Below are 57671 nucleotides of genomic sequence, written 5' to 3' on the forward strand. Positions count from 1 at the left end.
GAACGCGGTGATGCCGAAGACGAACGACAAGGCAATCATCAGACCGCCCGCCACCACCATCGGCAGCATGAACGACACGCCGGTCAGCAGGTGTTTGTAGATGCCGGTCTTCTCTTGCTTGGCCGGGCCTTTGGCGCCGGTCGCGGCACTTTCCTGTTTGCCTTCGGCCAGCGCTTTATTCAGCGTCGCTTCGGCTTGCTTCAAGGCGATGCCCGTGCCGCAACGGTAGATTTTCTTGCCGGCAAAACGCTCGGTCGCGACTTCGATATCACAGGCCAGCAGCACCACGTCCGCGTCGGCAATCGCGGCGGCGCTCAACGGATTGCGCGCACCGACCGAGCCCTGGGTTTCGATTTGCAGGTCATAGCCCAATCGCTTGGCCGCCTGCTGCAAGGCTTCAGCGGCCATGAAAGTATGAGCAACGCCGGTCGGGCACGCGGTGATCGCGACCAGGCGCGGGGCGCTTTTGGTAACGGCTGCAGGTTCGACGGTGACTTCGGCTGCGGCGTAAACCTGCGCTTCTTCGGCACCGCGTCGCAGCACCGCTTCGACATCTTGCAGGGCGTGGGCCGGGGTGCTTTGGAACACACGCTTGCCGACGAATCGCGACATATCCACTGGTGCGCTGGTGACCAGCAACACCCACTCGGCAGCCTCGATCGTGGCCGCCGACAACTGGCGTTCCGGGTGCGCCACATCCACCACTTCGACACTGGTGCTCCAGCCCTGACGCTGCGCCGCGGCATCGAGCAAACGGGCGCACAGCACGCTGGTGACCATGCCGTTGGGGCAAGCCGTAACGATGGCTAACTTCATGACAAACCCTCTTATTGTTCTGTCAGGGGGCGCACGCGCACACCCTGTTCGAGCCGCGCCAACTGCGCCGCATCGCCGATACCGAAACCGATCTGCGTGACCGCCATCGCCGCAATCGCCGTGGCGGTGCGCAGGGTCTGTTCCGGCGTATCGGGCTTAAGCAAACCGTGAAGCACGCCGGCCAGCAACGAATCCCCTGCGCCTACCGTGCTGGCGACGCTGACCTTGGGCGGCGTGGCGTGCAGCGCCGAACCGACACTGAACCAGTTCACACCGTCGGCACCGTGGGAAATCACCACGTGCTCGATGCCTTGGGCATGCAAACGGCTCGCGGCTTCGGCTTGAGCCGCAACCGAAACAACCTCGCAGCCGAGCACTTCGGCCAGCTCTTCGGTGTTCGGTTTGATCAGCCACGGACCGGCCTTGAGCGCCGCTTGCAATGCTTCGCCACTGGTATCGAGCGCGACGTTCAAGCCGAGGTTTTTCAAGCGCTGTACCAACGCCTGCAACCATTCAGGACTGACGCCTTGCGGCAGGCTGCCGGCCACGACAACCGCGTCATGCCCCGGGGCAATCTGATCCAGTCGATCAAGCAACGCCTGCTGCGCCGCTTCACTGACCTTGGGTCCGGGACCGTTGATGTCGGTGATGCGCCCGTCGCTTTCCGCCAGTTTGAGGTTGCTGCGGGTCTCACCGGGAACGCGGATAAACGCGTCGACAAAACCGCGTTTGGCGAACAGGGTTTCGAACGCCTGAAGGTTGTCCTCGCCGAGAAAGCCGCTGACGGTGAGCGAATGCCCGAGGTCTGCCAGCACCTGCGCCACGTTCACGCCTTTACCGGCGGCGTGGGTGTGCATCTCGTCGCTGCGATTGACCTGGCCGGGCTCAAGGCGCGGCAACTGCACCGTCAGGTCCAGCGCCGGGTTGAGTGTCAGGGTCAGGATCTTGGCCATTACAGGGCCTCCACTAATGCGCGCACTTCATTGGCGCTGCCCACGGCCAGCGCCTGTCGGGCAAGGGTTTGAGTCTGGGTCAGGCTGAGTTCGCGGATGCGCGCCTTGACCTCGGCAATGCTGCGGCCCGACACGCTCAACTCGTCTACACCGAGGCCGACCAGCACCGGCACCGCCAGCGGATCGGCCGCCAGTTCGCCGCACACACCAACCCATTTGCCATGGGCATGGGCCGCGCGCACGGTGATGTCGATCAGTTGCAGCACCGCCGGGTGCAAGCCGTCAGCCTGGGCCGACAAGGTCGGATGACCGCGGTCGATGGCCAGGGTGTATTGGGTGAGATCGTTGGTGCCGACGCTGAAGAAATCGACCTCTTTGGCCAAAACCGGCGCCAGCAGTGCGGCCGATGGCACTTCGATCATGATCCCCAGTTGCAGGTCCGCCACGGGGATTTCCAGGCGCAAGCGCTCGGTCATGTCCCGCGCCTGACGCCACTCGTCAACGCTGCCGACCATCGGGAACATGATGCGTAGCGGGCGGTTGTCAGCGGCCCGCAGCAAGGCGCGCAATTGCGCTTCCATGATGTGCGGACGCTGCAAGGTCAGGCGAATGCCGCGCACGCCGAGGAACGGGTTTTCTTCTTTCGCAATCGGCCAATACGGCAGCGGCTTGTCGCCGCCAACGTCGAGGGTGCGCACCACCAGTGGCCGACCGGCGAGGCCATCGAGCACACGACGGTATTCGACTTCCTGAGTCGCTTCGTCCGGCGCCTGCGAGTGGGCCATGAAAATCAGTTCGGTGCGCAGCAGGCCAATGCCTTCGGCACCCTGCTCCACGGCGCTGGTGACGCCCGCGCTTTCGCCGATGTTGGCGAACACTTCGACCGCATGGCCGTCGGTGGTCAGCGCCGGTTGATGACGTTGTTCGGCCGCGGCTTTCAAGCGTTGCTCGCGGGTGTCACGCTCTTCGGTGGCGCGCTGCAAGGTCGCCGCATCGGCGTCCACGTGCAGGCGACCGCGCTGGCCATCGAGCAGCAACGGTGTGCCCGGCGCCAGCAGCAACACCGCGGCACCTGCGCCGACCAATGCCGGAATGCCCAGCGCACGGGCGACGATGGCACTGTGCGCGGTGGCGCCACCACGGGCGGTGAGAATGCCGGCGACTCGGGTCGGATCGAGACGTGCCACGTCGGAAGGACCGACTTCGTCCATCACCAGAATGTACGGTTGATCGGGTTCGCTCGGGGTTTCGACGCCGCTCAGTTGCGCCAGCACGCGACGGCCGATATCGCGCAAGTCCGCCGCACGCTCGGCAAGCAATGCATCCTGCAGCGATTCCTGTTGTTTCGCCGCCGCTTCGATCACCGCCATCCACGCCGCTTCGGCGCTTTCGCCCTGCTTGAGGCGCGTCTCGACTTCATCGGTCAGTTCCGGGTCGTCGAGCATTTCCTGATGGGTGATGAAGATTTCGCGAATGGCTTTGGCCTTGCTGCGTTCGATCAAGCCTTCGATGTCGTGACGCACGTGCGCCAGCGCTTGTTTAAGACGCTCGCGCTCAATGACGGCGGACTCGCCGCGCAGCGGGTATTCGATGGTTTGCAGCACTTGGATATGCGCCGGACCGATGGCGATGCCCGGTGCGGCGGGGATAGCCTGAACCAGGCTGCCGGACGCAGGGGCGAGCAGCACTTCGGCCACCTCGGTGATCACTTCGCGCTGCGGGCTCACGGCAGGCAAAGGCTCGACTTCTTCACCCAGCCCCTCTTCGATTGCCGCCAACAACGCCGGCAAGGCATCGGCGGCGATGCTCGGCTCGGCGATAAATTCCAGCACCTGACCGCGGCGGGCGCCGAGGCTGAGCAGTTTGCTCAAGCTTTTCACCGACACCGCGCTGTCTTGGCCATCGACGATGCGCACACGAATTTCGCCTTCAAAACTCTTCGCCAGTTGCGCGAGGATCTTCGCCGGGCGCGCATGCAAACCGTGGGCATTGGCCAGCGCAATGCGTGCGCTCGGCCAGTCCGCCGGCAGTTCACCGCCGAGCACTTCGAGGACTTTTCGGCTGCTGGTGGCGCGTCCCAGTTCATGGCCACGGCCTTCGATCAGCAACGCACAAAGGCGTTCGAGCAACGCCTGGTGCGCCTCGCCCAAGCTGGCCAGACAGAACAGACCGCTGAGCGGCTGGCCGAGGTAGCGCATCGGTTTGTCCGGCGTGACAAACGCCAGGCCCGGACGCTTCACCGTTTGCTCGCTGTGCAACCACCACAAACCGTCGCCCAGCGGCAACGCGTCGACTTGCTGCAAAACCGCAGAAAAACCATTGCTCACACAATCCGCCTGACGCAACAAACGGGCACCGCGCCAGACCAGTTCTTCGAAGTCATCGGCCGACACGCCGAGGCCGATCATCTGCGCATCCAGCGCCAGTTCCTGCGGCGCGCCTTGCAGCAGTTTCAACAAGGCTTCGGCAGAACTGGCGCGACGCAGGGCCTGGCCCAGATCGGTTTCGCCGAGGGCGCGGGTCAGCAATTGCAACAGGCGCAAATGTTCATCGGATTTGGCCGCAATGCCGATCGCCAGGTAGACGATCTGACCATCGCCCCAATCCACGCCTTCGGGAAACTGCATCAGCCGCACGCCAGTGGAAAACACCTGATCGCGGGTTTGCGGCGTACCGTGGGGGATGGCAATACCTTGACCGAGAAAGGTCGAGCCCTGGGCTTCGCGCGCCTGCAAACCGGCGAGATAACCTTCGGCGACCAGGCCGTCGTTGACCAGATGCTGCGCCAACAAATGCAGTGCTGCGGACTTGTCCACGGCCGACTGGCCCATGGAAATCTGCTCTAGAGTGAGCTCGAGCATGCTTTCTCCTTTTTGGCACCTTGAGGTGCCAGGTATTGTTTTGAATGAGTCAGCTTAGGCGCTTAATCATCACTTTTGGCGGTTTCGCGGCAGAACCGGCCAAATGCACCTGATGCGTAGAAAATACGCTTGCTGAAACGTTTAATCTAGAATGATTGGCACGTTACTCGATAATGTCCCATCCTTGAAGTCCAACTTGTCGGATATGTTGCGACAATAGTCCCCTGCCTGAATCGGGTAGGATTGGCGAAAGTATCGGCCGAAAAACAAGGAAATCCCGAGTTGAAACTCAGTGATATCGCCCAACTGGCCGGTGTGTCCGTGACCACCGCCAGTTATGTCATCAACGGCAAGGCGGAACAGCAACGCATCAGCAGTGCCACCGTCGAGCGCGTGCGCGCGGTTGTTGAAGAACATGGCTTCACGCCCAATCCGCAAGCGGCCGGGCTGCGCAGTCGGCACACCCGCACGCTGGGTTTCATTCTGCCGGACCTGGAAAACCCCAGTTACGCACGTATCGCCAAGCTGCTGGAGCAAGGTGCCCGGGCCCGCGGTTATCAGTTGCTGATCGCCAGTTCCGACGATGCGCCGGACAGCGAACGGCAACTGCTGCAACTGTTCCGCGCCCGGCGCTGCGATGCGTTGATCGTCGCCAGTTGCCTGCCGTCCGGCGACGACAGTTACCGCCAGTTGCAAGCCAAAGGCATCCCAATCATCGCCATCGACCGGGTCATGGAGCCCGAGCATTTCTGCTCGGTGATCAGTGATGATCGTGAAGCCAGCCTGCAACTGACGCGCAGCCTGCTCGATCCATTGCCCAAGCAGATCGCCCTGATCGGCGCGCGCCCCGAACTGAGCATCAGTCAGGAACGGGCCGCCGGTTTCAAGGAAGCGCTGGCCGGGTTCAAAGGCGAGATCCTGATCGAACACGGCGAATCGTTCAGCCGTGAGTACGGCAAGCAACTGATGGAAGAAATGCTTCAGCGCCTGGGGCATTTGCCGGACGCGCTGGTGACCACTTCCTACGTGCTGCTCCAGGGTGTGTTCGACGCCTTGCACGACTTCCCGTTGAAAAACCGCCCGCTGCGCCTCGGCACATTCGGCGACACGCAGTTGCTGGACTTTCTGCCGCTGCCGGTCAACGCCATGGCCCAGCAACACCAGTTGATCGCCGACAAAGCGCTGGAGCTGGCCCTCGCTGCCATCGAGCAGTCCGATTACCAGCCCGGTGTGCAAGCCATTGCGCGGACCTTCAAGCAGCGTATTCGCCAGGACTGAACCGTGGAGCTGATCGACAGCCACACTCATCTGGATTTTCCGGACTTCGACGAGGATCGTCAGGCGCTGCTCGCCGAGAGCCGCGCCCTCGGCGTGCGGCGGATGGTGGTGCTGGGGGTTTATCAGGCCAATTGGCAGCGGGTCTGGGATCTGGTGCAAAGCGATCCCGATCTGTACGCGGCGTTCGGTTTGCACCCGGTGTATCTGGACGAGCATCGGCCTGAGGACCTACGCGAACTCGCCGAGTGGCTGACCCGCCTGGCCGGTCACCGACAACTGTGCGCGGTGGGCGAGATTGGCCTGGATTACTTCATCGAAACCCTCGACCGCGAACGCCAGCAGACGTTGTTCGACGCGCAACTGCAACTGGCGGCGGACTTCAATCTGCCGGCTTTGATTCACGTGCGACGCAGCCATGCAGCGGTGATTGCCACGCTCAAGCGCTTCAAGTTGAAACGCGCGGGGATTATTCACGCCTTCGCCGGCAGCAAGGAAGAGGCCCGCGAGTACATCAGGCTCGGCTTCAAACTGGGCCTGGGTGGCGCGGCGACCTGGCCGCAGGCGTTGCGCATGCACCGGGTGCTTGCCGAGTTGCCGTTGGAGTCTGTAGTGCTGGAAACCGACTCACCGGACATGGCCCCCGCCATGTTTCCCGGTCAACGCAACAGCCCGGCGCATTTGCCGGCGATCTGCTCGGCACTGGCTGACATCATGGCGATCAGCCCTGAACGGCTGGCGGCTGTCAGCACGGCGAACGGCTGCGAAGTCTTTGGTTGGTAACGGTCAAAAATGTGGGAGCGGGCTTGCTCGCGAAAGCGGTCTGTCAGTCGACATCTCTATTGACTGACACGACCTCTTCGCGAGCAAGCCCGCTCCCACATTTGTCCGCAGTGTGGCATCAAACCCGGAACGCGCTGATCAACTGCTTGAGCTCCACCACCTGCGCCGACAACGCCCGGCTGGCGTCCTCGGTCTGGTGCGCACCTTCGGCGGTGCGTTCGCCAGCCCGGTTGATCTCGACGATGTTCTGGTCAATGTCGTGGGCCACGGCGGTCTGCTGCTCTACGGCGGCCGCAATCTGCTGGTTCTGATCGACGATCATGCCGACAGCGCCAAGGATGTTTTCCAGCGCCTGCTGGACCTTTTCCGACTGCCCCACCGTGCCGTTGGCCATTTGATGACTGGTGCCCATGGCCTTCACCGCGGCGCCGACACCGCTGTGCAGTTTGGCAATCATCTGTTCGATTTCTTCGGTCGATTGCTGGGTGCGTTTGGCCAGGGTCCGGACCTCGTCCGCCACCACCGCAAAACCACGCCCCTGCTCGCCTGCCCTCGCAGCTTCGATAGCGGCGTTGAGCGCCAGCAGGTTGGTCTGTTCGGCGATGCTTTTGATCACTTCCAGCACGCGGCTGATGGACTGGCTGTCGCTGGCCAGTTGATTGATCACCAGCACCGACTGATCGATCTCGCTGGCCAGCGCAGCGATGCTGCCCTGCTGAGACTCCACCAACCCGCGACCGCTGATGGTTTCGTCATTGACGCTGTGAGCGCTGCTGACCGCCGCGGCGGCGCTGCGGGCCACCTCCAGTGAGGTGGCCGACATTTGGTTCATCGCCGTGGCGACTTGCTCGATCTGCGTGCGTTGCCCCGCAACAGCCTGATTGCTCTGAGCGGACACGTTCTCGACCTGACCGGCCTGGCGCTCGACTTCCCCGACCGTTTGGCCGACACGCTCGATCAAGTCATGGATTTTCTTCACCGTGCCGTTGAACACCTCGCCCAACTCGCCCAGCTCATCACGGCTGTTAGCGTTGAAAGTCACGGTCATGTCGCCGGCCGCGACCTTGTCCATCATCGCGCCAAGGCGCTTGAGGGTGGTGCGGGTCGAGGCGTAGAAGCCGCCGTAGAGGTAAAAAATCAGTACAAACACCACCGACAGCGCCACGGCCTGCAAGACCATGTGCGTGCGGTTCTGGCTCAGTCGTTGTTGCAATTGGGTGTCGAGGAATTTCAGGGTGGCTTCGTTGAGTTGGTAAGTCTGGTCCATCAGGCCGCTGACCTGATCGTAGAAGGCCAGCCACGGCGCATCGAGGGTGTCGGCCATCACCACCTGCTCTTCGAACAGTTCACTGGCTTTTTTCAGCGACGCCTTGCTGCTCTCGGCCTGCGCCGCCAGGGTTTCACGTGCCGCCTTGCTCGACCCCAGCGCATCCTGCAACTTCAGACCGTACTCGGCTTGCAGCTTTTCAATCTGCACCAGCAATTCATCGAAGCGGGTGCTCGAAGACGAATTGAGAAACCCTTGCCCCAGCGAGTAAGAACCCATGGCGCGGCCATCGCCCAACGTCTGGGTGACGGGCGGTGTGACATTGGTGATGAGTTCGGTGAGCTGACGCATGTCGCTCTGATTGTCACGGCTCAAACCCGCCTGGCTGGCGATGATCTGGCTGAAAATCTGTGCATTGCCAAGCAACTTGCCGATCAGCGCACTTTTGCTTTGCAGGGAGTTTTCCGTTTGCTGGGCCTTGAACGCGGTGATCATTTCGTCGCGCTTGCCATCGAAAACGGTGATCAGTTCCGGATCGGTGGTCATCGCAGTCAGCCCTTGCAGGCGGGCCAGAACGTTTTGCTCCAGGGATGTGATCTGGGATTCGAGATTACCGGCCTTGCCGGACTGGCCAAGGATGACGTTGATCTGCACCAGGTTGTTCAGGGTTTCCAGGTCGCGTCGAAGCGACAGGCTGCTGCCCAGCAGGTCGAGGCTCTGCAGTTCCACCCGGGTGCCCTGGAATTCGCGATAGGAATCACGCACCAGATAAAAGTTGGTCACCAGCATGGGCACCAGGAACAGAACGCTGATCAGGCTGAACTTCATGCCGAAGCTCAGGCGATTCATTAGCGCGACGGCGGGATAGAGCAAGCTCTTCACTGGAAGTCTCCCTTGGGTTTCTTATTTTTATTGGCAGGCACAGACAAGCAGCAGATAGCCACTATTGAGTGCTATCTCTATATAGCTTAAATCGACGGGAGGTTTTGTAACTTAAGGTTAACGGCAACCTCGAATCCTGTAGGAGCGAAGCTTGCTCGCGAAAGCGGTGGGTCAGGCGTGTTCAATGTGAATGACACACCGCTTTCGCGAGCAAGCTTCGCTCCTACAGAGAGGATTGTGTTTAGGGGAAGACTGTCCACAGCGCGAAACCGGCGTACCAGAGCACTGCCGCACGCAGCAGCAGCTCCCAAATCCGGTCGAGGCTGTTGATGCCATCGGGCCCGACCACCGGCGCAGGAATTTCACCGGCCACCAGCCCGACCTTCTCGATCAATTGGGCGGAACTGATGTTCCAGTTCAGCAGTTCGCTCAGCATCACCCGACTGACGGCAACAAAGTTGCCGACCAGCGCGAAACTCGCCGCCAGCAGACGCACCGGCACCCAATCGAACGCGTGACGCAGTTGTGCGGCACGCTCGACGACGGCCGGGTTCTGCCCGTGTTCTTCGGCGAGGGCCAGCAGTCGATAGCTCAGCGCCGCCACCGGACCCAGCAGGAAGTACCAGAAAATCACCGCAAAAAAGCTCTGGTACGCCTCCCAGAGCAGATGCCCCTCAACCCGTTCCAGTAGTTGCTCGCCGTTTTCGGCACAAATGTCCAGGTCACGTTTCGCTACATGAGCGGCAGCTTGCAGGTCTTCCCGGCGCCAGGCATCGCGAAACGGTCCGAGATCGGCCAGCAGATCACCGCGCCCCAGGCTATAAATCACCACCAGCAAATGCACCGGCAGCGCCAACAGACCGTAAGCGACCGGCTCCAGTACCACCAGCAACAACCCCAGCAGTGCCACCGGCAGCAGCACCAGAATCAGTAAAATCAACCACGGGCGATTGACCATACGCGGGTTGGCTTCAAGCTTGTGCAACTCGGCCATCCAACCGCCATCACGTTGAACCCGATGGCGCAGGGCCGAGAACTTCTCGATCCAGACCGCCAACAGCAACACCAGAAAACTCATTGTGGTTCCTCTTTAGCCAGGGCCGCGCGATAACGCGCCCAGTCGAACGCAGGCCCGGGATCCGTCTTGCGCCCCGGCGCGATGTCGCTATGCCCACAGATGCGCTGCGCGGTGATGCCCGTAAAAGCGCTTTGCAGTTGCAAGGTCAGGGCCGTCAACGCGTCATATTGAGCATCGGTGAACGGCAGATCATCCGTGCCTTCAAGCTCGATGCCCACGGAAAAATCGTTACAGGTTTCTCGGCCGTCGAAACACGACACACCGGCATGCCAGGCGCGTTCAAGACAAGAGACAAACTGAGTGACGGTGCCGTCACGCTCAATCAGAAAATGCGCAGACACCCGTAGGTCAGCGATCCCTTCAAAGTAGGGATGCTCTGTGACATCCAGCCGGTTCTGGAAAAATTCCTGCACCTTGCCGGTGGCAAACTGCGCCGGCGGCAGACTGATGTTGTGGATCACCAGCAGGGAAATTTCGCCCGTGGGGCGCGCATTGAAGTTGGGTGAAGGGCAAACGTTCACGCCCTGACACCAACCGCTCGCGGGGTCCAACTGCATACAGGTTCCTTCAACGACGACTGTGTTGGTGCCCAGTATGCCGCGATAGACCCTCGGCGCGCGATCACTTGCCGCGATTGAGCCGCCGCAGGTTGCCGACCACCGACTCCAGGGCCCGATCGAACAGCAAGGTGTCGTCGAGGGTGCGCACCGCGCCACGACGGAAATCCAGTGCCAGCCCGGTACGGCTGCGCTCCAGCACTTTCATGCCGGTGCGGTTGACGAAAATGTACTTGCCCGTGGCTTCGATGATCGCGGCGAGCTTGCAGCGCAGGGTGTTTTCCTCATCTTCCTGAAACTCGACCCAGCAGCCCGCGTGCAACTGATCGACTTGAAGCAGGCCCGGATCATCCGCCGGCAAGCGCACCGAGGCCGTTTCGACTGGTCCTTCGTCGGCGGTGAGCAGCACGATTTCTTCGCGCACTTCAACCATCAGCGGCGCATCGGCTGGACGGGTGGCGGCCGGTGCCTGGTCCGCTCGTTCGAACAGTTGAACGTGCAAGCCTTCCAGCTCGCTGAAAAACTCTCCGGTGGCGAACGGATCGAACGCCGAACTGCTCAACCCGTCGCGCAAGGACTTGAGCAACCCCGGCACCAGCGCCAACAGGCGCAGGCTTGCGTCAGCGTCGTCATGGCGCTGCACGCTCCAGATCAATTGCTCCATGGTTTGCACATCCGCATGCCACTCGGCGGACTGATCGCCGTGCTTGAGGCAGGTCAGCAGCAGCACCTGGCTCCAGGCGTCCTGAACAAACGCCACCACCCGTTGCGGCAGCACTTTGCCCAACAACGCCTGATTCAACGCCAGCTCGACACGTTGCCGGGCCAGTTCGGTTTTGGCGCGGCCCTCTTCGGCGTCGCGGGTACGCTGCTCCAACAAATCGCTGCGACGACGCTCGTCGCTGGTAAACGCCAGAAAATCCGCCAGCAATTCGGAGAAGATCGCCGGATCGTCGACAAAGTCGTTCAACAAACGCTGCACCACTTGCTCGATGCGCAGGTACAGGCTGTCGCGCTCGTGGTCATCGCACTCGCCCCAGCCCAGGGCCGCGGCGGCGATTTCGTTGAGCAGACGACGGGCCGGGTGACTGCTGCGGCTGAAGAAACTCTTGTCGATCACCGCCACTTTCAGCATCGGGATCTGCAAGCGCCCGATCAGCGCCTTGAGAGAATCCGGCAGATTGCGGTCATCGAGGATGCATTCGAAGAGCATGGCGATCAGGTTGATCACATCTTCGTCAGCGACGCCGACTACACGCGACTTGCCACTTTTGACGCTGACCCGGGTCAGCAGTTGCTCAAGCTGGTTTCGCAGGTCGAATTCGTCCTGGACCGCCGGAGCCGGCACGTACTGCTGCAAGTGCGAGAGCAGCCGCAGCAGGTCGCGGGTGGATATCGGTTGCGTCTGAGCACTGGTTTCCAGCGTTGGCGCGACACTGCCACGCACATGGAGTAGCAATTCCTGCAATGCCGCGAACACTTCCTGCACGCTGTCATCGATTGGCGTGCTGTCCCAACGGTTGCCAGCCTCGTCGGGCTCGGCACGAACACTGGCCTGCGCACGATCAATGGCACGCCGATTCGGGGCCGGCTTCAGGTCGGGCAATATGCCGGTGGCGATCAATATCTGATTGGCTTCGGTGTAGAGCTGATCGGCATCACTGAGCACATAACGCTCGAAAAGCTTGAGGATGATCAACTTGACCTTGATCTCGACCCCCAGGTTACGCCCGGCCTGCATGAAATACTCACAGAGCATCGCCGGGCCCAGGGGATTGCGCGTAGTCACCAGCTGCTTGCCCAGCAACGTGCTGAGCCGGGCGGTCAATTGATCAAGCGCAAAACCGTCGCGGCTCAGCACTTTATTGACCATGGCCTCCACTGCCACGCGACGTTCCAGCTCATCACCGGCCTGTTGCGCCTGAATATCGAGGGTCAATGCCGGCGGCAAGGTCGTCTGAATACTGCCTGCGAGACCGACAAACGCTTCGAAGAACTGTTCGAGAAACGCCCGCTCGATATTTTTGCGCTTGAGGCGCAAGTCGCGCATGGCTTCAAAAAAGATGTTCTGCTCGACGTCATTGCGGGCCCGGTCAGCCATTTCGAACAGCGTGTCGTCGGCGTTATCGAACAACTCCTGCAGAGCATGCCGGAGCTGTTGAGCGGCCTTGTCGCGAACCTGAAGCAGAATCACAGGCAGGCGGGCGAGCGGCGAGTGACTCGCCTGATCGGTAGTTGCCTTGTGCAAAGGCACTACATTCCCGTCGTTGTGCATCCTGGCCTCCTGAAACGGTGATGCTTCGGTTCGGTTGGAAAGATCGAGTACGCCAGCCTCACAGCTGTGCGCAACAGAAGACAATGCCCGCCCGCTGTCATTCAATAATCGGCGAACCAAAGACACGTCAAAGTCATGACGTCAAATGCAAGGCGCATTATCTTGCAAAAGATGTCCCGTATGCCAGCAGACTCTGTGTTTCTCTTTGAAATAGACGCCCGCAAAGGACCGCTGCCGAACCCCGATGGCTCAAGAGAATCGACCAAATGCAGGTTCCAGAACGACCGGAAGGTCTCGCGCGCCTTGGGTTGCCCCGCGCCATGGCCCTATAATCGAGCCACTTTGTTTGTGGAGTCCGTTATGCCGAATCTACGTCTCGCCGATCTGACCGCCGAAATCGAAGCCAACGTACGCCGTGCGTTGCGCGAAGACATCGGCAGCGGCGACATCACCGCGCAGCTGATCCCGGCCGAACGCCTGGCCAAAGCCACCATCATCACGCGCGACGCCGCGGTCATCGCCGGCACCGCTTGGGTTGACGCGGTTTTCCGGCAACTGGACCCACGAGTTGCCGTGCATTGGCAGGTGGCCGATGGCGAACGGGTGAAGCCCAATCAAGTGCTGTTCCACCTTGAAGGCCCTGCCCGCTCGCTGCTCACAGGCGAGCGCAGTGCGCTGAATTTCCTGCAATTGCTCTCCGGCGTGGCCACTCGTGCGCAATACCTGGCGGATTTCGTCGCCGAGACGCAGGTGAAGCTGCTCGACACCCGCAAAACCCTGCCGGGGCTGCGCCTGGCGCAAAAGTACGCCGTGACCTGCGGCGGCTGCCACAACCACCGCATCGGCCTGTACGACGCCTTCCTGATCAAGGAAAACCACATTGCTGCCAGCGGCGGCATCCCTGAAGCGATCAACGCCGCGCACAAGATCGCCCCGGGCAAACCGGTGGAGATCGAAGTGGAAAGCCTGGCGGAGCTGAAGGAAGCGCTTGCGGCGGGTGCCGACATCATCATGCTCGACGAGTTGAGCCTGGATGACATGCGCGAGGCCGTGCGCCTGAATGGCGGCAAGGCAAAACTGGAAGCCAGCGGCGGCATCAACGAAAGCACGCTGCTGCCGATCGCCGAAACCGGGGTGGATTACATTTCGATTGGTGCGATGACCAAGGACGTGAAGGCTGTCGATCTGTCGATGCGACTCAGCCTCTGAAATTTCCTGAACGACATGAAACTGTAGGTGCCGGCTTGCTGGCGATCCAGGCGACGCGGTTTACCCGTTACGCCGCCTTCGCCAGCAAGCCGGCTCCTACATGGGTCAGACCACCAGATTATTCATCTCGCAGTACTCTTCCCACTCGACGCCCAATACCTCGGCCGCCTCTTTGTGCAGCACCAGTCGCGCCGCTTCAAACTCTTCCGGGCTCGAGGTGTACTTGAGCGTCAGCTCCCACGGCTGCAGGCCCTGGGCTTCTGCTTCATCCTCGAACGCCCATTGAATCTGGTCTTTCTGATCGTCGGCGGGCAAGTCCTTGATCTCTTCCAGCAGTTGGGGCGCGTCCAGCACGTACTTCTTCAGCGCTTCTTCGTGCCTGGCTTCCTGGGTCAATTCTTTAACGGTCATGTCGTTCTCGCTGATCGGGGGAATGGAAGATGGATCTGGATCATCAAGGATCTCTCTGACGCAAAAAACCGTGTGAAGCCCGGTTTGTCTGGCCTTCAGAACCATTCGTGGATCATTTGAAAACTGCAGGGTGATGCTCGTGCAATATCCGAATATAGGACGTTTGGAAGACGATTTATATGGACTTTTACATCAAATCTACAAAAAAAATGCCGAGCGGTTTTTCTGAAAATATTCCCTCGCCACACAGGAACAACCTTCAAAAAGCAAAGTCATAGCGATGTGCCATCTAGGCACTTCACAAGGAACTCAGGTGATGCGCATTTTCAAGAAGCTTCCGTCTACCCTGTTGGCAACAGGCATGGCCGCCCTTTTTCTTGGCAACATGGCAATGGCCAATACGGCCCAAGCCGGTCTGGAGTTCGCCTCAGACAACCCTTCCTCCACCGACAGCTTCCTCGTCTTTCACAGACTGTATGGTAAAGACGTCATGGTCAGGAGCAATCTCAGTGTCGAGGGTGTGGAAACACTGCAACGCACCGCTAAAACCAACACGGATGACATCAAGGAACTCAAGAATCTCCTCGAAGCGCAGGCTCGTCTCATCGAGGAACTCAAGCGCAACAACGGAACAAGCTCAAGTTCGAGTGCCAGTGAGATAACCAACCTCAAACGCACTGCCACCGAACAGGACAAGGACCTGAAAGAACTCACCAAGCAATTGGAGGAGTTCAAACGCAACAGTGGTTCGAGTTCCAGCTCCAGTTCCAGCGAAGTGGCCAACCTCAAGCGCACGCTCACTGAACAGGAAACCGGCCTGAGAAACCTCGCCAAAGCAGTGGACGAACTCAAGCGCAACAGCAGCTCGAACTCCGGTTCAAGCGCCAGTTCCAGCGAAGTGAGCGACCTCAAGCGCACGGTCAGTGAACAGGACAACGGCCTGAAAAACCTTGCTAAAGCAGTGGACGATCTCAAGCGCAGCAGCAGCTCGAATTCCGGCTCAAGCGCCAGTTCCAGCGAAGTGAGCGACCTCAAGCGCACGGTCAGTGAACAGGACAACGGCCTGAAAAAGCTCGCCAGCCAAATGGACGATCTCAAGCGCAGCAGCAGCTCGAACTCCAGTTCAAGCTCCAGCTCCAGCGAAGTGAGCGACCTCAAGCGCACCGTCAGCGCACAGGACAACGACTTGAAAAGGCTCGCCAGTCAGGTGGAAGACTTGAAGCGTAGCGCCGGGTCGAGCTCCAGCGCGAGTTCCAGCGACCTGTCCAGCCTCAAGCGGGACGTCAGCAATCAGGACAGCCAACTGGATCAGCTGAAACGTGCCGTGGATGATCTGAGAAGCAAGGTGAAATAACAGGGGATGGTGCCCGAGACAGGAATCGAACCTGCGACCTTCGCGTTACGAGTGCGCTGCTCTACCGGCTGAGCTACACGGGCGGTGAGCTAAACCTAGCATCGAGATTGGAAGCGGGCAAATCCACAAACCGTTTCCAGTTTTCGCAGACAAAAAAATGCCCCGCAGTTTTCACTGCGGGGCATTTTTTATAACGTTGAAGCGGTCAGGCGTGGGGAGTGATTAAACGCCCGAAGCCTTGGCTGCTGCTACGTCTTTGATGGAGAGCTTGATACGGCCGCGGTTGTCCACGTCCAGTACCAGCACTTCCACTTCCTGGCCTTCTTTCAGGATGTCGGTCACTTTCTCAACGCGAGCATCGCTCAGCATCGAAATGTGAACCAGACCGTCCTTGCCCGGCAGGATGTTGACGAATGCGCCGAAGTCGACGATGCGCTCAACTTTACCGACGTAGATCTTGCCGATTTCAGCTTCTGCGGTGATGCCCAGAACGCGCTGACGTGCTGCTTCAGCCGCTTCCTTGGTTTCGCCGAAGATCTTGATCGAGCCGTCGTCTTCGATATCGATCGAAGCTTTGGTCTCTTCACAGATCGCACGAATGGTCGCGCCGCCTTTACCGATGACATCACGGATTTTGTCGGTGTCGATTTTCATCGCGATCATGGTCGGAGCGTTTTCCGACAGCTCGGTACGCGACTGGCCAATGATCTGGTTCATCTGACCGAGGATGTTCAGGCGCGCTTCCAGGGCTTGGCCCAGAGCGATCTCCATGATTTCTTCGGTGATGCCTTTGATCTTGATGTCCATCTGCAGCGCGGTAACACCTTTGGCGGTACCAGCTACTTTGAAGTCCATGTCGCCGAGGTGGTCTTCGTCACCCAGGATGTCGGTCAGGACAGCGAATTTCTCGCCTTCTTTAACCAGACCCATCGCGATACCGGCAACCGGTGCCTTCATCGGAACGCCAGCGTCCATCAGGGCCAGGGAAGCGCCGCAGACCGAAGCCATGGAGCTCGAACCGTTGGATTCGGTGATTTCCGATACAACACGGATGGTGTACGGGAACACGTCGGCAGCAGGCAGCATGGCCTGAACCGAACGACGGGCCAGACGGCCGTGACCGATTTCGCGACGACCAGCGCCACCCATGCGACCACACTCACCTACCGAGAACGGAGGGAAGTTGTAGTGCAGCATGAACGGGTCTTTTTTCTCGCCTTCCAGGGTGTCCAGCAGTTGTGCGTCACGGGCGGTGCCCAGTGTTGCAACGACCAGAGCCTGGGTTTCGCCACGGGTGAACAGAGCCGAACCGTGGGTCTTTGGCAGAACACCGACTTCGATGTTCAAAGGACGTACGGTCTTGGTGTCGCGGCCGTCGATACGTGGCTTGCCGTTTACGATGTTTTCGCGAACGGTGCGGTATTCGATTTCGCCGAAAGCAGCTTTGACTTCGCTGGAAGAAGGCTGGCCTTCTTCACCGGACAGCTTGGCAACAACCTGATCCTTCAGCTCACCCAGGCGAGCGTAACGGTCGGCCTTGATGGTGATGGTGTAAGCCTGGGAGATCGCGTCGCCGAACTCGGCACGGATAGCGCCCAGCAGAGCAGTGGCTTCTGGCTGTGGAGCCCAGGTCCAGGTCGGCTTGGCAGCTTCGGCGGCCAGTTCCTTGACGGCGTTGATCACCACCTGGAACTCGTCGTGAGCAAACAGTACCGCGCCCAGCATCTGGTCTTCGGTCAGCTCTTTGGCTTCCGATTCAACCATCAGAACGGCTTCCGAAGTACCGGCAACGACCATGTCCAGGCTCGATGCTTTCAGTTGTTCGTAAGTCGGGTTCAGCAGGTAGCCGGTGCTTTCGTGGAACGCAACGCGGGCAGCGCCGATCGGGCCATCGAAAGGAATGCCGGAGATGGCCAGCGCAGCCGAGGTACCGATCATCGCAGCGATGTCCGGATCGGTCTTTTTGCTGGTGGAAACGACGGTGCAGACTACCTGCACTTCGTTCATGAAGCCTTCCGGGAACAGCGGACGGATCGGACGGTCGATCAGTCGGGAAGTCAGGGTTTCTTTCTCGGAAGGACGGCCTTCGCGCTTGAAGAAACCGCCAGGGATCTTACCGGCAGCGTAAGTCTTTTCCTGGTAGTGAACGGACAGAGGGAAGAAGCCCTTGCCTGGATCGGCTTGCTTGGCACCGACTACGGTCACCAATACGCTGACGTCGTCGTCAACGGTGACCAATACTGCGCCGGAGGCCTGACGGGCGATACGGCCAGTCTCGAGGGTAACGGTCGACTGACCGAACTGGAATTTTTTGATTACCGGGTTCACGGTGTCCTACCTTCTTTTGTGGCTCTTGGGGAACTTGTCTTCTTGCGAAATTCTTGGGCAATGTCGGGAATCGGCCCAACGCCTGTCCAGGGTAAAACGGTGTATCCAGATAAAACTTGAGGCTGGGAGCCTGCCATGCACCAGCGGGAAACCCACTGATGCACGGCAGACAACCAACCTCTAGCGCAATCGCTTATTAGCGACGCAGACCCAGGCGACCGATCAGAGTCTGATAACGACCCAGATCCTTGCCTTTCAGGTAGTCCAGCAGCTTACGACGCTGGTTTACCATGCGGATCAGACCACGACGGGAGTGGTGATCTTTACCGTTGGCCTTGAAGTGACCTTGCAGCTTGTTGATGTTGTGGGTCAGCAGTGCAACTTGCACTTCTGGCGAACCAGTGTCACCAACAGCTTGCTGGTAGTCAGCTACGATTTGAGCTTTTTCTTGAACGTCGAGAGCCATGAGGCAATCCTTTTATCAGGAAACTGTTTCAAAAAAACAGTTTCAACAGGCCAGGGACAAATCCCTGTATCTAAAAATGAGTAGTGACCGTGCCTGTTAACAGCCACCCTCGTCCGGTCATTCTGACCGAATCAGTCGACGCGGCGCGATGCGCCCGTCTTCGCTCACTTCACCGATACCGATGAAGCGACCATTGTGATCCTGTACCCGTACCATGCCGAACTTCGGAGCATCCGGGGCGCGAACCGGCTGGCCGTTTAGCCAGTAGAACGCGCTCGCTTCCGAGAACTGCAGCAGCGGCCAATCCAGCAGGCCGCTGTCCGATGGCATCAGGAAGCGGTCGACCGCTTCGTTGCCGCCTTCGGCATGTACCGCTTCCAGCTCTTCAAGCGTGACAGTCTGCGCCAGCGTGAAAGGCCCGGCCTGGGTACGTCGCAATTCAGCAACGTAAGCGCCACAACCGAGTTGCTCACCGATATCCTCCACCAGGGTGCGGATATAGGTGCCTTTGCTGCAATCCACCGCAAGCCGCGCAGTATCACCTTCAAAGGCCAGCAATTCCAAGCGCGCAATAGTAACAGAACGCGGTTCGCGCTCCACTACTTCGCCTGCACGTGCCAGCTTGTACAGCGGCTGGCCATCACGCTTGAGCGCCGAGTACATCGGCGGTATCTGACTGATTTGCCCACGAAATTTCGGCAGTACCGCTTCGACATCGGATCGACCAACGGTCACCGGGCGCTCCAGCAAAACTTCACCTTCGGCATCCGCCGTGGTGGTGGTTTTGCCCAGTTGCGCCAGGGTTTCATAACCCTTGTCGGAATCGAGCAGGTATTGCGAGAACTTGGTCGCCTCACCGAAGCACAACGGCAACACGCCGGTGGCCAGCGGATCAAGACTGCCGGTGTGCCCGGCCTTCTCTGCGTTCAGCAACCAGCGAACCTTCTGCAACGCCGCGTTGGAAGTGAACCCCAGCGGTTTGTCGAGCAGGATAATGCCGCTGACGTTACGACGGATACGTTTGACCTGAGCCACCGATTACTCCTTGGTGTCTTCGACTTCTGCCGCAACCGGGTGCTGATTGTCTTCAGCCACCGCACGCTCGATCAGGGCCGACAGGTGCGCACCACGCACGACGCTTTCGTCGTAGTGGAAGTGCAACTGCGGAACGCTGCGCAACTTCATTTCGCGGGCCAACTGCATGCGCAGGAAACCGGCGGCGGAGTTGAGCACCTTGATGCTTTGCGCGATATCTTCGGCGCTGTCCTGACCCATCACGGTGATGAAAATCTTGGCGTGACCGACGTCACGACTGACTTCAACAGCGGTAATGGTGACCAGGCCTACGCGCGGGTCTTTGACTTCACGACGGATCAGCTGTGCCAGCTCACGCTGCATCTGATCGCCGATACGCTGGGTACGGCTATATTCTTTTGCCATGTCTTGTTACCTGTTACTGCCTCACGGTGAAACCCGTGGGGTCTGAAAGCGGCAAACGCCCGGCCTGACAAAAGCCAGACCGGGCGTTGCGTTTAGAGTCCTGACGCTGTGCCGCGCATTTGCATGCAGCGGCCCATCGTGGCCCTTGAAGTGCGCGAGTTAGAGGCTGCGAGCAACCTGAACCTTCTCGAAGACTTCGATCTTGTCACCGACTTTGACGTCGTTGTAGCTCTTCACGCCGATACCGCATTCCATGCCGGCACGTACTTCGGAAGCGTCATCCTTGAAGCGGCGCAGGGATTCCAGCTCGCCTTCGAAGATAACGATGTCTTCACGCAGTACACGGATTGGACGGTTACGGTGAACAACACCTTCGATAACCATGCAACCGGCGATCGCGCCAAACTTCGGCGAACGGAACACGTCACGCACTTCGGCCACACCCAGGATGTTCTCGCGAACATCACTGCCGAGCATACCGGTCAGGGCTTTCTTGACGTCTTCGATGATGTCGTAGATCACGTTGTAGTAACGCATATCCAGACCTTCCTGCTCGACGATCTTACGAGCGCCGGCATCGGCACGCACGTTGAAGCCGAACAGTACAGCGTTGGAGGCCAGTGCCAGGTTAGCGTCGGACTCGGTGATACCACCGACACCGCCACCGACAACACGCACTTGCACTTCGTCGTTACCCAGGCCGTTCAAGGCACCGTTCAACGCTTCCAGCGAACCACGGACGTCGGATTTGAGGACGATGTTGAGCGTCTTCTTCTCTTCCTGACCCATGTTCTCGAAGATGTTTTCAAGCTTGCCGGCGTGAGCACGGGCCAGCTTGACTTCGCGGAACTTGCCTTGACGGAACAGAGCCACTTCACGGGCTTTCTTCTCGTCGGCAACCACGCTCATCTCGTCGCCAGCATCCGGCGTACCGTCCAGGCCGAGGATCTCGACAGGGATGGAAGGACCGGCTTCTTTGATTGGCTTGCCGTTCTCGTCGAGCATGGCACGTACACGGCCATAGTTCGAACCGACCAGGACCATGTCGCCTTGGCGCAGGGTACCGTCTTGAACCAGAACGGTAGCAACCGGGCCACGACCTTTGTCGAGACGCGATTCAACCACAACGCCACGACCCGGAGCCGACGGAGTTGCTTTCAGTTCGAGAACTTCAGCTTGCAGCAGAACAGCTTCGAGCAACTCGTCCACGCCAGTACCGACTTTCGCCGAAACCGATACGAACGGGGTGTCGCCGCCCCACTCTTCCGAAGTCACGCCGTGAACCGACAGTTCGCTACGGATGCGATCGAGATCGGCGCCCGGCTTGTCGATTTTGTTCACAGCTACAACCAGCGGAACACCGGCAGCCTTGGCGTGCTGAACGGCTTCAACGGTCTGCGGCATCACGCCGTCGTCCGCTGCAACCACCAGGATCACGATGTCGGTCGCCTTGGCACCACGAGCACGCATGGCGGTAAACGCGGCGTGACCTGGGGTGTCGAGGAAGGTGACCATGCCGCGTTCGGTTTCAACGTGGTACGCGCCGATGTGCTGGGTGATACCGCCGGCTTCGCCAGCAGCAACCTTGGCACGACGGATGTAGTCGAGCAGCGAGGTCTTACCGTGGTCAACGTGGCCCATTACGGTCACGACCGGAGCACGGGAGAACGCTTCACCTTCAAACTTCAGGGACTCGGCCAGGGAATCTTCCAGGGCGGTGTCGCTGACCAGGGTCACTTTGTGGCCCAGCTCTTCGGCAACCAGTTGGGCAGTTTCCTGATCCAGTACCTGGTTGATGGTCGCTGGGGTACCCAGTTTGAACATGAACTTGATGATTTCAGCTGCCTTGACCGACATCTGCTGGGCAAGATCGCCAACAGTGATGGTCTCGCCGATCTTCACTTCGCGCACTACAGGGCCGGTTGGGCTCTGGAAACCGTGAGCGTTGCGTTTCTTCAGCTTGGCCTTGCCGCGACCACCACGACGGAAGCCATCGCTTTCTTCGTCGGTAGTACGTGGCGCAACACGTGGAGCAGGCGCTTTCTCTTTAACCGAAGCACGATGCGGAGCGTTTTTGCGCTCGCCATCGCCACTGCCACGACGATTGTTATCGTCGGCACGTGGTTTGTCCGGACGGCGCTGTTCGTTCTGCTTGTTGCGAACGTCAGCAGACGGAGCTGGAGCAGCTGCAACCACCGGAGCGCTTTCACGCACTGGCTCGGCAACGGCAACCGGCGCCGCAACAGCGTCGTTGGTAGCGGTTTGCGCAGCAGCAGGCTGGCGACGCGCTTCTTCTTCGGCGCGACGCTTGGCTTCTTCTTCAGCCTTCTGACGAGCAGCATTTTCTACTGCGCGACGTTCATCCAGTTCGCGTTTGCGCTCGGCTTCGATTTCTTCCGGGCTGCGTTGTACGAAAACTTTCTTTTTACGGACTTCAACACTGATGCTTTTGCTGCCAGCAACACGCAGGGTGCTGGTGGTTTTACGCTGCAGTGTGATCTTGCGTGGTTCTTCCACTTTCGCCTTGTGGCTGCTTTTCAAGTGAGTCAGCAAAGATTGCTTCTCACTGTCAGTCACATGTTCTTCGGCGGCGGTGTGCGGCAGACCTGCCTCACGCATCTGCTGCAACAGGCGCTCTACCGGTGTTTTGACCTCATCGGCCAGTTGTTTCACCGTGACTTGCGTCATGCACTTCTCTCCTCAGGCCGCGCCTAATTACTCGAACCAGTGGGCTCGGGCGGCCATGATCAACTTGCCGGCACGATCATCGTCAATGCCGTCGATGTCGAGCAGGTCGTCAATAGACTGCTCGGCCAGGTCTTCGCGGGTAATTACGCCGCGCACCGCCAGTTCCATCGCCAAATCCTTGTCCATACCCTCAAGCGAGAGCAGGTCTTCGGCCGGATGGGCGTCTGCCAGCTTTTCCTCAGTAGCGATGGCTTTGGTCAACAAACGATCCTTGGCACGAGCGCGAAGCTCGTTGACGGTTTCTTCGTCAAAGCCGTCGATGTTGAGCATTTCTTCCAACGGTACGTAGGCAATCTCTTCCAGGCTGGTGAAGCCTTCATCTACCAGCACCTGTGCCAGGTCTTCGTCGACTTCCAGCTCGTCGATGAAGTTGCGCAGGATGTCGCCGGTTTCTGCTTGCTGCTTAGCCTGGATGTCCGATTCGGTCATCACGTTCAGGGTCCAGCCAGTCAACTGGCTAGCCAGACGCACGTTCTGACCACCGCGACCGATGGCCTGAGCCAGATTGTCTGCGCCAACGGCGATGTCCATTGCATGGGCATCTTCGTCAACGATAATTGCCGCAACCTCAGCCGGGGACATGGCGTTGATTACGAACTGAGCCGGGTTGTCGTCCCACAGGACGATATCAACACGCTCACCGCCCAACTCACCCGACACTGCCTGGACGCGCGAACCGCGCATACCGATGCAAGCGCCCTGCGGGTCGATGCGTTTGTCCTTGGAGCGGACCGCGATCTTGGCGCGCGAACCCGGGTCACGGGAGGCAGCCATTACTTCGATCAGGCCTTCAGCGATTTCCGGCACTTCGATGCGGAACAACTCGATCAGCATTTCCGGCGCGGTGCGCGACAGGATCAGCTGCGGGCCGCGGTTCTCGGTGCGGATCTCCTTGAGCAGCGCACGCAGACGCACGCCAACCCGGAAGGTTTCGCGAGAGATGATGTCTTCACGAGCCAGCAACGCTTCAGCGTTGTTGCCCAGGTCGACGATCACATTGTCGCGGGTCACTTTCTTCACGGTGCCGGAGATGATTTCCCCCAGGCGCTCGCGATAGGCGTCAACGACTTGAGCGCGCTCGGCTTCGCGAACTTTCTGCACGATGACTTGCTTGGCAGTCTGTGCAGCAATGCGGCCGAACTCGATGGATTCGATTTTTTCTTCGACTACATCACCAACCTGGGCACCAGGATGCGTTTCGGCAACCTTGCTCGGCCAGGTTTCGATGGCCGGATCGTCCAGATCTGCTTCTTCGACAACCGTCCAGCGACGGAAGGTCTCGTAAGCACCGGTGTGGCGATTGATTTCCACACGCAGATCGACTTCGTCCTCGAAACGCTTTTTGGTAGCAGTGGCCAGAGCCAGCTCCAGCGCTTCAAAAATTACGTTTGCCGGTACGCCCTTTTCATTGGATACCGACTCAACAACCAGCAGTACTTCTTTGCTCATCGTACGCCTCGCCTTTCGCAAGCCATTGGATCCGCGGGATCCGCGTCTCAGTCAAAACTGGGAATAATGTTGGCCTTGTCGATCATATCGATCGGCAACAGGAACTCGTGGTCTTCTACCTGCACCACGACATCCTGCTCTTCTACACCGCGCAGAAGGCCCTGAAAGTTGCGTCGCCCTTCAAAAGGCGAGCGCAGCCTGATCTTCACTTGTTCACCGGCAAATTTTGCAAACTGCTCAATAGTGAACAGCGGGCGTTCCATGCCAGGCGAGGAAACTTCAAGGGTGTACTCAACGGCGATTGGATCTTCAACATCCAGGACACCGCTGATCTGACGGCTGACGATGGCGCAATCGTCCACCAGCACGCCGCCTTCTTTATCAATATAAACGCGCAACATTGAGTGGCGACCTTGAGCCGAAAACTCAATACCCCAGCATTCATAGCCTAGGGCCACGACCACCGGGGCCAACAAGGCCTGCAACTCTTCTAGCTTGCTCGACACCTGAACCCCCTCGTGCATGTATGTGCATGCTATGCAAAATAAAAAAATGGGCGAAACGCCCATCCTTGAAACGCCGTCGAACAGCGGCGTAGAAAGTGTCCAGCTAACAAAAAGCCCCTTAAAAGGGGCTCCTTAAACTGGTTGCGGGGGCCGGATTTGAACCGACGACCTTCGGGTTATGAGCCCGACGAGCTACCAGACTGCTCCACCCCGCGACAAAGCTGGGGCGGAAGTATACGACCGATCCCTGACAGGGTCAATGTAACCTTCCACCTACAAGAAAGCCCGCAACAGCGGGCTCTCCTGATAATTGGTACCGAGAAGGGGACTCGAACCCCTACACCCTATGGGCACAACCACCTCAAGGTTGCGTGTCTACCAATTCCACCACCTCGGCAATACTACGTTTGAAACCCTTCTTACTTTTGCTCTTGAGCTGGAGGTACGTCAGTCGCTGGAGTAGCCGACTTTTGCTCTTGAAGCACCGGTACATCATCAGAAGCCGGTTGTTGCTTTGGAACTTCCAACACTGCTGGATTTGGCAAACCTACTTGAGTCAGCTGGTGAGCCTTCTCTTTAGCAAAGTAACCTAACCCTAAGCTGGTTATGAAGAAACCGGCGGCAAGTATAGCAGTAAACTTACTAAGAAAGGTAGAGGAACCTTGGCTTCCGAACACAGTATTTGAAGCACCTGCTCCGAAAGACGCGCCAGCATCCGCACCCTTACCCTGCTGCAGCAATACCAGAGCAACTACGCCCAATGCACCCAGCAGATGAAAAACGACTACGACTGTTTCCAGCATTTTTTCAGTTTCCCGCGGCGCGAATAATCGCACCGAACTCATCTGCATTCAGGGAAGCTCCACCAATGAGCCCCCCATCGATATCCGGCATGCCGAACAGTTCGACCGCATTGGCCGCCTTCACGCTGCCGCCGTATAGAAGCCGCACACCTTGTGCGACCTCAGAATTCTCTGCCGCCAACTGAGCGCGAATGGCTGCGTGCACATCCTGCGCCTGTTGCGGCGAAGCAGTCAGCCCGGTGCCAATGGCCCAGACCGGCTCGTAAGCAATGACTGCATTTGCAAAAGCACCAACACCCAGCTCCTCAATGATACTGCCAAGCTGACGCCCGACAACCTCAAGAGTTTTTCCAGCTTCGCGTTGCTCCAGGGTCTCCCCTATACACAACACTGGAATCAAGCCACATGCCTGTGCCGCTGCGAACTTGCGAATCAGCATTCCGTCCTGCTCGCCCATTTGGCGGCGCTCGGAATGCCCGACAAGTACAAAGGTACAACCTGCATCCACCAACTGACTCGGTGCAACTTCGCCGGTCAAAGCACCTTGCATGGATTCCACTGCAGAGTTCTGCGCGCCGACCGAAATCGACTTGCCTTTCAAACCTTCAATCACTTGATTGATATGCAGGAAAGGCGGGAATACCGCGACATCAACACCGCTCGGCAAGGCCAAATGACTCAGGCCGTTGATCAGCTCAGCGACGCTGGCGCGGGTACCGTGCATCTTCCAGTTACCAGCTACCATAGGGCGACGCATGCTGTACCTCGTCGGTCAAAGTGGGCGCAGATGTTACCCAACACAATCATGGCTGGCAAGCCGAATTCAGGCAGAAACTTCAGTAACCAGTTTTGCCAGCTCTTCGGCGTAGCCGCGAACCTGTGTTTCGTCCTCGCCTTCGACCATGACACGCACCAACGGCTCGGTGCCGGACTTGCGCAACAGCACGCGCCCACGCCCGGCCATGGCCTTGGTAACGCGCTCGCTGGCCTCTTTGACCGACGGATGATCCAGAGGGCTCGCACCGCCACTGAAACGCACGTTGATCAGCACCTGAGGACACTTGCGCAGCGACTGACGGGCTTGAGCCAGCCCTTCGGAGCGAGTCTGCAATGCCATCAGCACCTGCAATGCGGCAATGATCGCATCACCGGTGGTGGTGTGATTGAAGCAGACGATATGACCCGAGTTCTCGCCACCGACCAGCCAATTGCGTTCCAGCAGATCCGCGATCACATAACGGTCACCGACGTTGGCGCGCACAAACGGAATCGACAGATCTGCCAGGGCCAGCTCCAGCCCCAGGTTACTCATCAATGTTCCGACCACACCGCCTTTCAGCAGATCACGCTCATGCAAGTCGCGGGCGATGATGAACAGCAGCTCGTCACCATCGACAACAGCACCCGTGTGATCGACCATCAGGACCCGGTCGCCATCACCATCGAACGCAATACCGAGATCAGCATGTTCGGCAAGAACGGCAGCCTGCAACTGACCCATATGGGTCGAACCGCAGTTGTCATTGATGTTCAGGCCGTTTGGCTGCGCTGAAAGCACAACAACCTCGGCGCCCAACTCGCGGAACACACTCGGTGCCACTTTGTAGGTCGCACCGTGAGCGCAATCGATCACGATCTTCAGGCCCGTAAAGCTGGTGCCGGTCGGCACGCTGCTCTTGCAGAATTCAATATAACGGCCCGAAGCATCGTTGATTCGCGACACTTTGCCGATCTTGCTCGACTCAACCACGGTCATCGGGGTGTCGAGCAACTCTTCGATCATATGCTCGACTTCATCCGGCAGCTTGGTGCCCTTGCCGGAGAAAAACTTGATGCCGTTGTCATCGTGAGGATTGTGCGAGGCACTGATCACGATGCCTGCTTCGGCATGGAACGTACGCGTCAGGTAGGCGATGGCCGGCGTCGGCATCGGGCCCAGGAGCATCACGTCGGCACCCGCCGAAGTCAGCCCGGCCTCGAGCGCCGATTCGAACATGTATCCCGAGATCCGGGTGTCCTTGCCTACCAACACTTTGCAGGCGCCCATTTTGCGGAACGCCATGCCCGCAGCCCAGCCGAGCTTCAGCATGAATTCAGGGGTAATCGGGTACACGCCGACCCGACCACGAATACCGTCGGTGCCAAAATATTTCTTAGTCATAAGTGCTCCATCATTCTTATTCGGCTGATTCCACTGCGGCGATCATCCGCACCACATCGACGGTTTCGGCCACATCATGGACGCGCAATATACGCGCCCCCTTGAATGAAGCCAGCGCCGCGAGTGCCAAACCGCCATGCAGTCGCTCACCGACCGGGCGATTCAAGGCCTGACCTATCATGCTCTTTCGCGAAACCCCGACCAACAGGGGCCGCCCCAAGGCATGCAGGACTTCCATATGTTTGAACAAGCTCAGGTTGTGCTGCAAGGTTTTGGCGAAGCCGAAACCCGGATCCAGGATGATCCGCTCAGCCGGAATTCCGACTGACGCACACTGCGCCATGCGCTCGACAAGAAACTCGCCGACCTCTCGGGTGACATCCTGATAATGCGGATTGTCCTGCATGTCGCCCGGCTCACCGAGCATATGCATCAGACAGACCGGCAGGCCAGTGGCGGCCGCCGCATCCAGAGCGCCCTCTCGACGCAACGAGCGGACGTCATTGATCAAACCCGCACCCAGCCGCGCCGCTTCACGCATGACCGCTGGCGTGGAAGTATCGACCGAGATAATCACATCCAGCTCGCGGTTGATGCGCTCGACGATTGGCGCTACGCGCTCCAGTTCTTCGAGCGGCGAAACCGCCCTGGCACCGGGCCGGGTCGACTCACCACCGACATCAATCAGCGTCGCACCGGCCAGCACCATGGCTTCGGCGTGGCGCAAGGCCGCATCGAGCTGGCTGTATTGGCCGCCATCGGAAAAGGAATCAGGGGTGACATTGAGAATGCCCATGACATGCGTCTGGGCCAAATCAAGAACCCGGTTGCCGCAAGGCAACCGGGTCGAGGACTGAACAGAAGTCATTTCAAACCTTAAACGTCAGCAGCCGGACCGCCGATCGGAGTTTCCGGGCGCTCATCCTGCACCACCGGAGGCGTTCCGGAGGTACCGGTGCCGCCCGACCAGTCGCGAGGTTCGCGAGGCGTACGACCCGCCATGATGTCGTCGATCTGATCGGCATCGATCGTTTCGTACTTCATCAGGGCATCAGCCATGGCGTCGAGCTTGTCACGGTTATCCGTGAGGATCTGTTTGGCCGTGCCATAGCACTGGTCAATGATGCTGCGCACTTCGGAGTCGATCAGCTTGGCTGTCTCACCGGAGAAGCTTGCACTCTGACCACCGCCGCCGCGACCAAGGAACACTTCGCCCTCTTCTTCGGCGTACATCAACGGACCGAGTTTCTCCGACAGACCCCACTTGGTCACCATGTTCCGTGCAATCTGACTGGCACGCATGATGTCGTTGGATGCGCCGGTGGTGACACCGTCAAAGCCCAAAGTCATCTCTTCAGCGATACGGCCGCCGTACAGCGAGCAGATCTGGCTGATCAACGCACGCTTGGACAGGCTGTAGCGATCTTCTTCCGGCAGGAACATGGTCACACCCAGCGCACGACCGCGCGGGATGATCGACACTTTGTAGACCGGGTCATGCTCAGGCACGACGCGACCAACAATGGCATGGCCTGCTTCGTGATAGGCGGTGTTCTGCTTCTCTTTCTCGGACATGACCATGGATTTGCGCTCGGCGCCCATCATGATCTTGTCTTTCGCCAGTTCGAATTCTTTCATCTCGACAATGCGCTTGCCGGTACGGGCAGCGAACAGCGACGCCTCGTTCACCAGGTTGGCAAGGTCGGCACCGGAGAAACCAGGCGTACCACGAGCGATCACCGCCGGAGCGACGTCGTCACCCATTGGCACTTTGCGCATGTGGACCTTGAGAATTTGCTCGCGACCGCGGATATCCGGCAGCCCGACCACAACCTGACGGTCGAAACGGCCCGGACGCAGCAACGCAGGGTCCAGTACGTCCGGACGGTTGGTTGCAGCGATGACGATGATGCCGTCATTCATTTCGAAGCCGTCCATCTCTACCAGCAACTGGTTGAGAGTCTGCTCACGCTCATCGTGACCACCGCCCATGCCGGCGCCACGATGGCGACCGACGGCGTCGATTTCATCGATGAAGATGATGCATGGCGCGTGTTTTTTGGCTTGCTCGAACATGTCGCGAACACGGCTGGCACCGACACCGACGAACATTTCGACAAAGTCGGAACCGGAAATGGTGAAGAACGGCACCTTGGCTTCACCGGCAATTGCCTTGGCCAGCAAGGTTTTACCAGTACCCGGAGGACCGACCATCAGCACGCCGCGAGGAATGCGACCGCCCAGACGCTGGAACTTGCCCGGATCGCGGAGGAACTCGACCAGTTCGCCGACTTCTTCCTTGGCTTCGTCGCAACCGGCAACGTCAGCCAGGGTAGTTTTCACCTGGTCTTCGGAGAGCAGGCGCGCCTTGCTCTTGCCGAAGCTCATCGGCCCGCCCTTGCCTCCGGCACCGCCCTGCATCTGCCGCATGAAGAACATGAACACGGCGATGATCACCAGGATCGGGAAGCTCGCGACCAGCAGTTGAGTCCAGATGCTTTGCTGCTCAGGCTGCTTGCCTTCGACTACCACGTGGTTGTCCACGAGATCGCCGATCAGACCGTTGTCCTGGATCGCAGGACGAATGGTCTTGAAGCTGTCGCCATCGTTGCGCTTACCGGTAATCACATAGCCATCAACGGCTACGCGCTCGACCTTGCCATCCTTGACCTGCTGGATGAAGTCGGAATAGTTGAGGGTCTGCGGCTCGTTAGGGCTGGAGAAGTTGTTCATCACTGTCACCAGGACAGCCGCGATGATCAACCACAGGATCAGATTCTTTGCCATATCGTTCAATTAACTACCCTCTGAAGCAAGCGCCGCTAATGGCGCGCGCTTCGCATGATATTCACCGGCCTAACTTACTACATTACCTACAACACTGGCAGGCGCCGTCTGTAACCCTTTGTGAAACACTTCCTACACAATATTCGCTAATTCCCACAAGGCGAAATACGAAAAACCTATCGCCCCGCAAAAAAACCTCGATTTACTCACTACGACCGCGGTAGCCCCAAGCCAGCATGTATTGCTCGCGGGAACTGCCACGGGAAGAGTCCGGCTTGATCATCTGGACCTTGTCGAATTTCTGACGAGCGTCCTTCACGTAAGCATCAAACCCTTCGCCCTGAAACACCTTGATCACGAAATTACCACCCGGCTTGAGTATCCGGGCAGCCAGATCAAGAGCCAGCTCACATAGAAACATGGCTTTTGGCATGTCCACTTCAGGCGTACCACTCATATTGGGGGCCATATCGGAAATCACAAGGTCCACCTGCGAATTACCGACGGCCTCAAGGATCTGAGCGAGCACTTTGTCCTCGGTGAAGTCACCCTGGATGAAAGTCACGTCCGGAATGCTGTCCATTTCCAGGATGTCCGAGGCGATCAGACGCCCCTGACCACCGATCAGCCGACTGGTGACCTGCGACCAGCCGCCGGGCGCCGCGCCCAGGTCGACAACGCTCATACCCGGACGGATCAGCTTGTATTTCTCCTGGACCTCCAGAAGCTTGTAACTCGCACGCGAGCGGTAACCATCCTTCTGCGCCTGCTTCACATAGGGATCGTTGACATGTCTTTTCAGCCAACCAAGGCTTGTCTTGGAACGCGCCATTGGGCACCTCGATGATAAGGGTCGTGATTAGTTGGGCGGATCCACGAACCCTCGGGTAAAATGGCCGCCATTTTACAGAATCCAGACGAAAGGGTCAGATTATGCCGCTCACTCAAGAGCAGAAGAAACAGTACAAATCCATTGGCCACCATCTGAAACCAGTTTTGATTGTGGCTGACAACGGTTTGACTGAAGGTGTGTTAGCCGAACTTGAACGCGCTTTGGCGGATCACGAGCTGATCAAGATCAAGCTCAACATCCTCGATCGCGAATCGCGCCTGGCGTCCATTGCAGAACTCTGCAAGGTCGGCAAAGCGGATCTGGTTCAAGTCATCGGCAAGATGGCACTGATTTACCGCAAGAACTTCAGCGTCAACAAGCAGCTGTCGAACGTCCATCGCTTCAAATGATGGCAAGGGTCAAGGGTGTGCTTCGCGCACCCTGCCGCTCCATCCCGGTACCGGCTGCAAGACCAGCACCAGCCCGGAAAAGCCCAGAACAAGATAGCTGAACACCTGCCAACGCACTGCATCCGGCCAGCCGATACGCACCGCGAAAAACATCGCACACGCATACAGCGCCATCATCAGCAGTTGCCCGCGAATATCGCGCCATAGACTGGCAAGGCCCTCGGCCTGAACCAGCACCAAAGCCTGAAAAATTACACACGCAGAGGCGAAACCCACCATCAGCGCATTCAGCATGCCTGCAATTTCTTCGATCAGCAGCGGTGCCAGGCCAATTTGGCCCAGCACCGGCAGCAGACCGATGTGTAACAGCCACAAGCCGCCGACCCACAACATCTGAGTCAGCTGCCAAAGCATGGCGCCCGCACGCAGCGGGCGCCTTCTTTCAGATGTGGCGGACTTCGACAATCTCGTACTCGATAACGCCACCCGGCGTTTTCACGGCAACCACATCACCCTCTTCCTTGGCAATCAAGGCACGGGCCAATGGCGAACCTACCGAAATCTTGCCGAGTTTGAAGTCAGCCTCGTCCTCGCCCACGATGTGGTAAGTGACGCGCTCATCGGTCTCGACGTTGGCGATTTCAACAGTGGTGCCGAAAATCACTTTACCGGTGTGAGGAATGCTCGTGACGTCGATGATGACCTGATTCTGAATCCGGCCTTCGATGTCACGAATCCGCGCCTCGACCATACCTTGCTGCTCGCGAGCAGCGTGGTATTCGGCGTTTTCCTTCAAGTCACCCAATTCCCGGGCCGTACCGATGTCCTGGCTGAGCTTCGGACGGACGACCTTGGTCAGGTGAGCGTGTTCTTCTTCCAGGGCTTTCGCGCCCTGGACGGTCATTGGGTACTTGATCATGCCTTCAATCCTGCGTGTAGATCCTGCAAGCGGCGTACGGTCTTCTCGGGACCGAACTTCAGCGCTTCGCAGATGGCTTCGCCAGCAGCAATGGTGGTGGTGCAGTAGATTTTGTGCTGCAAGGCATTACGACGAATGGAGTACGAGTCAGCAATCGACTGGCGACCTTCGGTGGTGTTGATGATCAGGGTGACTTCGTCATTCTTGATCATGTCGACCACGTGCGGACGACCTTCAGTCACCTTGTTCACACGGCGCACTTTCAGGCCTGCAGCTTCGATCAGCTTGGCAGTACCGGCAGTGGCAACCACTTCGAAGCCCAAGTTGATCAGATCACGGGCCACGCCTGCAACCAGTGGCTTGTCGTCGTCACGCACGCTGATGAACGCGGTACCGCCGGTCGGCAGCACTTCGCTGGCGCCCATCTGAGCCTTGGCGAACGCTTCGCCGAAGGTGTCGCCCACGCCCATCACTTCACCGGTGGACTTCATCTCTGGGCCCAGGATCGGGTCCACGCCAGGGAATTTGGCGAACGGGAAGACCGCCTCTTTCACACTGTAGAAGTTCGGGATGATTTCTTTGGTGAAGCCGATTTCTTTCAGGGTTTTACCGGCCATGACGCGTGCCGCGATCATCGCCAGGGAAACACCGATGCACTTGGACACGAACGGTACGGTACGGGAAGCGCGCGGGTTGACTTCGATGACGTAGATGTCTTCGCCTTGCAGCGCCAACTGAACGTTCATCAGGCCGACAACGCCCAGTTCCAGGGCCATTTTCTTGACCTGTTCGCGCATCTCGTCCTGGATGTGCGCAGGCAGCGAGTACGGCGGCAGGGAACACGCGGAGTCACCGGAGTGAACACCGGCCTGCTCGATATGCTGCATGATCGCGCCGATCACCACGTCGGTGCCGTCGCAAACTGCATCCACGTCCATTTCGATGGCGCAGTTCAGGAAGTGGTCGAGCAGCACCGGGCTGTCGTTGGACACTTTCACTGCGTCACGCAGGTAGCGCTTGAGTTCTTCTTCTTCGTAGACGATTTCCATCGCACGGCCGCCCAGTACGTAGGACGGACGAACCACCAGCGGGTAACCGATCTTGGCCGCGGCACGAATCGCTTCGTCTTCGCTGCGCACGGTGGCGTTTGGCGGCTGACGCAGGTTCAGACGCTCAACCATTTGCTGGAAGCGCTCACGGTCTTCGGCACGGTCGATGGCGTCAGGGCTGGTGCCGATGATCGGCACGCCAGCTTCTTCCAGGGCACGAGCCAGTTTCAGTGGAGTCTGGCCGCCGTACTGGACGATCACGCCTTTTGGCTTCTCGACCCGGCAGATTTCCAGCACGTCTTCCAGGGTTACTGGTTCGAAGTACAGGCGATCGGAGGTGTCGTAGTCGGTGGAAACGGTTTCCGGGTTGCAGTTGACCATGATGGTCTCGTAACCGTCTTCGCGCAGGGCCAGTGCCGCGTGTACGCAGCAGTAGTCGAACTCGATGCCCTGGCCGATACGGTTTGGACCGCCGCCGAGGATCATGATCTTGTCGCGGCCCGACGGCGCGGCTTCGCACTCTTCCTCGTAAGTCGAGTACATGTAGGCGGTGTCGGTGGCGAACTCGGCAGCGCAGGTGTCAACGCGCTTGTAGACCGGGAAGATCTCCAGCTTGTGACGGTGGCGACGCAAAGCTTTTTCGGTCACGCCCAGCAGCTTGGCCAGACGCATGTCCGAGAAGCCTTTGCGCTTGAGCTTGAACATCAGGTCGCGGTCGATGCTGGCCAGCCCCAGGGTCTTGACCTTCTCTTCTTCCTTGATCAGATCTTCGATCTGTACCAGGAACCACGGGTCGATCATGTTCATGCCGAAGATGTCTTCGACCGACAGGCCGGCGCGGAAGGCGTCAGCCACGTACCAGATGCGCTCGGCGCCCGGCACGGTCAGTTCGCGCTTGAGGATGCTCATGCTTTCCGGGTTGCCCAGGTCGAGCTTCTCGTCCAGGCCGCAAACGCCCACTTCCAGGCCGCGCAGGGCTTTCTGCAGGGATTCCTGGAAGGTCCGGCCGATAGCCATGACTTCACCGACCGACTTCATTTGAGTGGTCAGGCGTGCATCGGCTTTCGGGAATTTCTCGAAAGCGAAACGTGGCAGCTTGGTGACGACGTAGTCGATCGACGGCTCGAACGACGCCGGGGTAGCGCCACCGGTGATTTCGTTCTGCAGCTCGTCCAGGGTATAGCCGATCGCCAACTTGGCAGCGATACGCGCAATCGGGAAACCGGTGGCTTTCGAGGCCAGGGCCGAGGAACGGGATACCCGTGGGTTCATCTCGATGACGACCATGCGGCCAGTGTCCGGGCAGATGCCGAACTGAACGTTGGAGCCGCCGGTTTCCACGCCGATCTCGCGCAGTACCGCCAGGGAGGCGTTACGCATGATCTGGTATTCCTTGTCCGTCAGGGTCTGTGCCGGCGCAACAGTGATCGAGTCACCGGTGTGCACGCCCATCGGGTCAAAGTTTTCAATGGAGCAGACGATGATGCAGTTGTCCTTCTTATCGCGGACAACCTCCATCTCGTATTCTTTCCAGCCGATCAGGGATTCGTCGATCAGCAGCTCTTTGGTCGGCGACAGGTCCAGACCACGGGCGCAGATTTCTTCGAACTCTTCACGGTTGTAAGCGATACCGCCGCCGGTGCCGCCCATGGTGAAGGACGGACGGATGATGCACGGGAAGCCCAGGCGCTCAAGAACGGCGTTGGCCTCTTCCATGCTGTGGGCGATACCCGAGCGCGGGCAGTCCAGTCCGATGGACTTCATCGCCTTGTCGAAGCGCGAACGGTCTTCAGCCTTGTCGATGGTGTCAGCGTTGGCGCCGATCATCTCTACGCCGAACTTCTCCAGAACGCCTTCGCGCTCCAGGTCCAGTGCGCAGTTCAGAGCGGTCTGGCCGCCCATGGTTGGCAGCAGCGCGTCCGGACGCTCTTTCTCGATGATCTTGGCAACGGTCTGCCATTTGATCGGTTCGATGTAGGTGGCGTCGGCCATGTCCGGGTCGGTCATGATGGTCGCTGGGTTGGAGTTCACCAGGATGACGCGGTAACCCTCTTCGCGCAGGGCTTTGCAGGCCTGGGCGCCGGAGTAGTCGAATTCGCAGGCCTGGCCGATAACGATCGGGCCAGCGCCGAGAATCAGGATGCTTTTAATGTCTGTACGTTTTGGCATGGGTTTGTCACTCAAATCCGCAGGTCAGTCGGCAAGCCGTCTTGTTCAATCTTTGAAGCCTTGAGGGGGCCGCCGATGTCGGGACCGCCCTCAAGCTTTGCTGCATCAAGGCGAGCGATCAGCGTCGCTTGGCCATTTCGTTGATGAAGCGATCGAACAATGGCGCTACGTCGTTCGGGCCAGGGCTGGCTTCCGGGTGACCCTGGAAGCTGAAGGCGCTCTTGTCGGTACGCTCGATGCCTTGCAGGGTGCCGTCGAACAGCGATTTGTGAATCGCACGAACGTTGGCTGGCAGGGTCGCTTCGTCTACGGCAAAACCGTGGTTCTGGCTGGTGATCATCACCACGCCGCTGTCCAGATCCTGGACCGGGTGGTTGGCACCGTGGTGGCCGTGGCCCATTTTCAGGGTCTTGGCGCCGGAGGCCAGGGCCAGCAGTTGGTGACCGAGGCAGATGCCGAATACCGGAATCTCGGTTTCCAGCACGTCCTTGATCGCCTGGATCGCGTAGTCGCAAGGCTCCGGGTCGCCAGGGCCGTTGGACAGGAACACGCCGTCCGGCTTCATCGCCAGCACGTCAGCGGCAGGCGTTTGCGCCGGCACCACGGTCACACGGCAACCGCGCTCGACCAGCATGCGCAGGATGTTGAGCTTGACGCCGTAGTCGTAGGCAACCACGTGGTACGGCAGCTCGGAAGCGTCGATGGTCGCGTGGCTGTCGGTTTTCAACTCCCAGACAGTCGAGCGCCACTCGTAGGTTTCCTTGGTGCTGACGACTTTCGCCAGGTCCATGCCTTTGAGGCCAGGGAAGCCTTGAGCCGCGGCGATGGCCGCTTCTTCGGAAATGTTGTCACCGGCCATGATGCAGCCGTTCTGCGCGCCTTTCTCACGCAGGATGCGCGTCAGGCGGCGGGTGTCGATACCGGCGATTGCCACAACGTTGTTGGCTTTCAGGTAGTCGGACAGGGACATCGTGTTACGCCAGTTGCTCGCAACCAGCGGCAGGTCACGGATGACCAGGCCAGCGGACCAGACGCGGTCGGACTCGGCGTCTTCCGGCGTGGTGCCGGTGTTGCCGATGTGCGGGTAAGTCAGGGTAACGATCTGTTGGGCGTAGGAAGGATCGGTAAGGATTTCCTGATAGCCGGTCATTGCGGTGTTAAACACCACCTCACCAACGGTTTGACCGTCGGCTCCAATGGCTTCGCCGCGAAAAATGCTGCCATCAGCAAGGGCGAGTATGGCTGGCTTAGTCAAGAAGACCTCCCGTAAATAAAGCCTGAAAGGGCGATCGCAGGTTGTAAAAAAGCGGAGTGACGTATGGACACGTCACCCCGCTTCTTCACTGAATTATTCTGCGCGCTTTTAGTGGACACACTAAAGCTGTAGCTTACAGAAAAAGGCTTTTTTGGTCTACCGCCAATGAGCCCTAAAGGCCGGAGAATGCGACAGGACGTCGCTTGGCGTAATAAAACCGGGCCCAAACGCAATGTTGGAACCCGGTTTCGGCTGCATCTTAACGCAGGTCGAGCACGTCTTGCATGTCGTAGAGGCCAGGCTCACGACTGTCCAGCCACAACGCCGCACGCACAGCGCCTTTGGCGAAGGTCATGCGACTGGACGCCTTATGCGTGATTTCCAGGCGCTCGCCCTCACAAGCGAACAGCACGGTGTGATCACCGACCACATCACCACCGCGCACAGTGGCAAAACCGATCGTTTCACGCTCGCGCACACCGGTGTGGCCTTCACGCCCATAGACCGCGACCTTCTGCAGGTCACGATCCAGCGCACTGGCAATCACCTCACCCATACGCAGGGCGGTGCCGGAAGGCGCATCGATCTTGTGCCGATGATGAGCTTCGATGATTTCGATGTCTGCATCATCACCCAGCACGCGCGCAGCCATGTCGAGCAGCTTCAGCGACAGGTTCACACCAACACTGAAGTTGGCCGCGAACACGATAGGAATGTCCTTGCCCGCCTCGGCCAGCAACTGCTTCTGCGCAGCGTCGAGCCCCGTCGTGCCGATGACCATGGCTTTGCCCGCCTTGCGGCAGAACGCCAGGTTTTTCAGCATGACTTCCGGCAGCGTGAAATCGATCAACACATCGAATTCATCCGCGACCGCATCCAGATTACCGGACAACGGCACACCGATACGCCCCAGCGAAGCCAGCTCGCCAGCATCCACGCCAATCAGCGTGCTGCCGGGGCGCACGATGGCGGCTGTCAGACCGGTCAGCGGTGCACGTTGCTGCACCGCTTCAACCAGGATCTTGCCCATGCGGCCAGCGGCGCCCATCACAGCTATACGTCGCATGCTCACTCCTTACAGATCGCCGAAGAAGCGCTTCACGCCTTCGAACCAACCGGTGGTTTTCGGCGAATGGCTGTTGTCGTCTGCCAGGGAGCTGCGGAACTCTTCCAGCAATTCGCGCTGACGACGACCCAGATTGACCGGGGTTTCCACCGCAACACGGCACATCAAGTCACCGGCACCGCCGCCACGCACAGGCGCAACGCCTTTGCCGCGAACACGGAACTGCTTGCCGGTCTGAGTCCCCTCAGGGATTTTCAGTTTGACCCGACCATCAAGGGTCGGAATCTCCAGCTCGCCACCCAGCGCCGCATCGACGAAACTGATCGGCACTTCGCAGAACAAGTGCTTGCCGTCACGCTGGAAGATCGCGTGCTCGCGCACGTTGATCACCACGTACAGATCGCCCGTCGGACCACCCTGAGCACCCGCCTCGCCTTCGCCGGACAGACGAATGCGGTCACCGGTGTCGACACCGGCCGGCACTTTCACGGAAAGGGTTTTGTACTCTTCAACGCGACCGTCACCGTTGCAGGAGTTGCACGGGTCGGAAATGATCTTGCCCTGGCCATGGCAGCGCGGGCAGGTCTGCTGCACCGAGAAGAAACCTTGCTGCATACGGACCTGACCGATACCGCCGCACGTCGGGCAAGTGACTGGCGAAGAGCCTTTCTTGGCACCCGAGCCATCGCACGGCTTGCAGTTGACCAGTGTCGGAACGCGGATATTCACGGTGGTACCGCGTACCGCTTCTTCCAGATTCAGTTCCAGGGTGTAACGCAGGTCGCTGCCGCGCTGAGCGCCGCCACGAGCACCGCCGCGACCGCCACCGAAGAAGTCACTGAAGACATCGCCAAAGATGTCGGAGAAGTTCTGACCGCCAAACCCGGCACCGCCGCCACCCATGCTTGGGTCGACACCGGCATGACCGTATTGGTCGTACGCCGCGCGCTTGCTGGAATCGGACAGCACTTCGTAGGCCTCGTTGGCCTCCTTGAACATCTCTTCCGACGCTTTGTCATCGGGATTACGGTCCGGGTGGTGCTTCATCGCCAGGCGACGGTAGGCCTTTTTCAGGTCCGCTTCGCTTGTGCCACGCTCAACACCCAATACTTCGTAATAGTCACGCTTTGCCATAAGTCTTTGCACTCTTAAGGACGTTCGGCAAACCTCTCCTGAGCCCTGCCGAACTCGTTGAGCCCCAATACAGGCCCGGACCCAACTCACGTCAATTCAACGATCCTGGTCTTTGATTCACTGCGGTACTTTCGGCTCGAAAAGCAGGAGCATTCCCGGCCATACCTCCAGCACACGAACTTGTCGCATGCTGTAAAAATTCGTGTACTCCAGACACGCCAACGCGGGAGCAGGCTCCCGCGCGGCGACATCCTACCAGTCACCGCCTAAAGGCAGTCAACCGGGCGACCAACAACTTACTTGTGGTCTTTGACTTCTTCGAACTCGGCATCGACAACGTCGTCGGCTTTTTCAGCTTTTTCGTCGTGCGGTGCTGCGCCTTCAGCAGGCTGAGCCTGTTCGGCGTACATCTTCTGCGCCACTGGAGCGGAGACTTTCGACAGCTCTTCAACCTTGGCTTCGATTGCAGCTTTGTCGTCGCCTTTAACAGCGGCTTCCAGAGCAACAACAGCAGCTTCGATTGCAGTCTTCTCTTCAGCAGTCACTTTGTCGCCTGCTTCAGTGACCATTTTGCGAGTCGAGTGAACCAGTGCATCGCCCTGGTTGCGGGCAGTTGCCAGCTCTTCGAACTTGCGGTCTTCCTCGGAGTTCGCTTCAGCGTCGCGAATCATTTTCTCGATCTCTTCATCGGACAAACCGGAGTTTGCCTTGATCACGATCGATTGAGCCTTGCCGGTGGCCTTGTCTTTGGCGCCTACGTGCAGGATGCCGTTGGCGTCGATGTCGAAGGTCACTTCGATTTGTGGCACGCCACGTGGTGCTGGTGGAATCTCGGCCAGGTCGAACTTGCCCAGGGACTTGTTCTGGGCGGCTTGCTTACGCTCGCCTTGCAGCACGTGGATGGTCACGGCGCCCTGGTTGTCGTCGGCAGTCGAGAACACTTGCGATTTCTTGGTAGGAATCGTGGTGTTTTTCTCGATCAGCGCGGTCATCACGCCACCCATGGTTTCGATACCCAGGGTCAGCGGGCTGACGTCCAGCAGCAGAACGTCTTTCACGTCACCGGCCAATACGGCGCCCTGGATAGCAGCACCCATGGCAACAGCTTCGTCCGGGTTCACGTCTTTACGTGCTTCTTTACCGAAGAACTCGGTCACCAGCTTCTGAACCAGTGGCATACGGGTCTGACCGCCTACCAGGATCACGTCGTTGATCGAGCCAACTTCGATGCCGGAGTCTTTCAGAGCGATGCGGCAAGGTTCGATGGTGCGTTGAACCAGGTCTTCAACCAGCGCTTCCAGCTTGGCGCGGGAAATTTTCACGTTCAAGTGCTTAGGACCGGTGGCGTCTGCAGTGATGTACGGCAGGTTCACGTCGGTCGACATGCTCGAAGACAGTTCGATCTTGGCTTTCTCAGCGGCTTCTTTCAGGCGCTGCATGGCCAGCGGGTCACCTTTGAGGTTCATGCCGCTTTCTTTCTTGAATTCGTCGACGAGGTAGTCGATCAGACGAATGTCAAAGTCTTCACCGCCCAGGAACGTGTCACCGTTGGTGGCCAATACTTCGAACTGGTGCTCGCCATCGACTTCAGCGATTTCGATCACGGAAACGTCGAAGGTACCGCCGCCCAAGTCGTAAACGATCACGGTGTGATCGCCTTTCGCCTTGTCCATACCGTAAGCCAGAGCGGCTGCGGTTGGTTCGTTGATGATACGTTTAACGTCCAGGCCCGCGATGCGGCCGGCGTCTTTGGTCGCCTGGCGCTGGCTGTCGTTGAAGTAGGCCGGAACGGTGATCACCGCTTCGGTCACTGGCTCGCCGAGGTAGTCTTCGGCGGTCTTCTTCATTTTCTTCAGAATTTCAGCCGAGATCTGTGGCGGCGACATTTTCTGGCCGTTCACTTCAACCCAAGCGTCGCCGTTGTCAGCCTTGGCGATTTTGTAAGGGACCATCTTGATGTCTTTCTGTACGACTTCTTCGTCGAACTTACGACCGATCAGACGCTTCACCGCATACAGGGTGTTGTGCGGATTGGTCACAGCCTGACGCTTGGCCGACTGACCAACGAGGATTTCGCCGTCGTTGGCGTAAGCGATGATCGACGGCGTGGTACGCGCGCCTTCAGCGTTTTCAATAACTTTGGCTACGCCGTTTTCAAGCACGGAGACGCAGGAGTTGGTAGTCCCCAGGTCGATACCGATAATTTTGCCCATGTTCACTCTCCCGAAACTTTGGATTTGGTTGCCGCAGCAGTGGTGGCTAACTGCGGTAGCACTTAAACGCTTGACTTCTAAATGGGGGCCTTGCGGCTAATTTCAAGCCTGCTCGTCAATCGAAGGCGAAACCGGTGCCGGTGCCTTGCTGACCACGACCATGGCCGGGCGCAGCAGACGACCATTGAGCTGGTAGCCCTTCTGGAACACCTTGAGCACGCTGTTCGGCTCGACGTCAGCGCTTTCCTGCATGGCCATTGCCTGATGAAGAACGGCGTTGAACGGTTCGCCATGCGGGTCGATCGCTTCCAGCTGATAACGCTTCAGGGTGTCCTGGAACATTTTCAGGGTCAGCTCGATGCCTTCGCGCATTGGGCGGATGCTTTCATCGTCCGGGTTGGACAACTCCAGACCACGCTCAAGGCTGTCGATGATCGGCAGCAGATCACCGGCAAATTTTTCCAGAGCGAATTTGTGAGCCTTTTCGACATCCTGCTCAGCGCGACGGCGGACGTTCTGCAGATCGGCGGCAACACGCAAAGCCTGATCCTGCGCGCCTGCCAGTTGCTCTTCGAGCACTTGTACACGAGCCGCGAGGTCTTCACCCGAAGCCGCGGAGCCCTGGTTGGCTTCTTGATTTTGCGTATCCACTGTCTGTTCGTCAGCCATAGATTTCTCCTTTCAATATCGTCCGCGAGCTCAACTCGCGCTTCTGCCCAGCTATATGGGGCCGCAAAAATCAGCTTCAAGGGGTTTGTTGTGATTAACCCTACAAAAAACAGCTGCATTGTCATTTCCCGATGCGCTAACGATTTCGTCGGATCAATCAAATCGAGCTAAGAGAGGGCATTGTCAGCCGCAAATAAAACACTGTATAAATAACCAGACCTAAAGCCTGGGAGCGGCCTTTATGCTGGTGCACCTGTCCGTACACAATTACGCCATCGTTGAACATCTCGATCTCGAACTCGATCGCGGGATGAGTGTGATCACAGGGGAAACCGGCGCCGGCAAGTCGATCATGCTCGACGCCCTCGGCCTGACCCTGGGCGATCGCGCCGACAGTGGCGTGGTCCGCCCGGGCGCCGACAAGGCCGACATCCTGGCCACCTTCGACCTGGTCGATATTCCCGAAGCCAGTGCCTGGCTGGCCGAGCGCGACCTTGAAAGCGACGGCCCGTGCATTCTGCGCCGGGTGATCACCGCCGAAGGGCGCTCCCGCGGCTATATCAATGGCACGCCCTGCCCGCTTGGTGATCTCAAGGCCCTGGGCGAGTTGCTGATCGATATCCACAGCCAGCACGAGCACCAATCCCTGCTCAAGACCGACACCCACCGCCGCCTGCTCGACGAGTACGCCGGCGCCACCGACCTTGCCCGCCAGGTGCAATTGGCCGCCCAACGCTGGCGCCAGACTCGCCAGGAACTGGAGCGCCTCTCCAACTCCGGCGATGAACAACGCGCCCGCCATCAACTGCTCAGCTATCAACTCGAAGAACTGGAAAACCTCGGCCTCGGTGACAACGAGCTGGAGCAGCTGGAGCAGGAACACAAGAACCTGACCAACGCCGAAACCCTGCTGGGCATCTGCCGGCAAGTGGTCGAACAATGCAGCGAAAGTGATTCCGGCAATGTCCTGAACGCCCTGACCGCCAGCCTCAACCGCCTGTCGAGCGTGAACAACTCGATCGGCGCACTGGGTGAAGCCAGCAGTTTGCTGACCAGTGCACAGATCCAGGTTGAAGAGGCCGTGGGCGAACTGAATCGCTTCCTCGATAACTTCGATGCCGACCCGGCGCGCCTGCAGTACCTGGAAGAACGCCTCGATGCGATCTACACCATGGCGCGCAAGCACCGCATCCAGCCGACCGAGGTCGCCGAGATGCAGCAGCGCTTGCTGGATGAAATTGAAACCCTGAATGCCAATGATGAATCCATCGAGCGCCTGAGCGATGAGCTGGCCTCTTATGCCCGCCATTATCAGGAGAAGGCTCGCGAACTGAGCGATTTGCGCCACCAGGCTTCCAGCAGCCTGGCCAGCGCCGTGGAGCAGGAAATCCAGCGACTGGGCATGCCCGGCGGCCGCTTCACCATCGAGCTGCGCCCCAACAGCAGCGATGAGTTGCTGCCTAACGGGCTCGAACAGGTAGAACTGCTGGTCAGCGCCAACCCCGGCCAGCCCTTGAAAGCTTTGGCCAAAGTAGCCTCGGGTGGTGAGCTGTCGCGGATCAGCCTGGCGATTCAGGTGATTACCGCACAGACTTCACGCGTACCCACCCTGGTATTCGACGAAGTGGACGTAGGCATCGGCGGCCCGACGGCCGAGATTGTCGGCCAGCTACTGCGTCGCCTCGGTGAGCGCGGACAGGTGCTGACAGTGACTCACTTGCCGCAAGTGGCGGCGCAAGGGCATCAGCATCTATTTGTGCACAAGGTGCGTGGGGAAGAGGCGACCCACACGGCCGTCTCCAAACTGAGCAAGAATGATCGCGTTGAAGAAGTCGCGCGGATGCTGGGCGGCATCGACCTCACCAAGGAATCCCTGGCGCACGCGAAAAAAATGGTCGTTACCGCAAAGATTTAAGAACGGCAGACAGCACGAAGGCGACCCTGGGGTCGCCTTCGTTCGTTTCGCGAATGTGAAATTCGCGCGACATGCTTACTTTTTCTTGCGCACGTACAGCACCAGATTGTGATCGACCATCTCGAAACCGTACTTGTCGACGATGGCTTTCTGCAGGCGCTCGATTTCTTCGTCGAAGAATTCGATCACTTCGCTGGTTTCGACGTTGACCATATGGTCGTGATGCTTGCCGTCATCCAGCTCGAAGACCGCATGGCCTCCGTCGAAGTTGTGCCGCACCACAAGGCCAGCTGCCTCGAACTGAGTCAGTACACGGTAAACCGTGGCCAGACCGACGTCCTCACCAGCCTCCATCAGCGCCTTGTAAACATCCTCGGCACTCATGTGGCGTTGCTCGGCGGAATCGAGCATTTGCAGAATTTTGACCCGTGGAAGGGTCACTTTGAGACCGGCTTTGCGTAGTTCGCTATTTTCAACCATGGTCAGCTTTCTCGCGATGCTGCTTCGCAGCTTCTCTTAATGCGGGTATGATCGGCGTTTACGTTGTCCCAGCCAAGATAGTGGAAGTCGCCCACCGATGCAAAACACCAAGCTCTTGCTAACCAGTTTCACCTTTGTGGGACTGCTCGCACTCGCCGGTTGTTCATTCCCCGGGGTTTACAAAATCGACATCCAGCAGGGCAATGTCGTCACGCAGGACATGATAAACCAGTTACGCCCGGGAATGACCCGTAAGCAAGTACGGTTTATCATGGGCAACCCCCTGTTGACCGACACGTTCCATGCCGATCGCTGGGATTATCTGTACAGCCTGCAACCCGGTGGCGGTGAACGCCAACAGGAACGCATTAGCGTTATCTTCAACCCAAATGACCAACTTGTCAGCCTCTCTGGTGATTTCATGCCAGGCGTGAGCCGGGACGAAGCCATTCTCGGCAAGGACAGTGGCACTAATGTGACCGCACCTGTTGAAAACGCCGAGAAGCCGAAACCGGAAAAACCGGTCAAGCCAGGTTCGTTGCTGGATCAGATCCAGAAGGACGTGGACGGTGTAGAAACCGTTCCAGTCCCGACGCCAGAACCGCTGGAAACTTCGCCGCAATAATTTGCGACGCAATAAAAAACCCGGAATGTCCGGGTTTTTTATTGTCTGGCATTTAACCAGGTCACTGATTTCGGGCTTTGGCCTCGGCAGCCTTGGCCGCGCGCAACCGGCGAACCTCTTTCGGATCGGCCAGCAAAGGCCGATAGATCTCAATACGATCCCCTGCCCGAACCTGGTGTGTGTCCGGATCGGCGATCACCTTGCCGAAAATCCCGACAGGGCATTCGCCCAGATCCAGCTCTGGAAACGCTTCGCCTATTCCCGAATCAAGCAGCGCTGCGCGCACGGTAGTGCCTGCGGGCACCGTCACACAGCGAAGCACCTGACGATCAACGGCGGCATACACCACCTCGATTTCGATCACGGGCTTAACCATGTATCTGTTTGGCGCGCTGGCAGAACGCATCGACCAGCGTATTGGCCGCCTGATTGAACAATGGCCCCAGGGTCGCGCGAACAATCGGCCCGGCGTAATCGAACGACAGGTCCAGGCTGATCTTGCAGGCCTTGTCGGTCAACGCCTTGAACACCCATATGCCATGCAACTGCGTGAATGGGCCTTCCTCGAGATTCATCTCGATCGATTGCCCGGGGACCAAGGTGTTACGCGTCACGAAATGCTGACTGAGGCCACCCTTGGCCACGCCAACGCTCGCGCGCATGTACTCGGGAGAGTTTTCCAGGACTTCGGCCGACGAGCACCACGGCAAAAACTCCGGGTAGCGTGCCACGTCATTGACCAGGTCATACAGCGCTTGTGCCGGGTACGGCAGCAGAGCCGAACGTTGAATGTGTGTCGTCATGTCAGCGTCACTTCCACAGCTGGGCGGCAAACACTACAAGAATGCCGATGGGCGCCACATAGCGCATCAAAAACAGGGACAGATTGAACAGCATGGGGTTGCGGATCGACAACTCGTCGCGCACCGCTTCACGCCCCATCACCCATCCTGCAAACACCACGAAACACAAACCACCGAGTGGCAACATGATCCGCGAGGTAAAGAAATCGATCACGCCAAAGAAATCCAGACCGCCGGCCGCACCCCATTGATAGAGATGGAACATCCCGCCTTCGTTCACGAAAAACTTGGCTTCCTTCCAGATATTGAAGGAAAACACCGTGCCCAGACCGACGAACCAGCAGATGAACGCCAGCCAGAAAGTCACCCACGCGCGGCTGACTTTAGTGCGTTCAACCAGGTAAGCCACCATCGGTTCGAGCAATGAAATCGCCGAACTCCAGGCTGCAATCGCGACCAGGACGAAGAACACTACCCCCATCAACTGGCCAAACGCTACGTTGCCAAAGGCAAATGGCAGGCTGACGAACATCAGGCCAGGACCTTCGCTCGGGTTCAGGCCAGCGGCGAACACTATCGGAAACAATGCCAGGCCCGCGACCAGCGAAACAAAGGTATCGAGCAGCGCGACACCGACCACGGTGCCGGAGATCGACGAGTGTTTCGGCATGTAGGCGCCATAAATCATGATCGAACCAACGCCCACGCTCAGGGAAAAGAACGCGTGCCCCATGGCCGGCAACAAGCCGTCGAGGACTTTTTCCGGGTGGAAGTCGAACATGAAATGCACGCCCTCCATGAAATAGCCGGTGGTCATGCTGTAACCCAACAACACCAGAACCATCACGAAGAGCAGCGGCATCATGATGCGCAGGCTGCGCTCAAGGCCGGCGACTACGCCCCTGGCGATGACGACGGCGGACAACAGCATAAAAATCGTATGCCAAAGTGTCAGGCGCCATGGATCGGCGATCACCTTGCCAAAGTACGCGCCGACCTGATCCGGCGTTACCCCCTGAAAGTCGCCGCGCCCCATGTCGATGATGTAATCCAGCGACCAACCGCCGACGACACTATAGAAAGACAGGATCAGCAACGCCGTGATCATCCCGGCGAATGCGCCCCAGGACCACTTGCCCGAATGCCCCGCCTCCATCGCCAACACCTTCAAGGCATTGGCCGGACTTTGCCGGGCGCGACGACCGATCAGGGTTTCAGCCAGCATGACCGGTACGCCGATCAGCGCGATACAGGCCAGGAACATCAATACAAAGGCACCGCCGCCGTAGACCCCGACCATGTACGGGAACTTCCAGATGCTACCCAGGCCCACGGCCGAACCGGTCGCGGCGAGTATGAAGACCCAGCGGCTAGCCCAACTGCCGTGGACAGAAACCTTGTCTGTCGACATCGTTACCACGTCCAAGCATTGAAAAAAGAGGGCGCATTGTCCGGGATTCAATCAACCTGCTCAAGCACGCAGCATCACCGTAGCCGACTCGCGTGCAACTCCCTATAATGCCGCCCCTATGGCTAAACAGAAGAAACACCCAACAGGGACCATCGCGCAGAATAAAAAGGCGCGACACGATTACTTCATCGAACATCGGTTCGAGGCTGGTCTGGTCCTGGCCGGCTGGGAAGTAAAAAGTCTGCGGGCAAGCAAGCTGCAACTGGTCGACAGTTACGTGCTGCTCAAGGATGGCGAAGCCTGGCTGCTCGGCAGCCACATTACGCCCCTGACGACCGCCAGCACGCACGTCATCGCCGATCCGACGCGCACCCGCAAATTGCTGCTCAACCGCCGCGAGCTGGAAAAGCTGGCCGCCGCCGTGCAGCAAAAGGGTTACGCCTGCGTGTGCCTGTCCTGGTACTGGAGCAAGCACATGGTCAAGTGCGAGATCGCTCTGGGCAAGGGCAAGAAGGAATACGACAAGCGTGATACCGAACGCGAACGCGACGCCGGTCGCGAGTTGCAGCGAGCGGTGCGCAACAAGGGCAAGGAAGAGTAATTTTTCGCCTTGAGGCCCTCTTCGCGGGCAAGCCTCGCTCCTACACGTCACCCTGTAGGAGCGAGGCTTGCCCGCGAATGCAATCGCACGAACGATACAAAACTAACTGACTACATCCCCTTGCGCCGCTCCGCCCGGGCCATGCGCTGCACTTCCTGACGCACCTCTTCCAGCACTTCCTGTACATACAGAATGTGTCGACTGGAAACTTCCCGCGCCTGCTCCGCCCGTCCCTCAATAATCGCCATGTACAACTCCCGATGCTGCGTGATCAGCATGTCGCGGGTTTCCGTGCGCTGTTTGTACATGCCGCCAATGTTGGTCACCACGTTGCGTTTGAGCAGATCGAACAGCCCGCGAATGGTGTGCAGCAACACCGCGTTGTGACTGGCTTCGGCGATTGCCAGGTGAAACTTCGCGTCCGCCGCCCCCTCTTCCGCCCGACTCACTTCATCGTGACGGGTGTAGCAGTCCTGCAATTCATTGAAGGCCGCGGTCAGCCGCTCGCGATCGACATCTGTCGCCCGCATTGCTGCGTAATAGGCGCAGGACGCTTCCAGGGTATGGCGAAATTCAAGCAGATCGCGCTGGGCCTCAGGGTTGCTTTCAAGCAGATGAAGCAGCGGATCACTGAATGTCGTGCCCAGTGACTCCACCACATAGTTGCCGCCACCCTGGCGACTGACCAGCAAGCCCTTGGCCGCCAGCTTCTGAATCGCTTCGCGCAACGAAGGGCGTGACACGCCGAACTGCTCGGCCAATGCACGCTCGGCCGGCAAGCGCTCACCAGCCTTGAGCGTGCCCTCGAGAATCATCCCCTCGAGCTGCTCGACAATATCGTCAGACAAACGGCGCTGACGAATTTGATCAAACCCCATAACTCAATTCTCCACGATCCCGACGGCTCGCCGGGCTCTCTATTCTGGCCTATCGGCGCTTTGCCAGCACCTACCAGACGGCATTTGTACGACCGGCTCAAACAGGCGCCACAGCGCTTGTTCGACAAAAGTTTTAGGGCGGCAAATTGACACGCCGCCTACAAGGCTTTTACCCTAGCGAACAGCGATTGTAAATTGGTATTACCAATTATCCAAGAACGCTGATCAGTGCCTGACCAACAACAATTAGGGGCCACCCCATATGCAAACCTGGCAACAGCTCTATACCCCGCTCGGCAGCCTCGGCTTTTCCGCGCTCGCAGCCGTTATCCCCATCGTGTTTTTCTTCCTGGCGTTGGCCGTGTTCCGACTCAAAGGGCACGTGGCCGGCAGCATCACGCTGGCCTTGTCCATTGCGGTGGCCATCTTCGCGTTCCAGATGCCGGTCGATATGGCATTCGCCGCCGCCGGGTATGGCTTCGCCTACGGCCTGTGGCCGATTGCGTGGATCATTGTCGCCGCCGTGTTCCTCTACAAACTGACGGTCAAGAGTGGTCAGTTCGAGGTGATTCGCAGCTCCGTCCTGTCGATCACCGACGACCAGCGTTTGCAGGTGCTGCTGATCGGCTTCTGCTTCGGTGCATTCCTTGAAGGTGCAGCCGGTTTCGGCGCACCGGTAGCGATTACCGCCGCCCTCCTGGTAGGACTCGGCTTCAACCCGCTGTACGCCGCAGGCCTGTGCCTGATCGCCAACACCGCGCCAGTGGCCTTCGGCGCCTTGGGGATTCCGATCATCGTGGCCGGGCAAGTGACCGGTATCGACGCGTTCAAGATCGGCGCCATGACCGGTCGCCAACTGCCGCTGCTGTCGCTGTTCGTGCCGTTCTGGCTGGTGTTCATGATGGACGGCCTGCGCGGCGTGCGGGAAACCTGGCCAGCAGCACTGGTGGCCGGTTTGAGCTTCGCCATCACCCAATACTTCACGTCGAACTTCATCGGCCCGGAACTGCCGGACATCACCTCGGCCCTGGCCAGCCTGATCTCCCTGACGCTGTTCCTGAAAGTCTGGCAGCCGAAACGCGCCGCAGGCCAACACATCGTCGGTGCCGTTTCGGCCTCTGTTGTGACCGCCAGCGCCGGCGGCTTCGGTCAGCCGCGCACAACCGTGGCCTCGCCTTACAGCCTCGGTGAAATTTTCAAAGCCTGGTCGCCGTTCCTCATCCTCACCGTGCTGGTCACCATCTGGACCCTGAAGCCGTTCAAGGCGATGTTCGCCGCCGGCGGCTCGATGTACGGCTGGGTGTTCAACTTCGCCATTCCGCACCTGGACCAAATGGTGATCAAGGTCGCACCGATCGTGACCGCTCCGACCGCCATCCCGGCCGTGTTCAAACTCGATCCGATCTCCGCGACCGGCACGGCGATTTTCTTCTCCGCGCTGATCTCGATGCTGGTGTTGAAGATCAACGTAAAAACTGGTCTGACCACTTTTAGAGAGACATTCTACGAGCTGCGTTGGCCGATCCTGTCCATCGGCATGGTGTTGGCGTTTGCCTTCGTCACCAACTACTCGGGCATGTCGTCGACCATGGCGCTGGTATTGGCAGGCACCGGCGCGGCGTTCCCGTTCTTCTCGCCGTTCCTCGGCTGGCTGGGTGTGTTCCTGACCGGTTCCGACACCTCGTCCAACGCACTGTTCAGCTCGTTGCAAGCCACCACCGCGCACCAGATCGGCGTCAACGACACCTTGTTGGTGGCGGCAAACACCAGCGGCGGCGTGACCGGCAAGATGATCTCGCCACAATCGATCGCCGTGGCCTGCGCCGCGACCGGTCTGGTCGGCAAGGAATCGGACCTGTTCCGTTTCACCCTCAAGCACAGCCTGTTCTTCGCAACCATCGTCGGCCTGATCACCTTGGCTCAGGCCTACTGGTTCACCGGCATGCTGGTGCACTAAGTACTACAAGAAAAAACGCAAAAACCGACGCCGGACCACGATTCCGGCGTCAGCTATTCACAACCCGGTCTGTAAGGCTGCTGAAAGAATCTCTCTCTATATTCAGCAGCCTCAGCGGACGGATAACCGGGACCACCCGGAGACACGCCTGATGAGCGAGCTTTTTTACAACGCCGTGCCGAACGCGACCCGCGTCGCCCCGCCACTGCCCAAGCCTCGGCAATATCCCAGCGAAAAACCGGCACGGGTCTACCTGTTCGGGACCTGCGTGGTTGATCTGTTCTACCCGGAAGCCGGGATGGATGCGATTCACCTGCTGGAACGCGAAGGCATTCGTGTCGAGTACCCGCAAGGGCAAAGCTGCTGCGGGCAACCGGCCTACACCTCCGGTTACACCGACCAGGCCCGGACCGTGGCGCGCGCGCAACTGGCGCTGTTCGCTGGAGATTATCCGGTGGTGGTGCCGTCGGGATCGTGCGCCGGCATGTTGCGCGAGCACTATGCCGACTTGTTCAAGGACGAGCCGCAAACGTTGAAACAGGTTCAGGCCCTGGCGGCCCGGACGTATGAGCTGGCCGAGTTTCTGTTGTTTGTCTGCAAGGTGCAGCTCAAGGACAGCGGCGAACCGGTCAAAGTGGCGTTGCACACATCGTGTTCGGCACGTCGTGAGATGAACACCCACTTGCACGGCCGCGAGTTGTTGGCGCAGTTGGGGAATGTGGAGCGAGTCGACCACAGCCATGAAAGTGAATGCTGTGGCTTCGGTGGGACTTTCAGCGTCCGTATGCCAGACATTTCCGGCGCGATGGTGGCTGACAAGACCCGGGCGTTGAAGGAATCCGGTGCGCACAAGGTACTCAGTGCCGATTGCGGTTGCCTGATGAACATCAACGGCTCGCTGGAGAAACAGAAGGACGCGTTACGCGGCCAACACCTGGCCAGTTTCCTTTGGCAGCGCACCGGAGGTGTTCAATGAACGCTTCCGCGATTATTCCTACGGTTGCCGTAGAAGAAGATTTCCGCACCCGTGCTCACACGGCATTGGGTGACAAGCAACTGCGAAACAACTTTCGCACTGCGATGGATTCTCTGATGACAAAACGGGCAGCGTCCTTCAGCGATGCCCATGAAAGAGAACATTTGCGAGCACTGGGCAATGCTGTCCGCGCCCGTGCGTTATCGAAGTTGCCCGACCTGCTCGAGCAACTTGAACAGAACCTGACCCGCAACGGTGTGACAGTGCACTGGGCGGAAACGGTGGACGAAGCCAATGGCATCGTCCTCTCGATCATCCGCGCTCACGAGGGGCGGCAAGTGATCAAGGGCAAATCGATGGTCAGCGAAGAGATGGAGATGAACCATTTTCTCGCTGAACGGGGCATTGAATGCCTGGAATCGGACATGGGCGAGTACATCGTCCAGCTCGACCACGAGAAGCCTTCACACATTATTATGCCGGCGATCCACAAGAATGCCGGTCAGGTCGCGTCCTTGTTCCATGACAAACTTGGCGTGGAATACACCAAGGACGTTGACCAACTCATTCAGATCGGTCGCAAAGTCTTGCGGCAGAAATTCTTCGAAGCGGACATCGGCGTCTCCGGCGTCAACTTCGCCGTGGCCGAAACCGGCACCCTGCTGCTGGTGGAAAACGAAGGCAACGGGCGCATGACCACCACGGTGCCGCCGGTACACATCGCCGTTACCGGCATCGAAAAAGTCGTGGAAAACCTGCGTGACGTGGTGCCGCTGGTGTCACTGTTGACCCGCTCGGCCCTCGGCCAGCCGATCACCACCTACGTCAACATGATCTCCGGCCCACGCAAGGCCGATGAACTCGATGGCCCGCAGGAAGTGCACCTTGTGCTGCTGGACAACGGTCGCAGCCAGGCCTTTGCCGACAGTGAATTGCGCCAGACCCTGAACTGCATTCGCTGCGGCGCCTGTATGAATCATTGCCCGGTCTACACTCGAATCGGCGGCCACGCCTATGGGGAGGTTTACCCTGGGCCTATCGGAAAAATCATCACGCCGCACATGGTCGGCCTGGCGAATGTCCCGGATCATCCGAGTGCGTCGTCGCTGTGTGGTGCTTGCGGCGAAGTCTGTCCGGTAAAAATTCCTATCCCTTCCCTACTGCGTCGCCTGCGGGAAGAGAACGTCAAAGCCCCGGACAGCCCGCATCAAGTGATGCGCGGCCAGGGCAGCAAGTATTCGCGCAAGGAGCGTTTTATCTGGAATGCCTGGGCGAAACTCAACAGTTCGCCGACGCTGTATCGACTGTTCGGCTTTGTCGCTACGCGTCTGCGCGCCCTCGCACCGAGCAACGTCGGCCCATGGACGCAAAACCACAGCGCCCCGAAACCGGCTGCCCGCTCACTGCACGACATGGCCCGCGAGCATCTGGCCAAACAGGGAGACCGCTGATGAGCGCCAAGCAAAACATCCTCGCCAAGTTACGGAAAAGTCTGACCGGCACCACGCCCGTGCCTGACGAGTTCGACGTCGAACTGGTGACAGCGCCGTACACCTACGCCCCCGAACAACGCATTCCGCAGCTGCGCAAACTGATGGAAGCGGTGCACACGGAAATCCATCTGACGTCCGGCGAAGCCTGGCCTTCGTTGCTTGCTCACTTACTGCGGGATCGTCAGTTGCCGAGCCTGTTGATCGCGCCGACGACGCCGCACGGTCAACGTGTCACTCAGCACTGGGCGAAAAATCCTGGCTTGCCGACGCTGCAGGCCTACGACCGTCCGGTGGAAGAATGGAAAGCCGAGCTGTTCAACGACACACCGGCCAGCCTGACCACCACCCTCGGCGCAATCGCCGCGACAGGTAGTCTGATTCTCTGGCCGACGCGGGAAGAACCACGCTTGATGAGCCTGGTGCCACCCGTACATTTCGCCCTGCTCAAGGCCAGTGAAATCCGTGACAACTTCTATCAGGTGCAGCAGGAGTTCAACTGGGCTCACGGCATGCCGACCAACGCGCTGTTAGTGTCCGGCCCATCGAAAACGGCCGACATCGAACAAGTCCTGGCTTACGGTGCCCACGGCCCGAAAGACCTGGTGGTTTTGATCCTGGAGGACCAATGACTCTACCGGCGACTTTCCTGCGAGATGCGCAGCAACTGATACCTCAAGAACGACGGTTCGACGACCCGCTGTCGACATTGGCGTTCGGCACCGATGCCAGTTTCTACCGGTTGATTCCGCAACTGGTGATCCGCGTCGAGTCTGAAGATGAAGTGGTGGCGCTGCTGAAACTGGCGCAACGGGATCAGGTTCCGGTGACCTTCCGCGCCGCCGGCACCAGCCTGTCCGGCCAGGCCATCAGCGATTCGGTGCTGATCGTGCTTGGGGATAACTGGAACGGACGCGAGATCCGCGGCCACGGCACGCAAATCCGTCTGCAGCCAGGCGTCATCGGCGCGCAAGCCAACGCGTGGCTGGCGCCGTTCGGACGCAAGATCGGTCCCGACCCGGCCTCGATCAACGCCTGCAAAATCGGCGGTATCGTCGCCAATAACGCCAGCGGTATGTGCTGCGGCACGGCGCAAAATACCTATCACACGCTGGCCGGGATTCGCCTGGTGCTCGCCGACGGCAGCCGTCTCGACACCGAAGATGCGGCGAGCGTCGCGGCGTTTCGTGAGAGCCACGCAGCGCTGCTTGAACGTTTAGCGACACTGGGCCGCGAGACCCGCGCCAATTCCGAACTGGCTGCAAAAATCCGCCACAAATACCGTCTGAAAAATACCACCGGCCTGTCACTCAACGCCCTGGTGGATTACGACGAGCCTGTGGATATCTTGAGCCACTTGCTGGTGGGTTCCGAAGGCACGCTGGGGTTTATCAGTGCCGTGACCTACGACACAGTGATCGACCACCCGAACAAGGCGTCGGCGCTGATCGTGTTCCCGGATGTGGAGACCTGCTGCAACGCCGTCACCGTGCTGAAAAGCCAACCGGTGTCGGCCGTGGAACTGCTCGACCGTCGCAGTCTGCGTTCAGTGCAGAACAAACCCGGCATGCCGGATTTCGTACAGCACCTGTCGAATAACGCCTGCGCGCTGCTGATCGAATCCCGCGCCGCGTCGTCGACTTTGCTGCACGAGCAACTGGCGCAAATCATGGCGTCGCTGACTTCGTTCCCAGTGGAAAAACAGGTCGACTTCACCGAAGACCCAATCGAGAACGCCCGCCTCTGGGCCATTCGCAAGGACACCTTCCCCGCCGTCGGCGCGGTGCGCAAAACCGGCACCACGGTGATCATCGAAGACGTGACCTTCCCGGTAGAACAACTGGCCATCGGCGTGAATCGTCTGATCGAGTTGTTCGACAAGCATCACTACGACGAAGCGATCCTTTTCGGACACGCGCTGGAAGGTAATCTGCACTTCGTCTTCACCCAAGGCTTCAACAACCCGGAAGAAGTCGCACGCTACCAGGCGTTCATGGACGACGTGGCGCAGTTGGTCGCGGTGGAATTCGGCGGTTCGCTGAAAGCCGAGCACGGCACCGGTCGCAACATGGCGCCGTTCGTGGAACTGGAATGGGGCAGCGATGCCTACCAGTTGATGTGGCAGCTCAAGCGCCTGCTCGACCCCAACGGCATTCTCAACCCGGACGTGGTGCTCAGTGACGATCCGCAGATTCACCTCAAACATCTGAAGCCGTTGCCGGCCGCCGACGAGATTGTGGATAAGTGCATCGAGTGCGGTTTTTGTGAGCCGGTCTGCCCGTCGAAAGGCCTGACCCTGAGCCCGCGCCAGCGCATCGTGATCTGGCGAGACATTCAGGCAAAAAAACGCGCCGGCGTGGACACCACGGAACTCGAAGCCGCTTACGAATACCAGGGCATCGACACCTGCGCCGCCACCGGCTTGTGCGCACAGCGTTGCCCTGTAGGAATCAACACTGGCGAGCTGGTGAAAAAGCTTCGCAGCCGTAAGGCGACGCATACGAAAACCGCCAACTGGCTGGAAGGCAATTTCGCCACCGCGCTGCAAGGCGCCCGTTTCACCCTGCATGTGGCCAATGGCGCGCGGATGCTGTTGGGGGCACCACGTCTGGCGAAGCTTTCGGCAACGCTGACGAAGTTGTCCAAAGGTCAGGTCCCACAATGGACCAACGCCATGCCGCAGCCGGAAAAAGCCATTCGCTTCAGCCCGATCGTGTCGGACGAGCGCCCTCGCGTGGTGTACCTGGCGGCTTGCGTCTCGCGGGTCATGGGGCCTGCGGCCGGTGATAAAGAGCAAATGTCGCTGTACGACAAAACCCGTGGCCTGCTGGAAAAAGCCGGTTACCAGGTCGTCTTTCCGGACAATCAGGACAGTCTCTGCTGCGGCCAGCCGTTTGCCTCCAAGGGCTACGCCGAACAGGCCGAACACAAGCGCCAGGAACTGATTGGCGCACTACTGCACGCCAGCCGTGGCGGGCTCGATCCGATCTACTGCGACACCAGCCCCTGCACCTTGCGACTGGTTCAGGACCTGGGAGAGGTTCGACTGGACCTGTACGACCCGGTGCGTTTCATCCGTACGCATTTGATGGATCGTCTCGACTTCACACCGCAGGAAGCGCCCATCGCCGTGCATGTCACGTGCAGCACTCAGCACCTCGGGGAAAGCCAGGCGCTGATTGATCTGGCGCGCAAGTGCAGCAAAAACGTGGTCATTCCCGAAGGCATTCACTGCTGTGGATTTGCCGGCGACAAGGGCTTCACCACGCCGGAGCTGAACGCCCATTCGCTGCGTACGCTCAAGGACGCGGTGCAACAGTGTAGCGAGGGGATTTCGACCAGCCGCACCTGTGAGATCGGTCTGACGCAACATGGCGGAATCGACTACCACGGGCTGGTCTATCTGGTGGATCGGGTCACACAGCCGAGGGGCATCTGAAGAAAAATAGAACCCTGACGAAACGTCGTAGTCCACTGGTTAAGCCCGGACATTGCCGGGCCTTACCCAACCTCGGCAGCCCGTTCTGATGGCCAGCAAATGCGTGGACCCTCAGATCAAGGAGATACTCATGAAACGTTCTGTACTGTTAGGTCTGTTCGTTACTGTCTCGCTGATGGCGTCCCCCTCGTTTGCCGCTGAAGACCTCTGTGCGGTCAACATTAAAACCATCGAAAATGCCAAGGCCCAGACGCCTCCGGAGATGGCTGATCAGGTAATGGACAGCGTCAAGCAAGCCAAAGCCGATCAGGCAAAAGGCACCAAGGAAGGGACTGACGACTGCATCGCCGAGACAGAACAAACGATCAAGCAAATCAAGGACGCGAACAAAGGCGGGAAGTAACCCGGCACAATGCCAACCTTCGGGTGGGCTTTCCTGGCGTTCAACTCGCAGGCTTGTTGCTCATCAAGATTCACAGAGCAACAGGCCAGGGAGCGCTCAGGATGGCTCCACCCAATGCGAAACAAACCAAAACCCGCTAACTGCGGGTTTTGTTGCTTCTGGGGTTTGGGCATGCATGGACCTTTTTTCCATAGCCTTTGGGTGAAAAGCGAATTCTTGCGCAGCGTCGTAGTCTTTTAGTTAGGGCCGATCAATCGTGGCTTGTTTTTCGACCTCGGCCGAGCCCCCGCCCCTATGGCAGCACCAAGACTACCCGTACAAGGAAATACCCATGAAACGTACCGCGATCGCTGGTTTGCTCATGTCTGCTGCACTGTTGGCTTCTCCCGTATTTGCAGCGGACAACGACCTTTGTACGAGCAAGCTGCAACAGCTCAAAGCCAAAGTGAATGCACTGCCGGCGAGCCCTGACAACACCACAATGGAGATCAAAAGACTGCTGGCCAGCGCCGAAGCTTCAAAAGCTGCCGGGGACGACAAAAAATGCGTCACCGAGGCCACCCAGGCA

The 57671-nt window shown here is 58.9% G+C and carries 49 protein-coding genes and 3 tRNA genes (2 of these 52 running past the window's edge); 15 read left to right on the forward strand and 37 right to left on the reverse strand.

All coding sequences use genetic code 11. The annotated features are described in order from the left end of the window. The 3 genes in view from ACM6IO_RS28725 to ptsP are tightly spaced (at most 11 nt apart) and all read right to left on the reverse strand, a layout consistent with a single transcriptional unit that may run on beyond the window. Nucleotides 1–816 carry the start of a PTS fructose-like transporter subunit IIB gene (locus ACM6IO_RS28725; protein WP_414912662.1) on the reverse strand. It extends 924 nt beyond the left edge of the window, so the window shows 816 of its 1740 coding nt (coding positions 1–816); it begins with the start codon at nt 814–816; its stop codon lies beyond the left edge, outside the window. An 11-nt stretch (nt 817–827) separates the two neighbouring features. Beyond that, nucleotides 828–1769, reverse strand: a complete 942-nt coding sequence (pfkB, locus tag ACM6IO_RS28730) for a 1-phosphofructokinase (RefSeq protein WP_414912663.1) — start codon at nt 1767–1769, stop codon at nt 828–830. Beyond that, nucleotides 1769–4630: a phosphoenolpyruvate--protein phosphotransferase gene (ptsP, locus tag ACM6IO_RS28735; protein WP_414912664.1), complete on the reverse strand. Its 2862-nt coding sequence runs from the start codon at nt 4628–4630 to the stop codon at nt 1769–1771. Before ptsP ends, pfkB begins: the two co-directional genes overlap by 1 nt. Before the next feature lie 282 nt (nt 4631–4912). Here ptsP and cra point away from each other — a divergent pair, with 282 nt between their 5' ends. After that, entirely contained in the window at nt 4913–5908 is a 996-nt protein-coding gene (cra, locus tag ACM6IO_RS28740) for a catabolite repressor/activator (RefSeq protein WP_008036238.1), read from the forward strand. A gap of 3 nt (nt 5909–5911) precedes the next feature. Then, nucleotides 5912–6688: a TatD family hydrolase gene (locus ACM6IO_RS28745; protein ID WP_414912665.1), complete on the forward strand. Its 777-nt coding sequence runs from the start codon at nt 5912–5914 to the stop codon at nt 6686–6688. A gap of 118 nt (nt 6689–6806) precedes the next feature. Here the strand turns inward: ACM6IO_RS28745 and ACM6IO_RS28750 are convergent, their stop codons facing one another. The 4 genes from ACM6IO_RS28750 to ACM6IO_RS28765 all read right to left on the reverse strand — a co-directional run bounded on the left by ACM6IO_RS28750 (nt 6807) and on the right by ACM6IO_RS28765 (nt 12747). Beyond that, complete coding sequence (locus tag ACM6IO_RS28750; protein WP_192227699.1) at nt 6807–8837, reverse strand: methyl-accepting chemotaxis protein; 2031 nt, start codon at nt 8835–8837, stop codon at nt 6807–6809. A 241-nt stretch (nt 8838–9078) separates the two neighbouring features. Continuing rightward, the gene (gene ampE, locus ACM6IO_RS28755; RefSeq protein ID WP_414912666.1) at nt 9079–9915 is read right to left on the reverse strand and encodes a regulatory signaling modulator protein AmpE; all 837 of its coding nucleotides are present in this window, start codon (nt 9913–9915) and stop codon (nt 9079–9081) included. Continuing rightward, nucleotides 9912–10472 (reverse strand): 1,6-anhydro-N-acetylmuramyl-L-alanine amidase AmpD, encoded by a 561-nt coding sequence (ampD, locus tag ACM6IO_RS28760; protein ID WP_008024447.1) that lies wholly within the window; start codon nt 10470–10472, stop codon nt 9912–9914. The genes ampE and ampD overlap by 4 nt, the downstream gene beginning before the upstream one ends. A gap of 64 nt (nt 10473–10536) precedes the next feature. Next, the gene (locus tag ACM6IO_RS28765) at nt 10537–12747 is read right to left on the reverse strand and encodes a DUF1631 domain-containing protein (RefSeq protein ID WP_414912667.1); all 2211 of its coding nucleotides are present in this window, start codon (nt 12745–12747) and stop codon (nt 10537–10539) included. A gap of 360 nt (nt 12748–13107) precedes the next feature. Here ACM6IO_RS28765 and nadC point away from each other — a divergent pair, with 360 nt between their 5' ends. Continuing rightward, nucleotides 13108–13956 carry a carboxylating nicotinate-nucleotide diphosphorylase gene (nadC, locus tag ACM6IO_RS28770; protein WP_008024450.1) on the forward strand — a complete coding sequence of 283 codons (849 nt, stop codon included), beginning with the start codon at nt 13108–13110 and terminating at the stop codon, nt 13954–13956. A 105-nt stretch (nt 13957–14061) separates the two neighbouring features. Here the strand turns inward: nadC and ACM6IO_RS28775 are convergent, their stop codons facing one another. After that, on the reverse strand, nt 14062–14367 hold the full coding sequence (locus tag ACM6IO_RS28775; RefSeq protein ID WP_008024451.1) for a DUF6388 family protein: 306 nt from the start codon (nt 14365–14367) through the stop codon (nt 14062–14064). 316 nt (nt 14368–14683) lie between these two features. Between ACM6IO_RS28775 and ACM6IO_RS28780 the strand changes: the two genes are divergently transcribed. Continuing rightward, on the forward strand, nt 14684–15721 hold the full coding sequence (locus ACM6IO_RS28780) for a hypothetical protein (protein ID WP_414912668.1): 1038 nt from the start codon (nt 14684–14686) through the stop codon (nt 15719–15721). 7 nt (nt 15722–15728) lie between these two features. Here the strand turns inward: ACM6IO_RS28780 and ACM6IO_RS28785 are convergent. From ACM6IO_RS28785 to rlmE, 16 genes are all read right to left on the reverse strand, one after another. Next, nucleotides 15729–15804: transfer RNA gene (locus ACM6IO_RS28785), tRNA-Thr, on the reverse strand. Nucleotides 15805–15943: 139 nt separating this feature from the next. Then, entirely contained in the window at nt 15944–18049 is a 2106-nt protein-coding gene (pnp, locus tag ACM6IO_RS28790) for a polyribonucleotide nucleotidyltransferase (protein WP_008024453.1), read from the reverse strand. Nucleotides 18050–18245: 196 nt separating this feature from the next. After that, nucleotides 18246–18515, reverse strand: a complete 270-nt coding sequence (gene rpsO / locus ACM6IO_RS28795; protein ID WP_003177875.1) for a 30S ribosomal protein S15 — start codon at nt 18513–18515, stop codon at nt 18246–18248. A 117-nt stretch (nt 18516–18632) separates the two neighbouring features. Continuing rightward, complete coding sequence (truB, locus tag ACM6IO_RS28800) at nt 18633–19550, reverse strand: tRNA pseudouridine(55) synthase TruB (RefSeq protein ID WP_192227694.1); 918 nt, start codon at nt 19548–19550, stop codon at nt 18633–18635. Nucleotides 19551–19553: 3 nt separating this feature from the next. Then, a complete protein-coding gene (gene rbfA, locus ACM6IO_RS28805; RefSeq protein ID WP_008024456.1) occupies nt 19554–19955 on the reverse strand; it encodes a 30S ribosome-binding factor RbfA in 402 nt (133 codons plus the stop codon). A gap of 159 nt (nt 19956–20114) precedes the next feature. Continuing rightward, nucleotides 20115–22643, reverse strand: a complete 2529-nt coding sequence (gene infB / locus ACM6IO_RS28810; RefSeq protein ID WP_008024457.1) for a translation initiation factor IF-2 — start codon at nt 22641–22643, stop codon at nt 20115–20117. Nucleotides 22644–22670: 27 nt separating this feature from the next. Then, the gene (gene nusA / locus ACM6IO_RS28815; protein WP_008024459.1) at nt 22671–24152 is read right to left on the reverse strand and encodes a transcription termination factor NusA; all 1482 of its coding nucleotides are present in this window, start codon (nt 24150–24152) and stop codon (nt 22671–22673) included. A 47-nt stretch (nt 24153–24199) separates the two neighbouring features. Next, the gene (gene rimP, locus ACM6IO_RS28820) at nt 24200–24658 is read right to left on the reverse strand and encodes a ribosome maturation factor RimP (protein ID WP_032828556.1); all 459 of its coding nucleotides are present in this window, start codon (nt 24656–24658) and stop codon (nt 24200–24202) included. 138 nt (nt 24659–24796) lie between these two features. Next, nucleotides 24797–24873 (reverse strand) — tRNA-Met (locus tag ACM6IO_RS28825). A 96-nt stretch (nt 24874–24969) separates the two neighbouring features. Next, a tRNA-Leu gene (locus ACM6IO_RS28830) sits at nt 24970–25055 on the reverse strand. Nucleotides 25056–25077: 22 nt separating this feature from the next. Next, entirely contained in the window at nt 25078–25461 is a 384-nt protein-coding gene (gene secG / locus ACM6IO_RS28835; RefSeq protein WP_017336473.1) for a preprotein translocase subunit SecG, read from the reverse strand. A gap of 4 nt (nt 25462–25465) precedes the next feature. Further along, entirely contained in the window at nt 25466–26218 is a 753-nt protein-coding gene (gene tpiA, locus ACM6IO_RS28840) for a triose-phosphate isomerase (RefSeq protein ID WP_008024463.1), read from the reverse strand. A 66-nt stretch (nt 26219–26284) separates the two neighbouring features. Continuing rightward, nucleotides 26285–27622: a phosphoglucosamine mutase gene (gene glmM / locus ACM6IO_RS28845; protein ID WP_192227693.1), complete on the reverse strand. Its 1338-nt coding sequence runs from the start codon at nt 27620–27622 to the stop codon at nt 26285–26287. A gap of 16 nt (nt 27623–27638) precedes the next feature. Further along, nucleotides 27639–28490: a dihydropteroate synthase gene (gene folP, locus ACM6IO_RS28850; RefSeq protein WP_192227692.1), complete on the reverse strand. Its 852-nt coding sequence runs from the start codon at nt 28488–28490 to the stop codon at nt 27639–27641. Between the two features lie 8 nt (nt 28491–28498). Then, on the reverse strand, nt 28499–30409 hold the full coding sequence (gene ftsH / locus ACM6IO_RS28855; RefSeq protein WP_032828773.1) for an ATP-dependent zinc metalloprotease FtsH: 1911 nt from the start codon (nt 30407–30409) through the stop codon (nt 28499–28501). 202 nt (nt 30410–30611) lie between these two features. Next, a complete protein-coding gene (gene rlmE / locus ACM6IO_RS28860; RefSeq protein WP_192227691.1) occupies nt 30612–31241 on the reverse strand; it encodes a 23S rRNA (uridine(2552)-2'-O)-methyltransferase RlmE in 630 nt (209 codons plus the stop codon). A gap of 101 nt (nt 31242–31342) precedes the next feature. Here rlmE and ACM6IO_RS28865 point away from each other — a divergent pair, with 101 nt between their 5' ends. Further along, nucleotides 31343–31651 carry a YhbY family RNA-binding protein gene (locus tag ACM6IO_RS28865; RefSeq protein WP_007942889.1) on the forward strand — a complete coding sequence of 103 codons (309 nt, stop codon included), beginning with the start codon at nt 31343–31345 and terminating at the stop codon, nt 31649–31651. Nucleotides 31652–31660: 9 nt separating this feature from the next. Here ACM6IO_RS28865 and ACM6IO_RS28870 read toward each other — a convergent pair whose 3' ends face one another. From ACM6IO_RS28870 to grpE, 8 genes are all read right to left on the reverse strand, one after another. After that, nucleotides 31661–32065 (reverse strand): hypothetical protein, encoded by a 405-nt coding sequence (locus tag ACM6IO_RS28870; protein WP_008036520.1) that lies wholly within the window; start codon nt 32063–32065, stop codon nt 31661–31663. A 28-nt stretch (nt 32066–32093) separates the two neighbouring features. After that, nucleotides 32094–32570 carry a transcription elongation factor GreA gene (gene greA, locus ACM6IO_RS28875; protein ID WP_008029775.1) on the reverse strand — a complete coding sequence of 159 codons (477 nt, stop codon included), beginning with the start codon at nt 32568–32570 and terminating at the stop codon, nt 32094–32096. After that, nucleotides 32567–35788, reverse strand: coding sequence for a carbamoyl-phosphate synthase large subunit (gene carB, locus ACM6IO_RS28880; protein WP_008029777.1), 3222 nt, complete (start codon nt 35786–35788; stop codon nt 32567–32569). The genes greA and carB overlap by 4 nt, the downstream gene beginning before the upstream one ends. A gap of 118 nt (nt 35789–35906) precedes the next feature. Next, nucleotides 35907–37043: a glutamine-hydrolyzing carbamoyl-phosphate synthase small subunit gene (gene carA, locus ACM6IO_RS28885; RefSeq protein WP_008029779.1), complete on the reverse strand. Its 1137-nt coding sequence runs from the start codon at nt 37041–37043 to the stop codon at nt 35907–35909. A 259-nt stretch (nt 37044–37302) separates the two neighbouring features. Then, nucleotides 37303–38109, reverse strand: a complete 807-nt coding sequence (dapB, locus tag ACM6IO_RS28890) for a 4-hydroxy-tetrahydrodipicolinate reductase (RefSeq protein WP_008036522.1) — start codon at nt 38107–38109, stop codon at nt 37303–37305. A 9-nt stretch (nt 38110–38118) separates the two neighbouring features. After that, nucleotides 38119–39243, reverse strand: coding sequence for a molecular chaperone DnaJ (gene dnaJ / locus ACM6IO_RS28895; RefSeq protein ID WP_008029785.1), 1125 nt, complete (start codon nt 39241–39243; stop codon nt 38119–38121). Between the two features lie 296 nt (nt 39244–39539). Next, on the reverse strand, nt 39540–41456 hold the full coding sequence (gene dnaK, locus ACM6IO_RS28900) for a molecular chaperone DnaK (protein WP_008029786.1): 1917 nt from the start codon (nt 41454–41456) through the stop codon (nt 39540–39542). A gap of 102 nt (nt 41457–41558) precedes the next feature. Beyond that, on the reverse strand, nt 41559–42125 hold the full coding sequence (grpE, locus tag ACM6IO_RS28905) for a nucleotide exchange factor GrpE (protein ID WP_008029789.1): 567 nt from the start codon (nt 42123–42125) through the stop codon (nt 41559–41561). A gap of 241 nt (nt 42126–42366) precedes the next feature. Here grpE and recN point away from each other — a divergent pair, with 241 nt between their 5' ends. Beyond that, nucleotides 42367–44040 carry a DNA repair protein RecN gene (recN, locus tag ACM6IO_RS28910; RefSeq protein ID WP_007942901.1) on the forward strand — a complete coding sequence of 558 codons (1674 nt, stop codon included), beginning with the start codon at nt 42367–42369 and terminating at the stop codon, nt 44038–44040. Between the two features lie 75 nt (nt 44041–44115). Here the strand turns inward: recN and fur are convergent, their stop codons facing one another. Beyond that, nucleotides 44116–44520 carry a ferric iron uptake transcriptional regulator gene (gene fur, locus ACM6IO_RS28915; RefSeq protein WP_003197684.1) on the reverse strand — a complete coding sequence of 135 codons (405 nt, stop codon included), beginning with the start codon at nt 44518–44520 and terminating at the stop codon, nt 44116–44118. A 97-nt stretch (nt 44521–44617) separates the two neighbouring features. On the opposite strand from fur, the gene ACM6IO_RS28920 reads away from it, so the two are divergent. Next, complete coding sequence (locus ACM6IO_RS28920) at nt 44618–45145, forward strand: outer membrane protein assembly factor BamE (protein ID WP_008029791.1); 528 nt, start codon at nt 44618–44620, stop codon at nt 45143–45145. Nucleotides 45146–45206: 61 nt separating this feature from the next. Here ACM6IO_RS28920 and ACM6IO_RS28925 read toward each other — a convergent pair whose 3' ends face one another. Genes ACM6IO_RS28925 through ACM6IO_RS28935 form a run of 3 tightly spaced genes read right to left on the reverse strand, consistent with a single transcriptional unit; the run spans nt 45207 to nt 47359 of the window. Beyond that, entirely contained in the window at nt 45207–45521 is a 315-nt protein-coding gene (locus tag ACM6IO_RS28925; protein WP_223414121.1) for an RnfH family protein, read from the reverse strand. Next, nucleotides 45514–45948 (reverse strand): type II toxin-antitoxin system RatA family toxin, encoded by a 435-nt coding sequence (locus ACM6IO_RS28930; RefSeq protein ID WP_008029796.1) that lies wholly within the window; start codon nt 45946–45948, stop codon nt 45514–45516. Before ACM6IO_RS28930 ends, ACM6IO_RS28925 begins: the two co-directional genes overlap by 8 nt. 7 nt (nt 45949–45955) lie before the next feature. After that, a complete protein-coding gene (locus ACM6IO_RS28935; RefSeq protein ID WP_414912669.1) occupies nt 45956–47359 on the reverse strand; it encodes a sodium-dependent transporter in 1404 nt (467 codons plus the stop codon). 118 nt (nt 47360–47477) lie between these two features. On the opposite strand from ACM6IO_RS28935, the gene smpB reads away from it, so the two are divergent. Next, nucleotides 47478–47960, forward strand: a complete 483-nt coding sequence (smpB, locus tag ACM6IO_RS28940; protein ID WP_008029800.1) for an SsrA-binding protein SmpB — start codon at nt 47478–47480, stop codon at nt 47958–47960. 110 nt (nt 47961–48070) lie between these two features. Here smpB and ACM6IO_RS28945 read toward each other — a convergent pair whose 3' ends face one another. Then, nucleotides 48071–48838 (reverse strand): GntR family transcriptional regulator, encoded by a 768-nt coding sequence (locus tag ACM6IO_RS28945; protein ID WP_008029801.1) that lies wholly within the window; start codon nt 48836–48838, stop codon nt 48071–48073. A gap of 262 nt (nt 48839–49100) precedes the next feature. Between ACM6IO_RS28945 and ACM6IO_RS28950 the strand changes: the two genes are divergently transcribed. From ACM6IO_RS28950 to ACM6IO_RS28980, 7 genes are all read left to right on the forward strand, one after another. Continuing rightward, nucleotides 49101–50795: a lactate permease LctP family transporter gene (locus tag ACM6IO_RS28950; RefSeq protein ID WP_192227687.1), complete on the forward strand. Its 1695-nt coding sequence runs from the start codon at nt 49101–49103 to the stop codon at nt 50793–50795. 151 nt (nt 50796–50946) lie between these two features. Then, the gene (locus tag ACM6IO_RS28955) at nt 50947–51771 is read left to right on the forward strand and encodes a (Fe-S)-binding protein (protein ID WP_414912670.1); all 825 of its coding nucleotides are present in this window, start codon (nt 50947–50949) and stop codon (nt 51769–51771) included. Next, a complete protein-coding gene (locus tag ACM6IO_RS28960; protein WP_192227686.1) occupies nt 51768–53222 on the forward strand; it encodes a LutB/LldF family L-lactate oxidation iron-sulfur protein in 1455 nt (484 codons plus the stop codon). The genes ACM6IO_RS28955 and ACM6IO_RS28960 overlap by 4 nt, the downstream gene beginning before the upstream one ends. Beyond that, nucleotides 53222–53893 (forward strand): LutC/YkgG family protein, encoded by a 672-nt coding sequence (locus tag ACM6IO_RS28965; protein ID WP_414912671.1) that lies wholly within the window; start codon nt 53222–53224, stop codon nt 53891–53893. The genes ACM6IO_RS28960 and ACM6IO_RS28965 overlap by 1 nt, the downstream gene beginning before the upstream one ends. Continuing rightward, nucleotides 53890–56700 carry an FAD-binding and (Fe-S)-binding domain-containing protein gene (locus ACM6IO_RS28970; RefSeq protein ID WP_414912672.1) on the forward strand — a complete coding sequence of 937 codons (2811 nt, stop codon included), beginning with the start codon at nt 53890–53892 and terminating at the stop codon, nt 56698–56700. Before ACM6IO_RS28965 ends, ACM6IO_RS28970 begins: the two co-directional genes overlap by 4 nt. 130 nt (nt 56701–56830) lie before the next feature. Beyond that, nucleotides 56831–57103: a hypothetical protein gene (locus tag ACM6IO_RS28975; protein WP_414912673.1), complete on the forward strand. Its 273-nt coding sequence runs from the start codon at nt 56831–56833 to the stop codon at nt 57101–57103. Nucleotides 57104–57434: 331 nt separating this feature from the next. After that, nucleotides 57435–57671, forward strand: partial view of a hypothetical protein gene (locus ACM6IO_RS28980; protein WP_008036550.1) — the 5' portion only. Its footprint extends 18 nt past the window's final position; the window shows 237 of its 255 coding nt (coding positions 1–237); its start codon is at nt 57435–57437; its stop codon lies beyond the right edge, outside the window.

It is taken from the genome of Pseudomonas sp. IT-P44, from assembly GCF_949768225.1.
GTDB lineage: Bacteria > Pseudomonadota > Gammaproteobacteria > Pseudomonadales > Pseudomonadaceae > Aquipseudomonas > Aquipseudomonas migulae.

Excerpts from the sequence above, each read along its gene's own strand:
- smpB (WP_008029800.1), top strand. The coding sequence starts at position 47,478 with ATGGCTAAACAGAAGAAACACCCAACAGGGACCATCGCGCAGAATAAA.
- ampE (WP_414912666.1), bottom strand. The coding sequence starts at position 9,915 with ATGAGTTTTCTGGTGTTGCTGTTGGCGGTCTGGATCGAGAAGTTCTCG.
- ACM6IO_RS28965 (WP_414912671.1), top strand. The coding sequence starts at position 53,222 with ATGAGCGCCAAGCAAAACATCCTCGCCAAGTTACGGAAAAGTCTGACC.
- rbfA (WP_008024456.1), bottom strand. The coding sequence starts at position 19,955 with ATGGCAAAAGAATATAGCCGTACCCAGCGTATCGGCGATCAGATGCAG.
- greA (WP_008029775.1), bottom strand. The coding sequence starts at position 32,570 with ATGATCAAGTACCCAATGACCGTCCAGGGCGCGAAAGCCCTGGAAGAA.
- ACM6IO_RS28765 (WP_414912667.1), bottom strand. The coding sequence starts at position 12,747 with ATGCACAACGACGGGAATGTAGTGCCTTTGCACAAGGCAACTACCGAT.
- folP (WP_192227692.1), bottom strand. The coding sequence starts at position 28,490 with ATGACTTCTGTTCAGTCCTCGACCCGGTTGCCTTGCGGCAACCGGGTT.
- ACM6IO_RS28775 (WP_008024451.1), bottom strand. The coding sequence starts at position 14,367 with ATGACCGTTAAAGAATTGACCCAGGAAGCCAGGCACGAAGAAGCGCTG.
- ptsP (WP_414912664.1), bottom strand. The coding sequence starts at position 4,630 with ATGCTCGAGCTCACTCTAGAGCAGATTTCCATGGGCCAGTCGGCCGTG.
- ACM6IO_RS28780 (WP_414912668.1), top strand. The coding sequence starts at position 14,684 with ATGCGCATTTTCAAGAAGCTTCCGTCTACCCTGTTGGCAACAGGCATG.
- ftsH (WP_032828773.1), bottom strand. The coding sequence starts at position 30,409 with ATGGCAAAGAATCTGATCCTGTGGTTGATCATCGCGGCTGTCCTGGTG.
- dapB (WP_008036522.1), bottom strand. The coding sequence starts at position 38,109 with ATGCGACGTATAGCTGTGATGGGCGCCGCTGGCCGCATGGGCAAGATC.
- nusA (WP_008024459.1), bottom strand. The coding sequence starts at position 24,152 with ATGAGCAAAGAAGTACTGCTGGTTGTTGAGTCGGTATCCAATGAAAAG.
- ACM6IO_RS28865 (WP_007942889.1), top strand. The coding sequence starts at position 31,343 with ATGCCGCTCACTCAAGAGCAGAAGAAACAGTACAAATCCATTGGCCAC.
- rpsO (WP_003177875.1), bottom strand. The coding sequence starts at position 18,515 with ATGGCTCTCGACGTTCAAGAAAAAGCTCAAATCGTAGCTGACTACCAG.
- carB (WP_008029777.1), bottom strand. The coding sequence starts at position 35,788 with ATGCCAAAACGTACAGACATTAAAAGCATCCTGATTCTCGGCGCTGGC.
- recN (WP_007942901.1), top strand. The coding sequence starts at position 42,367 with ATGCTGGTGCACCTGTCCGTACACAATTACGCCATCGTTGAACATCTC.
- infB (WP_008024457.1), bottom strand. The coding sequence starts at position 22,643 with ATGACGCAAGTCACGGTGAAACAACTGGCCGATGAGGTCAAAACACCG.
- rlmE (WP_192227691.1), bottom strand. The coding sequence starts at position 31,241 with ATGGCGCGTTCCAAGACAAGCCTTGGTTGGCTGAAAAGACATGTCAAC.
- ACM6IO_RS28870 (WP_008036520.1), bottom strand. The coding sequence starts at position 32,065 with ATGCTTTGGCAGCTGACTCAGATGTTGTGGGTCGGCGGCTTGTGGCTG.
- ACM6IO_RS28975 (WP_414912673.1), top strand. The coding sequence starts at position 56,831 with ATGAAACGTTCTGTACTGTTAGGTCTGTTCGTTACTGTCTCGCTGATG.
- fur (WP_003197684.1), bottom strand. The coding sequence starts at position 44,520 with ATGGTTGAAAATAGCGAACTACGCAAAGCCGGTCTCAAAGTGACCCTT.
- nadC (WP_008024450.1), top strand. The coding sequence starts at position 13,108 with ATGCCGAATCTACGTCTCGCCGATCTGACCGCCGAAATCGAAGCCAAC.
- ACM6IO_RS28960 (WP_192227686.1), top strand. The coding sequence starts at position 51,768 with ATGAACGCTTCCGCGATTATTCCTACGGTTGCCGTAGAAGAAGATTTC.
- ACM6IO_RS28950 (WP_192227687.1), top strand. The coding sequence starts at position 49,101 with ATGCAAACCTGGCAACAGCTCTATACCCCGCTCGGCAGCCTCGGCTTT.
- ACM6IO_RS28920 (WP_008029791.1), top strand. The coding sequence starts at position 44,618 with ATGCAAAACACCAAGCTCTTGCTAACCAGTTTCACCTTTGTGGGACTG.
- tpiA (WP_008024463.1), bottom strand. The coding sequence starts at position 26,218 with ATGCGTCGCCCTATGGTAGCTGGTAACTGGAAGATGCACGGTACCCGC.
- ACM6IO_RS28935 (WP_414912669.1), bottom strand. The coding sequence starts at position 47,359 with ATGTCGACAGACAAGGTTTCTGTCCACGGCAGTTGGGCTAGCCGCTGG.
- ACM6IO_RS28955 (WP_414912670.1), top strand. The coding sequence starts at position 50,947 with ATGAGCGAGCTTTTTTACAACGCCGTGCCGAACGCGACCCGCGTCGCC.
- ACM6IO_RS28930 (WP_008029796.1), bottom strand. The coding sequence starts at position 45,948 with ATGACGACACACATTCAACGTTCGGCTCTGCTGCCGTACCCGGCACAA.
- secG (WP_017336473.1), bottom strand. The coding sequence starts at position 25,461 with ATGCTGGAAACAGTCGTAGTCGTTTTTCATCTGCTGGGTGCATTGGGC.
- ACM6IO_RS28945 (WP_008029801.1), bottom strand. The coding sequence starts at position 48,838 with ATGGGGTTTGATCAAATTCGTCAGCGCCGTTTGTCTGACGATATTGTC.
- ACM6IO_RS28925 (WP_223414121.1), bottom strand. The coding sequence starts at position 45,521 with ATGGTTAAGCCCGTGATCGAAATCGAGGTGGTGTATGCCGCCGTTGAT.
- dnaK (WP_008029786.1), bottom strand. The coding sequence starts at position 41,456 with ATGGGCAAAATTATCGGTATCGACCTGGGGACTACCAACTCCTGCGTC.
- pfkB (WP_414912663.1), bottom strand. The coding sequence starts at position 1,769 with ATGGCCAAGATCCTGACCCTGACACTCAACCCGGCGCTGGACCTGACG.
- ACM6IO_RS28970 (WP_414912672.1), top strand. The coding sequence starts at position 53,890 with ATGACTCTACCGGCGACTTTCCTGCGAGATGCGCAGCAACTGATACCT.
- glmM (WP_192227693.1), bottom strand. The coding sequence starts at position 27,622 with ATGACTAAGAAATATTTTGGCACCGACGGTATTCGTGGTCGGGTCGGC.
- ampD (WP_008024447.1), bottom strand. The coding sequence starts at position 10,472 with ATGCAGTTGGACCCCGCGAGCGGTTGGTGTCAGGGCGTGAACGTTTGC.
- grpE (WP_008029789.1), bottom strand. The coding sequence starts at position 42,125 with ATGGCTGACGAACAGACAGTGGATACGCAAAATCAAGAAGCCAACCAG.
- dnaJ (WP_008029785.1), bottom strand. The coding sequence starts at position 39,243 with ATGGCAAAGCGTGACTATTACGAAGTATTGGGTGTTGAGCGTGGCACA.